At 68.9% G+C, this 55,401-nt stretch carries 54 protein-coding genes (2 of these 54 running past the window's edge); 20 read left to right on the forward strand and 34 right to left on the reverse strand.

Annotation, left to right across the window (positions count from 1 at the left end; translation table 11 throughout):
• Positions 1 to 1,111, reverse strand: the 5' portion of a protein-coding gene (gene murA / locus HD841_RS01675) for a UDP-N-acetylglucosamine 1-carboxyvinyltransferase (protein ID WP_179507151.1). 173 nt of this gene lie to the left of the window's left edge; only the first 1,111 of its 1,284 coding nucleotides appear in the window; its start codon is at positions 1,109 to 1,111; the stop codon falls past the left edge of the window.
• Positions 1,112 to 1,278: 167 nt separating this feature from the next.
• Here murA and HD841_RS01680 point away from each other — a divergent pair, with 167 nt between their 5' ends.
• On the forward strand, positions 1,279 to 2,025 hold the full coding sequence (locus HD841_RS01680; protein WP_373562910.1) for a Crp/Fnr family transcriptional regulator: 747 nt from the start codon (positions 1,279 to 1,281) through the stop codon (positions 2,023 to 2,025).
• Between the two features lie 58 nt (positions 2,026 to 2,083).
• On the opposite strand, the gene clpS is transcribed toward HD841_RS01680, so the two are convergent.
• The 3 genes from clpS to HD841_RS01695 form a co-directional block, all read right to left on the reverse strand.
• Positions 2,084 to 2,407, reverse strand: a complete 324-nt coding sequence (gene clpS, locus HD841_RS01685) for an ATP-dependent Clp protease adapter ClpS (RefSeq protein ID WP_179508055.1) — start codon at positions 2,405 to 2,407, stop codon at positions 2,084 to 2,086.
• 129 nt (positions 2,408 to 2,536) lie between these two features.
• Positions 2,537 to 3,205 carry a phasin family protein gene (locus tag HD841_RS01690; RefSeq protein WP_179507152.1) on the reverse strand — a complete coding sequence of 223 codons (669 nt, stop codon included), beginning with the start codon at positions 3,203 to 3,205 and terminating at the stop codon, positions 2,537 to 2,539.
• An 89-nt stretch (positions 3,206 to 3,294) separates the two neighbouring features.
• Positions 3,295 to 5,079, reverse strand: coding sequence for a PHA/PHB synthase family protein (locus tag HD841_RS01695; protein ID WP_179507153.1), 1,785 nt, complete (start codon positions 5,077 to 5,079; stop codon positions 3,295 to 3,297).
• Positions 5,080 to 5,196: 117 nt separating this feature from the next.
• Here HD841_RS01695 and HD841_RS01700 point away from each other — a divergent pair, with 117 nt between their 5' ends.
• Positions 5,197 to 5,871: a queuosine precursor transporter gene (locus HD841_RS01700; protein WP_179507154.1), complete on the forward strand. Its 675-nt coding sequence runs from the start codon at positions 5,197 to 5,199 to the stop codon at positions 5,869 to 5,871.
• Between the two features lie 261 nt (positions 5,872 to 6,132).
• On the opposite strand, the gene HD841_RS01705 is transcribed toward HD841_RS01700, so the two are convergent.
• Both HD841_RS01705 and HD841_RS01710 read right to left on the reverse strand, forming a co-directional pair.
• The gene (locus HD841_RS01705) at positions 6,133 to 6,399 is read right to left on the reverse strand and encodes a DUF2312 domain-containing protein (protein ID WP_052075679.1); all 267 of its coding nucleotides are present in this window, start codon (positions 6,397 to 6,399) and stop codon (positions 6,133 to 6,135) included.
• A gap of 105 nt (positions 6,400 to 6,504) precedes the next feature.
• Positions 6,505 to 6,882: a DUF1244 domain-containing protein gene (locus HD841_RS01710; protein ID WP_257015172.1), complete on the reverse strand. Its 378-nt coding sequence runs from the start codon at positions 6,880 to 6,882 to the stop codon at positions 6,505 to 6,507.
• A gap of 75 nt (positions 6,883 to 6,957) precedes the next feature.
• Between HD841_RS01710 and pyk the strand changes: the two genes are divergently transcribed.
• From pyk to HD841_RS01725, 3 genes are all read left to right on the forward strand, one after another.
• Entirely contained in the window at positions 6,958 to 8,412 is a 1,455-nt protein-coding gene (gene pyk / locus HD841_RS01715; RefSeq protein ID WP_179507156.1) for a pyruvate kinase, read from the forward strand.
• A 103-nt stretch (positions 8,413 to 8,515) separates the two neighbouring features.
• Positions 8,516 to 9,535, forward strand: a complete 1,020-nt coding sequence (locus tag HD841_RS01720; protein WP_179507157.1) for a glycosyltransferase family 2 protein — start codon at positions 8,516 to 8,518, stop codon at positions 9,533 to 9,535.
• Positions 9,536 to 9,996: 461 nt separating this feature from the next.
• Positions 9,997 to 12,228 (forward strand): phosphocholine-specific phospholipase C, encoded by a 2,232-nt coding sequence (locus tag HD841_RS01725; RefSeq protein WP_179507158.1) that lies wholly within the window; start codon positions 9,997 to 9,999, stop codon positions 12,226 to 12,228.
• 35 nt (positions 12,229 to 12,263) lie between these two features.
• Here the strand turns inward: HD841_RS01725 and HD841_RS01730 are convergent, their stop codons facing one another.
• Positions 12,264 to 12,995, reverse strand: coding sequence for a class I SAM-dependent methyltransferase (locus tag HD841_RS01730; RefSeq protein ID WP_179507159.1), 732 nt, complete (start codon positions 12,993 to 12,995; stop codon positions 12,264 to 12,266).
• Positions 12,995 to 13,426 (reverse strand): GtrA family protein, encoded by a 432-nt coding sequence (locus tag HD841_RS01735; RefSeq protein WP_179507160.1) that lies wholly within the window; start codon positions 13,424 to 13,426, stop codon positions 12,995 to 12,997. Before HD841_RS01735 ends, HD841_RS01730 begins: the two co-directional genes overlap by 1 nt.
• A gap of 59 nt (positions 13,427 to 13,485) precedes the next feature.
• Between HD841_RS01735 and HD841_RS01740 the strand changes: the two genes are divergently transcribed.
• Entirely contained in the window at positions 13,486 to 15,267 is a 1,782-nt protein-coding gene (locus HD841_RS01740) for an AcrB/AcrD/AcrF family protein (protein WP_179507161.1), read from the forward strand.
• A gap of 413 nt (positions 15,268 to 15,680) precedes the next feature.
• On the opposite strand, the gene HD841_RS01745 is transcribed toward HD841_RS01740, so the two are convergent.
• The 11 genes from HD841_RS01745 to HD841_RS01795 all read right to left on the reverse strand — a co-directional run bounded on the left by HD841_RS01745 (position 15,681) and on the right by HD841_RS01795 (position 22,654).
• A complete protein-coding gene (locus HD841_RS01745) occupies positions 15,681 to 16,301 on the reverse strand; it encodes a MarC family protein (RefSeq protein ID WP_179507162.1) in 621 nt (206 codons plus the stop codon).
• Positions 16,298 to 17,164: a bifunctional methylenetetrahydrofolate dehydrogenase/methenyltetrahydrofolate cyclohydrolase FolD gene (gene folD, locus HD841_RS01750; protein ID WP_179507163.1), complete on the reverse strand. Its 867-nt coding sequence runs from the start codon at positions 17,162 to 17,164 to the stop codon at positions 16,298 to 16,300. The genes HD841_RS01745 and folD overlap by 4 nt, the downstream gene beginning before the upstream one ends.
• Complete coding sequence (locus tag HD841_RS01755; protein WP_179507164.1) at positions 17,161 to 17,463, reverse strand: DUF167 domain-containing protein; 303 nt, start codon at positions 17,461 to 17,463, stop codon at positions 17,161 to 17,163. Before HD841_RS01755 ends, folD begins: the two co-directional genes overlap by 4 nt.
• A 10-nt stretch (positions 17,464 to 17,473) precedes the next feature.
• Positions 17,474 to 17,785 carry a YggT family protein gene (locus HD841_RS01760; RefSeq protein ID WP_179507165.1) on the reverse strand — a complete coding sequence of 104 codons (312 nt, stop codon included), beginning with the start codon at positions 17,783 to 17,785 and terminating at the stop codon, positions 17,474 to 17,476.
• A 325-nt stretch (positions 17,786 to 18,110) separates the two neighbouring features.
• Entirely contained in the window at positions 18,111 to 19,136 is a 1,026-nt protein-coding gene (ruvB, locus tag HD841_RS01765; RefSeq protein ID WP_137899495.1) for a Holliday junction branch migration DNA helicase RuvB, read from the reverse strand.
• Entirely contained in the window at positions 19,133 to 19,435 is a 303-nt protein-coding gene (locus HD841_RS01770) for a type II toxin-antitoxin system RelE/ParE family toxin (protein WP_179507166.1), read from the reverse strand. The genes ruvB and HD841_RS01770 overlap by 4 nt, the downstream gene beginning before the upstream one ends.
• A complete protein-coding gene (locus HD841_RS01775; RefSeq protein WP_179507167.1) occupies positions 19,428 to 19,679 on the reverse strand; it encodes a ribbon-helix-helix domain-containing protein in 252 nt (83 codons plus the stop codon). The genes HD841_RS01770 and HD841_RS01775 overlap by 8 nt, the downstream gene beginning before the upstream one ends.
• Before the next feature lie 47 nt (positions 19,680 to 19,726).
• On the reverse strand, positions 19,727 to 20,323 hold the full coding sequence (gene ruvA, locus HD841_RS01780; protein WP_179507168.1) for a Holliday junction branch migration protein RuvA: 597 nt from the start codon (positions 20,321 to 20,323) through the stop codon (positions 19,727 to 19,729).
• Positions 20,320 to 20,826 (reverse strand): crossover junction endodeoxyribonuclease RuvC, encoded by a 507-nt coding sequence (gene ruvC, locus HD841_RS01785; RefSeq protein ID WP_179507169.1) that lies wholly within the window; start codon positions 20,824 to 20,826, stop codon positions 20,320 to 20,322. Before ruvC ends, ruvA begins: the two co-directional genes overlap by 4 nt.
• Positions 20,827 to 21,190: 364 nt before the next feature.
• A complete protein-coding gene (locus HD841_RS01790; protein WP_179507170.1) occupies positions 21,191 to 21,934 on the reverse strand; it encodes a YebC/PmpR family DNA-binding transcriptional regulator in 744 nt (247 codons plus the stop codon).
• Positions 21,935 to 22,108: 174 nt separating this feature from the next.
• Positions 22,109 to 22,654: a DUF1003 domain-containing protein gene (locus tag HD841_RS01795; RefSeq protein WP_179507171.1), complete on the reverse strand. Its 546-nt coding sequence runs from the start codon at positions 22,652 to 22,654 to the stop codon at positions 22,109 to 22,111.
• Positions 22,655 to 22,782: 128 nt separating this feature from the next.
• Here HD841_RS01795 and HD841_RS01800 point away from each other — a divergent pair, with 128 nt between their 5' ends.
• Complete coding sequence (locus HD841_RS01800; RefSeq protein WP_179507172.1) at positions 22,783 to 24,249, forward strand: ATP-binding protein; 1,467 nt, start codon at positions 22,783 to 22,785, stop codon at positions 24,247 to 24,249.
• 151 nt (positions 24,250 to 24,400) lie between these two features.
• Here HD841_RS01800 and HD841_RS01805 read toward each other — a convergent pair whose 3' ends face one another.
• The gene (locus tag HD841_RS01805) at positions 24,401 to 25,333 is read right to left on the reverse strand and encodes a DUF808 domain-containing protein (RefSeq protein WP_179507173.1); all 933 of its coding nucleotides are present in this window, start codon (positions 25,331 to 25,333) and stop codon (positions 24,401 to 24,403) included.
• Between the two features lie 145 nt (positions 25,334 to 25,478).
• Here HD841_RS01805 and HD841_RS01810 point away from each other — a divergent pair, with 145 nt between their 5' ends.
• The 3 genes from HD841_RS01810 to HD841_RS01820 are packed head-to-tail and all read left to right on the forward strand — an operon-like array spanning position 25,479 to position 28,500.
• Positions 25,479 to 27,539 (forward strand): S9 family peptidase, encoded by a 2,061-nt coding sequence (locus HD841_RS01810; RefSeq protein ID WP_179507174.1) that lies wholly within the window; start codon positions 25,479 to 25,481, stop codon positions 27,537 to 27,539.
• Complete coding sequence (locus HD841_RS01815) at positions 27,536 to 28,105, forward strand: DedA family protein (RefSeq protein ID WP_179508056.1); 570 nt, start codon at positions 27,536 to 27,538, stop codon at positions 28,103 to 28,105. Before HD841_RS01810 ends, HD841_RS01815 begins: the two co-directional genes overlap by 4 nt.
• Entirely contained in the window at positions 28,102 to 28,500 is a 399-nt protein-coding gene (locus HD841_RS01820; protein ID WP_179507175.1) for an acyl-CoA thioesterase, read from the forward strand. The genes HD841_RS01815 and HD841_RS01820 overlap by 4 nt, the downstream gene beginning before the upstream one ends.
• A 12-nt stretch (positions 28,501 to 28,512) precedes the next feature.
• Here HD841_RS01820 and HD841_RS01825 read toward each other — a convergent pair whose 3' ends face one another.
• The 3 genes from HD841_RS01825 to HD841_RS01835 all read right to left on the reverse strand — a co-directional run bounded on the left by HD841_RS01825 (position 28,513) and on the right by HD841_RS01835 (position 31,514).
• A complete protein-coding gene (locus HD841_RS01825; RefSeq protein ID WP_179507176.1) occupies positions 28,513 to 29,220 on the reverse strand; it encodes a hypothetical protein in 708 nt (235 codons plus the stop codon).
• A gap of 172 nt (positions 29,221 to 29,392) precedes the next feature.
• Positions 29,393 to 31,237, reverse strand: coding sequence for an AsmA family protein (locus HD841_RS01830; RefSeq protein WP_179507177.1), 1,845 nt, complete (start codon positions 31,235 to 31,237; stop codon positions 29,393 to 29,395).
• Between the two features lie 115 nt (positions 31,238 to 31,352).
• Positions 31,353 to 31,514 (reverse strand): DUF1674 domain-containing protein, encoded by a 162-nt coding sequence (locus HD841_RS01835; RefSeq protein ID WP_179507178.1) that lies wholly within the window; start codon positions 31,512 to 31,514, stop codon positions 31,353 to 31,355.
• 60 nt (positions 31,515 to 31,574) lie between these two features.
• On the opposite strand from HD841_RS01835, the gene HD841_RS01840 reads away from it, so the two are divergent.
• The 4 genes from HD841_RS01840 to purH all read left to right on the forward strand — a co-directional run bounded on the left by HD841_RS01840 (position 31,575) and on the right by purH (position 37,254).
• The gene (locus HD841_RS01840; protein ID WP_257015173.1) at positions 31,575 to 32,861 is read left to right on the forward strand and encodes an RsmB/NOP family class I SAM-dependent RNA methyltransferase; all 1,287 of its coding nucleotides are present in this window, start codon (positions 31,575 to 31,577) and stop codon (positions 32,859 to 32,861) included.
• A 229-nt stretch (positions 32,862 to 33,090) separates the two neighbouring features.
• Complete coding sequence (gene rpe, locus HD841_RS01845; RefSeq protein WP_179507180.1) at positions 33,091 to 33,762, forward strand: ribulose-phosphate 3-epimerase; 672 nt, start codon at positions 33,091 to 33,093, stop codon at positions 33,760 to 33,762.
• The gene (locus HD841_RS01850) at positions 33,759 to 35,528 is read left to right on the forward strand and encodes a heparinase II/III family protein (protein ID WP_179507181.1); all 1,770 of its coding nucleotides are present in this window, start codon (positions 33,759 to 33,761) and stop codon (positions 35,526 to 35,528) included. The genes rpe and HD841_RS01850 overlap by 4 nt, the downstream gene beginning before the upstream one ends.
• Positions 35,529 to 35,691: 163 nt before the next feature.
• A complete protein-coding gene (purH, locus tag HD841_RS01855) occupies positions 35,692 to 37,254 on the forward strand; it encodes a bifunctional phosphoribosylaminoimidazolecarboxamide formyltransferase/IMP cyclohydrolase (RefSeq protein WP_179507182.1) in 1,563 nt (520 codons plus the stop codon).
• A 214-nt stretch (positions 37,255 to 37,468) separates the two neighbouring features.
• Here purH and HD841_RS01860 read toward each other — a convergent pair whose 3' ends face one another.
• The 3 genes from HD841_RS01860 to HD841_RS01870 all read right to left on the reverse strand — a co-directional run bounded on the left by HD841_RS01860 (position 37,469) and on the right by HD841_RS01870 (position 43,084).
• Positions 37,469 to 38,983 carry a lipopolysaccharide biosynthesis protein gene (locus tag HD841_RS01860; protein ID WP_179507183.1) on the reverse strand — a complete coding sequence of 505 codons (1,515 nt, stop codon included), beginning with the start codon at positions 38,981 to 38,983 and terminating at the stop codon, positions 37,469 to 37,471.
• A gap of 133 nt (positions 38,984 to 39,116) precedes the next feature.
• Positions 39,117 to 41,873, reverse strand: a complete 2,757-nt coding sequence (gene polA, locus HD841_RS01865) for a DNA polymerase I (protein ID WP_179507184.1) — start codon at positions 41,871 to 41,873, stop codon at positions 39,117 to 39,119.
• Between the two features lie 131 nt (positions 41,874 to 42,004).
• Complete coding sequence (locus tag HD841_RS01870; protein WP_179507185.1) at positions 42,005 to 43,084, reverse strand: serine hydrolase; 1,080 nt, start codon at positions 43,082 to 43,084, stop codon at positions 42,005 to 42,007.
• A gap of 209 nt (positions 43,085 to 43,293) precedes the next feature.
• Here HD841_RS01870 and HD841_RS01875 point away from each other — a divergent pair, with 209 nt between their 5' ends.
• Positions 43,294 to 45,078 carry a thiamine pyrophosphate-requiring protein gene (locus HD841_RS01875; protein ID WP_179507186.1) on the forward strand — a complete coding sequence of 595 codons (1,785 nt, stop codon included), beginning with the start codon at positions 43,294 to 43,296 and terminating at the stop codon, positions 45,076 to 45,078.
• An 18-nt stretch (positions 45,079 to 45,096) separates the two neighbouring features.
• Here HD841_RS01875 and nadB read toward each other — a convergent pair whose 3' ends face one another.
• The 3 genes from nadB to HD841_RS01890 all read right to left on the reverse strand — a co-directional run bounded on the left by nadB (position 45,097) and on the right by HD841_RS01890 (position 48,165).
• Positions 45,097 to 46,689: an L-aspartate oxidase gene (gene nadB, locus HD841_RS01880; protein WP_179507187.1), complete on the reverse strand. Its 1,593-nt coding sequence runs from the start codon at positions 46,687 to 46,689 to the stop codon at positions 45,097 to 45,099.
• A 132-nt stretch (positions 46,690 to 46,821) separates the two neighbouring features.
• Positions 46,822 to 47,208, reverse strand: coding sequence for an endonuclease domain-containing protein (locus HD841_RS01885; protein WP_179507188.1), 387 nt, complete (start codon positions 47,206 to 47,208; stop codon positions 46,822 to 46,824).
• A complete protein-coding gene (locus tag HD841_RS01890; RefSeq protein WP_179507189.1) occupies positions 47,209 to 48,165 on the reverse strand; it encodes an ABC transporter ATP-binding protein in 957 nt (318 codons plus the stop codon).
• 228 nt (positions 48,166 to 48,393) lie between these two features.
• Here HD841_RS01890 and HD841_RS01895 point away from each other — a divergent pair, with 228 nt between their 5' ends.
• Both HD841_RS01895 and tldD read left to right on the forward strand, forming a co-directional pair.
• The gene (locus HD841_RS01895; protein WP_179507190.1) at positions 48,394 to 48,627 is read left to right on the forward strand and encodes a zinc-finger domain-containing protein; all 234 of its coding nucleotides are present in this window, start codon (positions 48,394 to 48,396) and stop codon (positions 48,625 to 48,627) included.
• Between the two features lie 18 nt (positions 48,628 to 48,645).
• Complete coding sequence (gene tldD / locus HD841_RS01900) at positions 48,646 to 50,076, forward strand: metalloprotease TldD (protein WP_179507191.1); 1,431 nt, start codon at positions 48,646 to 48,648, stop codon at positions 50,074 to 50,076.
• A gap of 8 nt (positions 50,077 to 50,084) precedes the next feature.
• Here tldD and HD841_RS01905 read toward each other — a convergent pair whose 3' ends face one another.
• The gene (locus tag HD841_RS01905; RefSeq protein WP_179507192.1) at positions 50,085 to 50,381 is read right to left on the reverse strand and encodes a CcdB family protein; all 297 of its coding nucleotides are present in this window, start codon (positions 50,379 to 50,381) and stop codon (positions 50,085 to 50,087) included.
• The gene (locus HD841_RS01910) at positions 50,381 to 50,617 is read right to left on the reverse strand and encodes a type II toxin-antitoxin system CcdA family antitoxin (RefSeq protein ID WP_179507193.1); all 237 of its coding nucleotides are present in this window, start codon (positions 50,615 to 50,617) and stop codon (positions 50,381 to 50,383) included. Before HD841_RS01910 ends, HD841_RS01905 begins: the two co-directional genes overlap by 1 nt.
• 76 nt (positions 50,618 to 50,693) lie before the next feature.
• Here HD841_RS01910 and HD841_RS01915 point away from each other — a divergent pair, with 76 nt between their 5' ends.
• The 3 genes from HD841_RS01915 (at position 50,694) to HD841_RS01925 (ending at position 52,746) form a co-directional block, all read left to right on the forward strand.
• Positions 50,694 to 50,900 carry a putative signal transducing protein gene (locus HD841_RS01915; RefSeq protein ID WP_179507194.1) on the forward strand — a complete coding sequence of 69 codons (207 nt, stop codon included), beginning with the start codon at positions 50,694 to 50,696 and terminating at the stop codon, positions 50,898 to 50,900.
• A 134-nt stretch (positions 50,901 to 51,034) separates the two neighbouring features.
• On the forward strand, positions 51,035 to 51,373 hold the full coding sequence (locus tag HD841_RS01920) for a P-II family nitrogen regulator (protein ID WP_137898404.1): 339 nt from the start codon (positions 51,035 to 51,037) through the stop codon (positions 51,371 to 51,373).
• Positions 51,374 to 51,384: 11 nt separating this feature from the next.
• Positions 51,385 to 52,746 (forward strand): ammonium transporter, encoded by a 1,362-nt coding sequence (locus HD841_RS01925; RefSeq protein ID WP_179507195.1) that lies wholly within the window; start codon positions 51,385 to 51,387, stop codon positions 52,744 to 52,746.
• 509 nt (positions 52,747 to 53,255) lie between these two features.
• Here HD841_RS01925 and ribH read toward each other — a convergent pair.
• The 3 genes in view from ribH to HD841_RS01940 are tightly spaced (at most 1 nt apart) and all read right to left on the reverse strand, a layout consistent with a single transcriptional unit that may run on beyond the window.
• Positions 53,256 to 53,675 (reverse strand): 6,7-dimethyl-8-ribityllumazine synthase, encoded by a 420-nt coding sequence (gene ribH / locus HD841_RS01930; RefSeq protein WP_179507196.1) that lies wholly within the window; start codon positions 53,673 to 53,675, stop codon positions 53,256 to 53,258.
• Position 53,676: 1 nt separating this feature from the next.
• A complete protein-coding gene (gene ribB / locus HD841_RS01935) occupies positions 53,677 to 54,816 on the reverse strand; it encodes a 3,4-dihydroxy-2-butanone-4-phosphate synthase (protein WP_179507197.1) in 1,140 nt (379 codons plus the stop codon).
• Positions 54,806 to 55,401 carry the 3' portion of a riboflavin synthase gene (locus tag HD841_RS01940; protein ID WP_179507198.1) on the reverse strand. The gene runs 22 nt beyond the window's last position, so only the last 596 of its 618 coding nucleotides appear in the window; the start codon falls outside the window, past its right edge; the stop codon is at positions 54,806 to 54,808. Before HD841_RS01940 ends, ribB begins: the two co-directional genes overlap by 11 nt.

Consider the following 55,401-nt stretch of genomic DNA (forward strand, 5'->3'; position numbering starts at 1 on the left):
CGCCGACCAGCTTGTCGACGCCCTTCACCACCGCGGTGCGGCCGTGGACCTGGATGTCCGCGCCCATCCGCGCCAGCTCGGGCACGTGCATGTAGCGGTTCTCGAAGATCGTCTCGGTCAGCACGCTGGCGCCCGACGCCTTGCACAGCATCGCCATGAACTGCGCCTGCATGTCGGTGGCGAAGCCGGGATAGGGCGCGGTCGATAGGGTGATCGGGCCGAGCGGCGCATTCGCCTCGACCGACACGCCGTCGCGCGTCTCGGTCACCGTCACGCCCGCCTCGCGCAGCGCGTCGATCGTCGCCTGCATGTCGGCGGCATTGGCGCCGAGCAGGTCGAGCGAGCCGCCGGTGATCGCCGCCGCGCAGGCATAGCTGCCCGCCTCGATCCGGTCGGGCATCACCGCATAGGTGGCGCCGTGCAGGCGATCGACGCCCTCGATCTCCAGCGTCTCGGTGCCGATCCCCTGGATGCGCGCGCCCATCGCAACCAGGCAGTTGCACAGGTCGACGATCTCGGGCTCGCGCGCCGCATTCTCGATCACGCTGCTGCCCTTGGCGAGCACCGCGGCCATCACGACATTCTCGGTCGCGCCGACCGAGACCACCGGGAAGCGATAGCGGCCACCGGCAAGCCGTCCGCCCGGCGCGGTCGCCTTGACATAGCCCGCCGCCATCTCGAGCTCGGCGCCGATCGCCTCGAGCGCCTTGAGGTGGAGGTCGATCGGCCGGTTGCCGATCGCGCAGCCGCCGGGCAGCGACACCGTCGCCTCGCCGGCGCGGGCGAGCACCGGGCCGAGCACCAGGATCGACGCGCGCATCTTGCGGACGATGTCATAGGGCGCTTCGGTCGAGGTGAGCTTGCCGGCGCGGATCGTCATCACCCGGCCGAAATCCTCCGGCCGCGTTCCCTCGATGCGGGTCGAGGCACCCAATTGGTTGAGCAGATGGCCGAAGCCGTCGACGTCGGCGAGCCGCGGCAGGTTGCGCAGCGTCAGCGGTTCGTCGGTGAGCAGGGCGCAGGGCATCAGCGTCAGCGCGGCGTTCTTGGCGCCCGAGATACGAAGGCGGCCCGACAGGCGGTTGCCGCCGCGAATGAGGATACGGTCCATCCCCGTCGTCTAACGCGACGCCGCGCCCGCGCAAGACGGGAATGGGCGGTTGAGGGGGTAAGACCGATCACTCTAACAAACTTTAACCCTGCTTGTTGATTGATTTTAATGCGCCTTCGTCGGAGGCATGCGTAACTCAATTCAATTAATTGGGGGAATTCAACAGCGTGACGACCAGTTGCCTCGCCGAGAGACTCGGCGAACTGATCGACCTGTCGGAGAACGAAAAGGCGGCCCTCGACAGCCTTGAACAGCGCGAGCGGACGCTGCGCCGCGGCGTCGTGCTGCTGCGTGAACACGACAAGTCGCCCGAATTGTTCGTGGTCAAACGCGGCACGATGATGAGCTACGTCATCCTGCCCGACGGCAGCCGCCAGATCCTGCGCTTCCTGTTCCGCGGCGACATGGTCGCGATGGCGGGGCTGGTCTATCGCAACTCGCCCGAGACGGTGATCGCGCTGACCGAATGCGCGGTCGCACCGGTCGAGCGGGCCGCGGTCGGCGCGATCGCCGCCGATCATCCCCGCCTCGCCGCGCTGCTGATCGCGGTCGATCAGATCGAACGCGTCGCGCTGACCGACCGGCTTGCCGGGCTCGGCCGCACCTCGGCCAAGGCGCGCGTCGCGGCGCTGCTGATCGACATCCGCAACCGGCTGCGGGTCGTCGACGGCACCTCCGGCGACACCTTCCAGCTCGGGCTGACGCAGGAGGAGATCGGCGACGCCACCGGGCTGACCGCGGTGCACGTCAACCGCATGCTGCGGCAGTTGCAGGACGACGGGCTCATCGCGCGTGACGGCGGCCGCATGACCTTCGTCAACGAGGCGGCGCTGATCCGCACCGCGCATCACACCGCCCGCGACACGGCGCGCGCGGCCGGCCTCGATCTCAGCTGGTTGCCGCCGGCGCGCTGATGCCGGCACGAACGCCCGCCCCGGACCGCGGGCCGGGCGGGCTCAGCGCCTCATCCCGTCACGCCTTTTCCAGCGTGCATTGCAGCGGATGCTGATTCTGGCGGGCGAAGTCGATGACCTGCCCGACCTTGGTCTCGGCGACCTCGTAGGAGAAGACGCCGCAGACCCCGACGCCCTTCTGGTGGACGTGGAGCATCACCCGCGTCGCCTCTTCCATATTCATCCGGAAGAAGCGCTGCAGGCACAGCACGACGAACTCCATCGGCGTATAATCGTCGTTGAGCATCAACACGCGGTAGGGCGTCGGCTGCTTGGTCCGCGTGCGCGTCTTGGTGGCGAGGCCCGTGCCTTCGTCGGTCCCATCGTCGCGGCGTTCGGCCATCGTGATCGCTTCAACTGTCATGGTGATCGCAGAAATATGGCACGCCGGGCGTGAGGAGCAAGGGCCTGTGACAGGAAAAGGGCGACCGCATCGCTGCGGCCGCCCCCTCATCGCCCGTGGCGTGGCGGGTTATGCCGCGACCTTCAGCTTCTCGGCGGCGAGCGCGACGCGGTTCGACAGCGGCTGCACCACCTCGCCGGCGAGCTTCAGCACCGTCTCGGCGTTGTGCGAGCTGTGCTGGACCAGCGCGTCGAACGACGAGCGGACGTAATCCGAATGCAGCTTGAAGAATTCGGTCGGCGACTTGACCGATGCCAGCGTCTTGGCGATCGCGGTCGCCTCTTCGAACGACTTCTTGGCATAGGCCGCCGCGTCCTGGCCGAGCGTCTCGAAACCGCGCGCCGCGATCTTCGACGATTCGACGAGGGCCTCGATATTGCCCTTGCCGAATTCGGCGGCGTCCTGGAGCAGCTTCTGGCTCTTGTCGACGGCGCCCTTGGCGTGGTCGGTCGCGTCGTTGAACGCGGTCTGGGTCGTGGCGGTGACGTTCTCGATCGTTTCCATGGTGGCTTCCTTCGCTGCGGGTGGGACAATCGGCGCGACCGCTTCGATTTCGGCAGGCGCGACGGGGAGAGGTGCGGCCACCGGCTCGGAGGCGTGCACCGGTGCCGGCTTCCTGCCGGTCGGCTTGGGTTTGGAACGCTGGAGCGGCGTCAGCGCGGCACCTTCATCGGCGCGCGCAGCACCCGCGCGCCGCTTGGCGGGCGGGGTCGGCGACTTCGGGACGGGCTCGTCCATCGATCCTACTCCAGCTATTATGCTGCAACGCACAATAGCCGATTTACCGGGCCGCTTCAACAACTTTGGTGCAGTGCAGCATGATAGCGCTACCGCGCGCAGACATAGTCCCCGGGCGCTTCGCCGAGTGCCGCCAGCGGTCCCTCGCCGGGCCGGCGGGCGCCCTCGGCGGGAACGGTGTCACCCGCCAGGTCGCGCAGCCAGCCGAGCCAGTCGGGCCACCAGCTGCCCTTGGTCTCGGTCGCGCCGGCGACGAATTCCTCCAGCGTCTGCGCGGTCGAATCGTTGGTCCAATATTGATATTTGCCGGCGGCGGGAGGATTGACCACGCCGGCGATATGGCCCGAGCCGGCGAGCACGAACCGGAGCGGCCCACGCAGCAGATGGGTGATTCGCCAGACGCTCTCGGCCGGCGCGATATGATCCTCGCGCCCCGCCTGGACATAGGCCGGTGTCGTCACCCGGCCGAGGTCGAGCGCCTCGCCCGCCACCGACATCGCGCCGGGCTGGACGAGCAGATTGTCGCGATACAGATCGGTCAGGTAGGACAGATGCCATTTCGCCGGCAGGTTGGTGGTGTCGCCGTTCCAGTGGAGCAGGTCGAACGGCGTATAGTCCGCCCCCAGCAGGTAATTGTTGGTAACATAGTTCCAGATCAGGTCGCGCCCGCGCAGCAGGTTGAAGGTCGCGGCCATGTAGCGGCCGTCGAGGAAGCCCTGCGGCGACAGCGTGCCGATCAGCGCCAGCTGCTCGTCGGTGACGAAATGCTGCAACTCGCCGGCGCGGGCGAAATCGACCTGCGCGGTGAAGAAGGTCGCGCTGGCGATCTTGTCGGCCTCGCCGCGCGCGGCGAGCAGCGCCAGCGTCGCGGCGAGCGTCGTGCCGGCGACGCAATAGCCGATCGTATGCACCGCGGGCACGTCGAGCGCGGCGCGGATCGTGTCGACCGCATCGACCTGTGCGGTGACGTAATCGTCCCACATTACGTCCTTCATCGACGCGTCGGCCGACTTCCACGACACCATGAACACGGTGATGCCCTGGTCCACCGCCCAGCGGATGAAGCTTTTCTCCGGGGTCAGGTCGAGGATGTAGAAGCGGTTGATCCACGGCGGAAAGATCACCAGCGGCGTCGCCAGCACGCGCTCGGTGGTCGGCGTGTACTGGATCAACTCGTACAGCGGCGTGCGCTTGACCACCTTGCCCGGCGTCGTCGCCAGGTTGCGGCCGACCTCGAACGCCCCCTCCGACGTATGGGTGAGCTGGCCCTTCTGGATGTCGGCGAGCATGTTCTTGAGCCCGTCGAGCAGATTCTGCCCCTTGGTCGCGATCGTCTTCTCGACCACCTCGGGATTGGTCAGCGGGAAGTTGGACGGGCTCATCGCCTCGACCAGCCCGCGCGCGGCGAAGCGCAGCTGCTCCTTCTGCCGCTCGGGCACGCCGTCGAGCGCATCGACGCCGCGCAGCATATGGTCGGCGATCAGATTGTAGCTGCGGCGGATCCAGTCGAACCAGGGATCGTCGCGCCACGCCGCCGCCTTGAAGCGCTTGTCGCGGGCATCGCCCTCGGAGTGCGGCGGTGGCGGCACCGCGGCGGCGGGATCGACGAACCGCTGCCACAGCGCGAGATTGTCTCGCCAGTAATCCTGCGTCTGCCGCAGGAGCGCCGGATTGAGCAACGGCGCGGGCGGGGCCGCGGGCGCCGCGCCGCCCGCGGCCATCAGCCCCAGGCCCTGCTCCATCATCATCTGCTGTGCGCGCCCCATCACCCAGGTCCAATGCTGGAGCTCGGCAAGATCGGGCGTGCCGGCGGCGGCGCCGGCGGGGTAGGTTGCGCGCGCGCGCGCGCTCTGGTCGTCGTGCGGATCGGCCATGGCATCCTCTTCTCCGCCGCGATGGTACCCGTCGCGGGCGCGCGAGGGAATGGCTATCCGCATCCGTCGCCGCGCGCGCGGTTTGCAGGCCGGGCGAAAGCCGCTAGCGTCGCGGCGATGGACACTCCGGTTCGCGCTATCCCGCGCTCGCTCTTCGCTTTTTCGATCTTCTACGGCGGCATGGTCTGCATCGCCGGCGTGCTCGGCAACAAACAGGTCGCGCTCGGCCCGCTGTCGGCCTTGGGGCCGCTCGTCGGGCTGGGGCCGCTGGCGGTGGAGGCGGGCATCTTCGCCTTCCTGCTGCTCGTCGTCGTGTCGAGCGCGGTTGCCGAGCTGCACGGCCGCCACAGTGCGACGCGGCTGGTGCAGATCGGCTTCGTGCCGCTGGTCGTGTCGATCCTGCTGTCGGTGGTGGTCCTCTCGGTCCCCGCCGCGGCCGACATGGACCCCGCCCGGCGCGACGCCTTCGCGATGATCATGGGCGGCACGCCGCGCATCTGGCTGGGCGGCATCGTCGCCTACGGCGTCTCGCAGACGCTCAACGTCACCATCTTCGCCGCGCTCAAGGGGCGCGAGGGCGGCGGGCTGCTGTGGCTGCGCGCCGGTATCGCCAGCGTGCTCAGCCAGATCGTCGACACCCTGCTGTTCGTGACGATCGCCTTCGCCGGCGTCTTCCCGATCGGCGAGCTGCTGCTCGGCCAGATGATCGCCAAGGTGCTGCTCTCGGCGATCCTGGTGCCGCCGCTGATCTACCTGTTCGTCGGCCTGGGACGGCGGCTCGACCGCGGCTGACGGGCAGACGCGCCGCTTCCAAGGCCGGATGTCGATACGCGTCCAGCTTCGTCATCCCGGCGGACGCCGGGCTCCATGGTTACGATGGTCACGAAGGGGGGGGGGCGCATGACCGCCCCGTCAGCGCGCCCATGGATCCCGACCGTCGTCGGATGACGAAGGTGGTGGGAATGCCCATCACCCGGACCCGTTCGCAGGTCCACCCTGCGACGACGGGAGCGGCTGCCGTACAAGAAGGCGACCGCTGGCCGCCCCCGTCGCTCAGATCATGCCGAGCGCCTGCATGTACACTTCGAGGATCGCCTCCTCCTCCTGATACTCTTCCTTCTTCTTCTTGCGGATGGAGAGGATCTTGCGGATCGCCTTGGGATCGTAGCCGCGGCCCTTGGCCTCGGCCATCACGTCCTTGATGTCGTCGGCGATGCCCTTCTTCTCTTCCTCGAGCCGCTCGGCGCGCTCGATCAGGAGGCGCAGCTCGTCCGCCGCGACCTGGCCGCCGCCCATGCCGTCTTGCCGTTCTTCCGCCATTGTCCCACCCCGCCGCAGGCACCCTGCGGCCCTCATATGATTCGCTGAAAGGATACCGGCCACATGCCGGTAGGGGCGGGCGTCTAGGCGCTTAGTCGGCGCGGCTCAACCCCGGCCGGGCTCGGTCATCGCGGGCGGATCGCTGGCCGGGAAGCTCTCGTCGAGCGCCTCGTCCAGCGCGGCGTCGCGCGCCGCATTCCGCTTCAGGCTCTCTTCCATCCGGGCGAGCTGGTCGGGCGTCGCCTCGGTCTGGTAGCGCGCTTTCCATTCGGCCTGCGGCATGCCGTAGATGGTTTCACGCGCCTCGGCCTTGGTCAGGCCGCCCGCCTCCTCGATCCAGTCGGACAGGCAGTTGCGGCAAAAGCCCGACAGACCCATCAGATCGACGTTCTGCGCATCGGTGCGATGGCGCAGGTGACGGACGAGGCGACGGAATGCCTGCGCGGCGACCGCGTCGGGCAGCTCGGCGAGTTTGTCGGTCATGGAAACCTTTCGGAAGTTGATCGGCCCTAGATAGGGGTTAGAGGGGAGCGCGGCCATTCCCCAGGAGCCCTTTCTATGACGACTGCCATTGCGCCCCGCGCGCGAAAGGTTCGCGTGCTGGCGACCTTAGGTCCGGCGAGCAATACCCCCGAGATGATCGCGACCCTGTTCCAGGCGGGCGCGGACGCCTTCCGCGTCAACATGAGCCACGGCGACCAGCAGTCGAAGGTCGCCGTGATCCAGGCGATTCGCGCGCTGGAACACCAGTTCGGCCGGCCGACGACGATCCTCGCCGATCTTCAGGGCCCCAAGCTGCGCGTCGGCAAGTTCGAGGGCGGGCGGACCGTGCTCGAACACGGCAGCACCTTCGTGCTCGACCGCGATCCGACGCCGGGCGACGCCACCCGCGTCGAACTGCCGCACAAGGAGATATTCGCCGCGATCGAGCCGGGCGCGCGCCTGTTGCTCGACGATGGCAAGCTCGTGCTGCGCGTCACCGATCACGACGCCGACCGGATCGAGACGTTGGTCGAGGTCGGCGGCGCGCTGTCGAACAACAAGGGGCTCAACGTCCCCGACGTGGTGCTGCCGATGGCCGCGCTGACCGAGAAGGACCGCAGCGACCTCGCCTTCGCGGTCGAGCAGGGCGTCGACTGGATCGCGCTCTCCTTCGTGCAGCGGCCCGAGGATCTCGCCGAGGCGCGCAAGCTGATCGGCGGCAAGGCGGCGCTGCTCGCCAAGATCGAGAAGCCCGCGGCGATCGACCGGCTCGAAGAGATCGTCGAGATGTGCGACGGCGTGATGGTCGCGCGCGGCGACCTCGGCGTCGAGCTGCCGCCGCAGACCGTGCCGCCCTTGCAGAAGCGCATCGTCGAGACCTCGCGCCGCCTCGGCCGCCCGGTGGTGGTGGCGACGCAGATGCTCGAATCGATGATCCAGAGCCCGTCGCCGACGCGCGCCGAGGTGTCCGACGTCGCCACCGCGATCTACGACGGTGCCGACGCGATCATGCTGTCGGCGGAAAGCGCGGCAGGCGCCTGGCCGGTCGAATCGGTCGCGATGATGAACTCGATCGGCGTCTCGGTCGAAAGCGATCCGATGCACGGCGACCGCGTCCACTTCACCGTGACGCGCCCCGACCCGACCACCGCCGACGCTTTGTCGGAAGCGGCCAAGCAGATTGCCAAGACCACCTCGGCGACTGCGATCATCTGCTTCACCACCTCGGGCTCGACCGCGCGCCGCATCGCGCGCGAGCGGCCGTCGGTGCCGATCCTGGTGCTCACCCCGAGCAAGGACACGGCGCGGCGGCTCGGGCTGCTGTGGGGCACGCATGCCGTCCACACCCGCGACGTCGAATCGTTCGAGGACATGGTCGGCAAGGCCAAGCGCATGGCGCTACGCACCGGCATCGCGCAGGCCGGCGACCGGGTGATCGTGATGGCCGGCGTGCCGTTCCGCACCCCGGGCTCGACCAACGTGCTCCACGTCGTCCGCATCATCGGCGACGAGCTCAAGGACTATAGCTGAGGTCGACCTTGTAGGCGCCGTGGCCGACGCCGCGGCGCCTACGACCATTCCGCCGACGTTACGTATGGATGACGGGCGTGGGAGCGGCTAAGGACCGGGCGTCATGTACCGTCCCGCCCTGTCCGTCGTCATTCCGTGCTATAACGAGGCCCCGTGCCTGGACCTGCTGCACGCGCGGGTCGCGGCGGCGGCACGGGCCGCGGTCGGCGACGATCACGAGATCGTGCTGATCAACGACGGCAGCCGCGACGACAGCTGGGCGGTGATGCAGCGGCTCAGCGAACAGGACCCGCGGCTCGTCGCGATCAACCTGTCGCGCAACCACGGCCACCAGCTCGCGCTGACCGCCGGGCTCGACCTGTGTTCGGGCGAGCAGATCCTGATCATCGACGCCGATCTGCAGGATCCGCCCGAACTGCTCACCGACATGCGTGCGACGATGGCGGCGCAGGGCGCCGACGTCGTCTATGCGGTGCGCCGCAAGCGCGAGGGCGAGACGATCTTCAAGAAGGCGACCGCCGCCGCTTTCTATCGCGTGCTCGACCGCGTCACCGATACGCCGATCCCGCTCGATACCGGCGATTTCCGGCTGATGAGCCGCCGCGCGCTCGACGCGTTGCTGTCGCTGCCCGAACAGGCGCGCTTCATCCGCGGCATGGTCGCCTGGGTCGGCTTCCGCCAGGTGCCCTTTCCCTATGACCGCGCCGAGCGCCATGCCGGCGAGACCAACTATCCGCTCGGCAAGATGGTGCGGCTCGCCTTCGACGCGGTCACCGGCTTCTCGACCGCGCCGCTGCGCTTCGCCAGCCACGCCTCGGTGATCCTCGCCGGCGCGTCGCTGCTGCTGCTCTTCTATATCCTGTGGGGCTTTTTCGAAGGCTCGCCGGTGCAGGGCTGGACCTCGACGATGCTCGTCGTGACGGTGCTGTCGGCGGCGCAGATGTTCGTGCTCGGCATGATCGGCGAATATCTCGGTCGCCTCTACATCGAATCGAAGCGGCGACCGCTGTACCTCGTCGCCGACATCGCCGGCCCGGTGAAGGGCCATTCGACGCTCGGCTTCAACGCGGCAGAGCCCTCGACCGAGTTCGAGGCGGCGGACGGGCGCAAGGCGGCGGAATAAGCCAGCCGATCGCCGGCCGGCGACGCGGCTGCCAAACATCCGTTATCGTTGACCATCGCGGCCCGAGTTGCCGCGCAATGGTGGTCGCCGGATTGGCAGGCTCGCAGCCAGTTTGCAAATAAGACAGTCGGCTTCTCGCGTCTGTCACGGTGTTGCAGCATCCACCCCATAGTGGCGCCTCGTCTACAAGCGAGTAGGGGGCGTATCCGCGATGGCACAATCCTTCCGTAACTGTCCGCGCGTCCTTCGCAGTCGCGCAACCTATTGCATAAGCGCCGTCATTGCTTGCGCTCTATTGGCCTCCTGTCGTGGTCAGGCGGTCGGAGAGGGGGATGGCGCGTCGCAGCCGCAGCCGCAGCCGACCAAGACGGTGCTCAAACACTGCGCGCCCTGACGCCCGACGCCTGATGCCCCGACACCCTGTCGAACGCCTTTCGTCGTTTCCCATGAGGAACTGATCCGTGACCAACAGACGCGATTTCCTGCGGCTCGCCGGCACCGGCGCCGCTGCGGCGGGGGCGCTTGCCGCCCTGCCGCTTTCGATCCGGCGCGCGCTCGCCATTCCCGCCAACAACGCGACCGGCACGATCAAGGATGTCGAGCACGTCGTCATCCTGATGCAGGAGAATCGCGCGTTCGATCAGTATTTCGGCACGTTCAAGGGTGTGCGCGGCTTCGGCGACCGGTTTTCGATCCCGCTGCCCGGCGGCCGCAGCGTCTGGCAGCAGACGCGCGCCAAGGGCGCGGTGCTGACCCCCTATCACCTCGATGGCACCGCCAACAACGCGCAGCGCGCCACCGGCGTCCCGCATTCGTGGGTCGACAGCCAGGAGGCGTGGGACAGCGGCCGGATGACGAGCTGGCCGGTGTCGAAGACCGAGGAATCGATGGGCTATTACAAGGAGCAGGAGGTGCCGTTCCAGTTCGCGCTGGCCAACGCCTTCACGCTCTGCGACGCCTATCACTGCTCGGTCCATGCCGGCACCGACGTCAACCGCAGCTTCCACATCAGCGGCACCAACGGGCCGACCGCGACCAACACCGCCTTCGTCAACAACGAATGGGACGCGATCGACGGCGATCCGGCGACGCAGGACATCGGCTATACCTGGACCACCTATGCCGAGCGGCTGGAAAAGGCGGGGGTGAGCTGGATCTGCTACCAGAACATGCCCGATGAGTGGGGCGACAACATGCTCGGCGCCTTCGTGCCGTTCCGCCGCGCCAACATCGCCTCGGGCTATCCGGTGTCGAGCGGCGGCGCGCCAGGCCAATTCTATAACAAGACCGGCCAGCCGCTGCCCTATCACGCCTATGATCCCACCACCGACAATGCGAAGAACCCGCTCTACAAGGGGATCGCCAACACGCTGCCGGGGACGACGCCGGACCGCTATCTCGACACCTTCCGCAGCGACGTGCGCAACGGGCGGCTGCCGCAGGTCTCGTGGCTGCACGCGCCGTCGATCTACTGCGAACATCCCGGCCCCTCCAGCCCGGTGCAGGGCGCCTGGTTCATCCAGGAGGTGCTCGACGCGCTGACCGCCAGCCCGGACGTCTGGAGCAAGACCGTCCTGCTCATCAACTATGACGAGAATGACGGCTATTTCGACCATGTGCCGTCGCCGTCTGCGCCGTCACGCAACGCCGACGGCACGCTGGCGGGCAAATCGACGCTGTCCGACGCGGCAATGGCCTATGAATATTTCACCCAAGTCCCACCCCCCAACAGCACGATACAGCCCAAGGCGGACGGCCGCGTCTTCGGACCCGGCCCGCGCGTGCCGCTGTTCGTCGTGTCGCCGTGGAGCCGCGGCGGCTGGGTCAATTCGCAGGTGTTCGACCATACGTCGGTGCTGCGCTTCCTGGAGGCGCGGTTCGGGGTGCAGGAGCCGAACATCAGCCCCTATCGCCGCACCGTCTGCGGCGATCTGACGAGCGCGTTCAATTTCGCGACGCCCAATACCGAGGCGCTGCCGACGCTGAGCGGCCGCAGCAGCCGCGCCGACGCCGACCGGCTGCGCGCCGCGCAGGACGCGCTGCCCGACGTGCCGGTGCCGCGCGACCCCAACCTGCCGATCCAGGCGACCGGCCATCGCCCCTCGCGGGCGCTGCCCTACGAACTGCACACCAGCGCGCGGGTCGCCGCGGCCGGCACGGTGCAGCTGCTGTTCGCCAACAGCGGCACGCAGGCCGCGGTGTTCCACGTCTACGACCGCTACAACCTCGACCGGGTGCCGCGCCGCTACGTCGTCGAGGCGGGCAAGACGCTCGACGACAGCTGGAACGCCGGCCGCGACAATCAGGGCCGCTACGATCTCTGGGTGCTCGGCCCCAACGGCTACCACCGCCATTTCACGGGCGACACCAACCGGTTGTCGAGCACCACCGCGAGCCCCGAGATCCGCGTCTGCTACGATGTCGCCAACGCCGAGGTCTATGTCGATCTGCTCAACGGCGGTGCCGCCGCCTGCACCTTCACGGTCGAGCCGCGCGCCTACCGCCGCGACGGCCCATGGACCGCGCCGGTTGCGGCGCAGGGGCAGGCGACGCTGCACTGGTCGCTCGCCGACAGCGGCGCCTGGTATGATTTCGCCGTCCGCTGCGACAGCGATCTGTCCTTCACACGCCGCTTCGCCGGCCGGGTGGAGACGGGCGCGCATACGGTGAGCGACCCGGCGATGGCGATGTGACCGTCAGACCCTCCCTCGCCTGCGCGGGGGAGGGATCAGGCGGTGGGCTCGGCCAGCGTGACGATCGACACGCCCGGGGTCAGCGGCACCCGCCCGACCGCGTGGCGCTCGAGCCGGAAGATCGTCTCGAACACGGCATTGAGCGGCTTGGCGGGGGGCGAATCGTCGCTGTCGTCGCGCCCCGTGAGGCGGCCGGCGATGCGCGCCGCCGCCGCCAGCGGAAATAGCAGCGAATTGAAATAGGTGAGCTTGCGCGGCGCCAGCCCCGCCGTGACGATCGCCTTGGCCAGCGACGCCTTGGAATAGCGGCGATGGTGGTGGTTCACCACGTCGTGCGCGCTCCACAGCCATTGGTGTGCCGGCACCGCGATCAGGATCTTGCCGCCCGGCTTGAGCAGGCTCGCCATCCCCTTCAGCGCGGCGACATCGTCCTCGATATGCTCGACGACATCGAGCACCGCGACCAGATCGTACGTGCCGCGCGTCACGCCGGGCAGGTCGGGCAGCGGCGCATCGCCGACCGGACGGCCGAGCCGCTCGCTGGCGATCGCGCGCGCGGCGGGATCGATCTCGATCGCGTCGACCGCGCCGAAGCGCGCCAGCATCGGCAGATTGTGGCCGGTGCCGCAGCCGATCTCGAGGATGCGCGCGTCCTGCGGCAGTCGGCCGTAGCGGGTCAGATAATCGCTGAGGATGTCGCGGCGCGCGCGATACCACCAATGCGTGGAATCATGCGCGGCCATGCGGTCGTAGACGATGCGATCCATTAAGCGAACACCAGCCAGCGATTGAGGATGAAGGTGACGATCGTCGCCAGCGCCACCGCGGGCAGCAGCGGCGCCCAGGCGGGCAGGCCGAAATGCGCGGTGCCGATCCAGGTGACGAGCGCATTGAGCGCCATGCCGGTCGCCTGCACGCCGACGAACTGCGCCTGCTGCCAGCCGCCGCGGCGGCGCGTGCCATGGCCCTTGAAGCTCCAGCGGCTGTGCAGGAAGAAGCCCGCGGTCACCGCGACGGCGAAGGCGAAGGGCACGGCATAGACGGCATGGTCGCGCGGGAAGACCCAGGTGGTCAGCGGCAGGTAAACCGCTGAATAGATCAGCGTCGAGATGCCGCCGGCGATGCCGAAGCGGATCATCTGCCCCAGCATGCCGCTGTCGCGCATCGCCGCAAGTCGTGCCGGTGCTTCCCTCGCCATCCGCTCCGCCCTAAAGGCAATGCTCCGGGAACGAAACGGCCAAATCGAAAGTCGCTCAGTTGAACATAGCTCCCCGCGGTCGGCTGGACGACGCGCTCGCCCGGCACTGGATCGCGCTCACCCTCGTCACCTGGCTCGGGGTGATGGTCTGGTACGTCTGGAACGACTGGAACCTGATCCGCTGGCTGTCGCTCGGCGACACCGACGACAATATGCGGCTGATGCAGGTGCGCGCCTGGCTCGCCGGGCAGGATTGGTACGATCTGCGCAACTACCGGCTCAATCCGCCGGGCGGCTTCGACATCCACTGGAGCCGCATCGTCGACCTGCCGATCGCCGGTTTGATCCTGTTCTTCCGCCTGTTCACCAGCAACTTCTGGGCGGAGCGGCTCGCCTGCGGGATCGCCCCGCTGCTGCCGCTGGGAATCGCAATGCTCGGCGTCGCCGCGACGGTGCGGCGGCTGATCGATCCGCGCGCCTGGCCGCTGGCGCTGCTGTTCCTGCTCGGCACCTCGGCGACGATGCTGATGTTCCTGCCCGAACGCATCGACCATCACGGCTGGCAGTTGGCGATGCTCAGCCTCACCGTCGCCGGCCTGTGCGATGCACGCGGCGCACGCGGCGGGCTGATGGTCGGGCTGGCGAGCGCGGTCAGCCTCGCGATTGGGCTGGAGATGCTGCCCTATTGCGCGATGGCGGGCGCGATCATCACCCTGCGCTGGATGTGGGACCGCAGCGAGGCGCGCCGGTTACAGGCCTATGCGCTGAGCCTCGGCGGCGGCAGCGCGATCGGCTTCGCCGTCTTTGCCTCCTATGCCAATTACGCGATGCGCTGCGACGCGCTGACCCCGGTGTGGCTGAGCGTCACCGTAGCGGCGGGAGCATTGCTGTTCCTGCTCGCCTGGCTCAACCCGACGTCGCGCGGGTTGCGGATCGGGCTGGCGGTGGTCGCGGGCGCGATGATCGGGGCGGGCTTCGTCCATTTCTTCCCGCAATGCCTCGGCCGGCCCGAGGGCGTCTCGCCCGAGTTGCAGAAGAACTGGCTGAACAACGTCCGTGAAGCCAAGCCGATCTACAAACATCCGTTCCGCCTCGGCTTTCCGATCGCGGCGCTGCCGATCGTCGGCGTCGTCGGCGTGATCCTCGGCACGTGGCGGGCGCGGCGCTCGCCGGCGCTGATCGGCTGGAGCGCGGTGGCGCTGTTCGTCACCTTCGCTTGCCTGATGCTGCTGTGGCAGGTGCGCGCCGGGCCGGCGGCGCAATTGCTCGCCGTGCCGGGCGCGACCCTGCTCGGCTGGATCGTGCTGCCGTGGCTGCTCGAACATCGCTCGTGGCCGGTGCGGATCGCCGGCACGGCGGCGGCGTTCCTGATCGTCTCCGGCCTGTTCGCCGGGCTGATCATCAAATATCTGCCGGTCGACGTGCCCAACGCCTATACCAAGCGGGTCAACCGTTCGACGGGCAGCTGCGTGCGCTATACCGTGTTGAAGCCGCTCGACCGCTATCCGGCGCAGACGATCTTCACCTTCGTCGATCTCGGGCCGCGGCTGATCACCGTGACGCATCACGATGCGATCGCCGGGCCGTATCACCGCAACGGCGATGCGATCCTCGACGTCCAGCATGCCTTCGGCGGGAGCGCGGATCAGGCGCATGCGATCATCAAGCGCCACGGCGCAACGATGCTGATGCTCTGCCCGAACCATTCGGAATCGACCAACTATCGCGCGCGCAATCCGGGTGGCTTCTACGACCAGCTCGCGCATGGCGAGGTGCCGGCGTGGCTGACGCCGCTGCCGCTCCCCGCCAATTCTCCGCTGCGTTTGTTCAAGGTGGATTGAGCGGGCAAACGTCTCCGGACCCACCCTGTCACCCCGGACTGGTTCCGGGTCCACACTGCGGCGAGGAGCAAGGCCTGGGGCGCACACGCGCGCTTGCGGATCGGTGGACCCCGGAACCAGTTGGGGTGACGGATCGCGTGGGGTGAGGTGACGAACCTCACCCGCCGTTACGACCAGCTCGCGCATGGCGAGGTGCCGGTGTGGCTGACGCCGCTGCCGCTGCCGCTGCCCGCCAATTCGCCGCTGCGTTTGTTCGAGGTGGATTGAGCGGGGAGGGCACCGTGTCCCCCCCTCCGTCACGCCTTCGGCGCGCCACCCCCCTGGCGGGGGAGGATTATGGAAGTCCTCCCCCGCCAGGGGGAGGTGGCAGCGCGAAGCGCTGACGGAGGGGGAGGAAAGGGCGACGCCCGCCGTTACCGCAGGCTCACCTGCAACCCGTCCATCACGAACTGCACTGCCAGCGCCGCCAGCAGCACGCCCAGCAGCCGAGTGATCACCGCCTCGATCCGCGCGCCGAGCAGCCGCATCAGCGGCCCCGCCGCGAGCAGCGCCACCAGCGTCAGCAACAGGATCACCCCCATCGCCGCGAGCACCACCAACGTCGCCTCGATGCCGTTGGTGCGCGCGACGAGCAGCATCACCGAGGCGATCGAGCCCGGCCCGGCGATCATCGGCATCGCCATCGGGAAGATCGACACGTCGTCCGCCTCGGGATCGTGCGCGACCTTGGCGGCGCGATCCTCGCGGCGCTGCGTGCGCTTCTCGAACACCATCTCGAGCGCGATCAGGAACAGCATGATGCCGCCGGCGATGCGGAAGCTCGCGAGGCTGATGCCCAGCCCCTTGAGCAGCGCCTCGCCCGCCAGCGCGAAGACCAGCAGGATGACCGTCGCGACGCCGACCGCGCGGAACGCCATCGCCCGCCGCTGGACAGGGGAGGCGCCCGCCGACAGGCCGGCATAGATCGGCGCGCAGCCGAGCGGATCGATGATGACGAAGAAGGTGATCAGCGTCGAGACGAAAAGCTCGATCACAGGGCGGCCTCTAGCCGCTCGCGACGGCAGGCGGAGACATAGGTGTTGCGGATCAGGCAGGCGATCGTCATCGGCCCGACGCCGCCCGGCACCGGCGTGATCGCGCCTGCCACCGCGCTCGCCGCGGCGAAGTCGACGTCGCCGACCAGCCCGTCATCGGTCCGGTTGATGCCGACGTCGATCACGCTCGCGCCCGGCTTGATCCAGTCGCCCTGGATGAAGCGCGGGATGCCCACCGCCGCGACGACGATATCCGCCTTGCGCAGGTGCGCGGCGACATCGCGGGTGCGGCTGTGGACGATGGTGACGGTGCAGCTCTGCTGGAGCAGCAATTGCGCCATCGGCTTGCCGACGATGTTTGACCGGCCGACGACCACCGCCTCCATCCCCGACAGATTGGGGTGGATGTCCTTGAGCAGCATCAGGCAGCCGAGCGGCGTGCACGGCACGAACCCTTCCGCGCCGATCGCCAGCCGGCCGGCATTGACCGGGTGGAAGCCGTCGACATCCTTGTCGGGATCGATCGCGAGCAGCACCGCCTGCGCATCGATATGCGCGGGCAGCGGCAGCTGGACGAGGATGCCGTCGACGGCGGGATCGGCATTGAGCTGCGCGACCAGCGCGAGCAGCGTCGCCTCGTCGGTATCGGCGGACAGGCGATGTTCGAAGCTGGCCATGCCGGCGTCGCGCGTCGCCTTGCCCTTGTTGCGGACATAGACGGCGGAGGCGGGGTCCTCGCCGACCAGCACGACGGCAAGGCCGGGCGCGCGGCCGGTGGCTTCGCGGAAGGTAGCGACATGGGTGGCGACGCGGGTGCGCAGGGCAAGGGCATGCGCCTTGCCGTCGATGATCGTGGCGGTCATGCCACGGTCTCATAGAGTGTGGCGGCGATCTTCGCCAGCGCGGCGGCGTCGCCCGCGACGTGCAACCGCTTGAGCCGCGCGGTATCCCCGCCGATCAGCGTGACGTCGCGCTTCGCGACGCCGAAGCTCCTGGCGACCAGCGCGATCAGCGCGGCATTGGCCTTGCCGTCGACGGGGGCGGCGGCGAGTCGCGCGGCGAGATGCTCGTCGGTGCCCGCGGCGATCGCATCGCGCCCGCCGCGCGGCGTCACGCGGATCGCGACGACGAGGCCGTCGTCGCGGATCGTCCAGGCCGGCATAGGCGGCGGATCAGGCCGCGCCGTTGGCCAGCAGGCTCATCGCGATATTCGGCAGGATGACGCTGTCGAGGATGCGGATGATGATCAGCACCACCAGCGGCGCAAGGTCGATGCCGCTGATATTGGGCAGGATACGGCGCAGCGGCCGGTAGAGCGGCTCGGTCAGCCGATCGAGCCCGTAATGCAGCGAGCTGACGAAATTGTTCGAGGTGTTGATCACGTTGAAGACGATCAGCAGCGACAGCACGAACTGGACCATGATGATCCACCACAGCACGTTCAGCAGCACCTGGATGATCTGGATGAGGGTAAGCGCGATCACGCGAGGCTCCGGGATAAGAATGTGGCGGTCGATCTAGCCTGTCCGGAGCGCGGCGAACAGCGTTTGTAAGAGGGAGGGGCCGGCGCCCGCACCGCAGGGCGATGGCATGGGCGTTCATGGGCGCCGCACCCTCCCAGCCTCCCCCGTCACCCCGGACTCGTTCCGGGGTCCACCGGGCCGCATGCCAGCCGCCTGAGCATCCAGCATTTCTCCTCGCCGCAGAGTGGACCCCGGAACGAGTCCGGGGTGACGGAGTAAGTTTGGAGGAACCGGTCGATCGTCGAAGCACCGCTCCACGCGCGGACCTGCCCGGCCGGTATTGCCATCAAGGGACGTCGAACAGGCCGTCCTGCGATCCGGCGGGCGGGTTGAGGCCGAGATGCTTCCAGCCGCCGGCGTTGAGCACCCGCCCGCGCGCGGTCCGTGCGACGAGGCCGAGCTGGATCAGATAGGGCTCGATCACCTCCTCGATCGTATCGCGCGGCTCGCTGAGCCCGGCGGCGAGCGTCTCGACGCCCACCGGCCCGCCGCGATAGATGTCGGCGATCATGTGCAGATAGCGCCGATCCATCGCATCGAGCCCGAGCGAATCGACCTCGAGCCGGTTGAGCGCGCGATCGGCGGCGACGCGGTCGACGGTCGGCGTGCCCGCGACATTGGCGAAGTCGCGCACCCGGCGCAGCAGCCGCCCGGCGATCCGCGGCGTACCGCGCGCACGCCGCGCGATCTCGCTCGCGCCATCGGGGGCGATGCCGAGGTCGAGCAGCCCGGCGGCACGGGTGACGACGCGGGTCAGTTCCTCGACCGTATAGAATTGCAGTCGCACCGGAATGCCGAACCGGTCGCGCAGCGGCGTGGTCAGCAGGCCCTGCCGCGTCGTCGCGCCGACGAGCGTGAACTTGGGCAGGTCGATCCGCACGCTGCGCGCCGACGGTCCTTCGCCGATCATCAGGTCGAGCGCGCGATCCTCCATCGCCGGATACAGCACCTCCTCGACCGCGGGTTGCAGCCGGTGGATCTCGTCGATGAACAAGACGTCGCCGTCTTCCAGATTGGTGAGCAGCGCGGCGAGATCACCCGACTTGGCGATCACCGGGCCGGAGGTGGCGCGGAAGCCGACGCCCATCTCGCGCGCGATGATCTGCGCCAGCGTCGTCTTGCCGAGCCCCGGCGGCCCGAAGAACAGCACATGGTCGAGCGCATCGCCGCGCCCGCGCGCCGCCTCGATGAACACACGCAGATTCTCGCGCGCCGCCTGCTGCCCGACGAACTCGTCGAGACTGCGCGGACGCAGCGCCGCATCGACATCCTCGGGACGGCGGCTGGCGGAAAGGAGACGGTCGTCGGTCAATGGGTTCCCGGCAAGACTTGGCGCATATCACGCGATTGATGGATGATCCGTACGATGATCACCGTATCGCCTTCGACGCGATAGAGGATGCGATGCGGACGATGCGACAGGGATCGTATGTCCAGATTGAGTTCCGACCATTCGGCGCCTGCGAACGGCTGATCCCGTAGCAGGCGAAACAAACGACGAAAGCCGTTGATATGGGCCGCAGAAGCCGATTTGCCGAAATCCCGGCGCCCTGTCTCGCCGATGTCCCGCAGATCGCGACGCGCGGCTGCGCTGACGCGCAGCCTAGTCATCGGCGGCGAGGATTTCAGCGATGATCTCGTCGAGGATATCTTCCGGCTCGCGATCAATGATCCCTGACGCGATCCCTTCCGCGATCAACACCTGTACCCGCCGCACATCGGCCTGATACGCATCCTGATCGCGTTCGATCAGGTCGCGCAGATAGGCGGCCGGGTCCGCGAACCCCTCTGCCGACACGCGGCCGTCGACATAATGCTGGAGGTCGGCCGGCAGGGAGACGTGGAACTGCGCCATGTTCCCGATATAGTCCCGTTTCGCCGGAGCGTCCAGCAATGCGGGCGCTACTTCGCCGCCTTGCGCAGCGCCAGCCGCACCAGCGCGTCGAGCGTCGCGCCCGGCCCGAGGTCCTCTTCCGCCGCGCCGACCGCGCTCGCCGCCTCGGCGGGGCGGAAGCCGAGGTTGAGCAGCGCCGACACCGCATCCGCCGCCGCGCCGACCGGGATCACCTGCGCCGCCGCCGCCGGGCCGAGCGCCACCGTACCCACCTTGTCCTTGAGCTCGCGCACGATCCGTTCGGCGAGCTTCGGCCCGACGCCGTTGGCGCGCGCCACCATCGCCTTGTCCTGCGCCGAGACCGCGCGCGCGATCTCCTGCGTGTCGAGCGCCGACAGGATCGCCAGCGCAACGCGTGACCCCACCCCCTGCACGCCGGTGAGCAGCCGGAACCAGTCGCGCTCCTCGGCGCGCGCGAAGCCGACGAGGCGGATCGAATCCTCGCTGACCAGCATCTCGGTATGCAGCATCGCCGCCTCGCCGACCGGGCCGATCGCCGCCAGCGTGCGCGCCGAGGCGCCAACGAAATAGCCGACGCCGCCGACGTCGATCACCGCATAATCGACCCCGGTCGACTCGAGCCGGCCTTTCAGATGCGCGATCATGCCGTCACCCGCGCGCGACGCGCCATGCCCTGCGCCGAGGCGAGATGGTGCGCATGCGTGATCGCCACCGCCAGCGCATCCGCCGCATCGGGGCCGGCGAGCTTGGCGCCGGGCAGCAGCACCGCCATCATCGCCTGGATCTGCTTCTTCTCGGCGCCGCCGGTGCCGACCACCGCCTTCTTGACGGTCGAGGGATGATATTCGCCGATATGCAGCCCGTTGCCCGCCGCGGCGAGCAGCACGACGCCGCGCGCCTGCCCCAATTTGAGCGTGGACTGCGCATTGGTGTTGCCGAGCACCTCCTCGACCGCGGCGCCATCGGGCCGTTCGGTGAGGATCACGTCGATCAGCGCGGCATGCAGGTTCGACAGCCGCCGCGGCAGCGGCATCGACGGATCGGTGCGAATCTGGCCGTTGGCGATGTGGCTCAGCCGGTTGCCATCGGCATGGATGACGCCCCAGCCGGTCGTGCCGAGGCCGGGATCGAGGCCGAGGATGATCATGATGCCGCCACGGAGAAAGGATTTTGCGCGCGGAGGCGCAGAGGACGCAGAGAGAGCGTCAGGAGCGCGGCAGCAGTACCGCCTAGGCACGCGCGAGACGCCCGTCCAGACCGTACCATCCTCTGCGCCCTCTGCGCCTCTGCGCGCAAAACCTCTTCGCGTCTTCGCGTCTTCGCGTGAATCGCTTTTCCGGCAAGCCGGGAGAAGGGGGGATTCGCGCGAAGGCGCGAAGACGCGAAGAGGTCCCACGCGGGACAATCGTCCTGCGATCCAGCAGCCATGGGATGAGGCCCGCCGGCGCGGGAAGGCGCAGCCGCGGGCGCGACCTTTCGCGCCTGCGCGCCACCGCGTGAACCCGGCAGGGTCAGCCCAGCTTCTCCATCACCTCGTCGGAGACCTCGTAATTGCCCCAGACGGTCTGCACGTCGTCATCGTCGTCGAGCGTGTCGATCAGCTTGAACAGCGTCGCCGCATCGCCCTCGTCGACCGACACCATCGTCTGCGGCCGCCACGCGAGCTTGGCGCCCTCGGGCTCGCCGAGCACCGGCTCCAGCGCCTTGGCGACCTCGTGCAGGTCGCCGACCGCGGTCCAGATCTCGTGGCCGTCCTCGGACGAGGAGACGTCCTCGGCGCCCGCCTCCAGCGCCGCCTCGAACACCTTCTCGGCGTCGCCGGCGCTCGCCGGATAGCTGATCAGGCCCATCCGGTCGAAGGCGTGGCTCACCGAACCGGACGCGCCGAGGTTGCCGCCGTTCTTGGCGACCGCGGTGCGCACGTTGGTTGCGGTGCGGTTGCGATTGTCGGTCAGCGCCTCGATGATCAGCGACACGCCGCCTGGGCCGAAGCCTTCGTAGCGGATTTCCTCGTAGCTCTCGGTATCGCTGCGGCTCGCCTTGTCGATCGAGCGCTGGATATTGTCCTTGGGCATCGACTGCGCCTTGGCGGCGTTGACCGCGGCGCGCAGCCGCGGGTTCATGTCGGGATCGGGAAGACCCATTTTCGCCGCCACGGTGATTTCGCGGCTGAGCTTGGAGAACATGCCCGAGCGCTTCTTATCCTGCGCGCCCTTGCGGTGCATGATGTTCTTGAACTTGGAATGGCCTGCCATGGACTGCCTCTAACGGATAATCCCGAGCCTTTAGGGTTTCTTTGCAAACGCGCCAAGGCGCGTTTCGCGGTGCCGGCCCGCTCCCCCTCCCGGCCGCCCATCAGGATACCATGTGGGTGGCCGGGAGGGGGAGCGGGCCGGCACCGCCTCGAAACCTCGCTTTTCGGCGAGGTTTCAAACGGAAGCCGTGGGCGCGGATTTCGCCAGAGCGTCGATCTTCGCTTCCAGTGTCGCGAGCCGGTCGAGCACGAGCCCGTCGAGCTTCTCGTGCAACCGCAGGATGTCGAGCTCGGCCCGCAGGTTGGTCTCGTAATCGAGGCTGGCGGCGAGCCGGTCCTTCGCCGCCTGGCGGTTCTGGCTCATCATGATCACCGGCGCCTGCACCGCGGCGAGCGTCGACAGCATCAGATTGAGGAAGATGTAGGGATAGGGATCGAACGCCATGCCGAAATGCGCGAGCACGTCGGTGTTGAGCAGCATCCAGCCGAGCAGCACGACGGTGAAGGCGATGATGAACCCCCACGATCCGCCCACCGCCGCGACGCGGTCGGCGAGCCGGTCGCCGAGGCTGGAGCGCGCGTCCGCCTCGTCGGCGGCGTCGCGGCTGAGCACCGTGCCCGCGTCGATACTGTCGAGGACGCGCCGCTCCTCGGGATCGAGCGCATGCGCGGGTTTGCGCAGCAGGCGCTGGGCGAGATCGGCGAGCGGGATCTGTGCCATCGGGTGGCTCCTTCGGGCAGGCGGAGGGACGCAGCCGTAACGACCGTGCCGGTCAGCGACAACCAATGTCGGCATCGGCCGCAAAGCGCTTGCCCCCGCCCCCCCGGATACGCCAAACGCGCGGGACAATGACCGTCAGCGTAGACATGGGCAGCGACGACCGCGGCGCGCCCGTGACCATGGACCTCGAAGAACTGCTCGCCACCCGCTTGCTCGTCCAGGGCAATTCGGGGTCGGGCAAGTCGCATCTGCTGCGCCGCCTGCTCGAAGGGTCGGCGGGGCAGGTGCAGCAGGTGGTGATCGATCCGGAGGGTGATTTCGTCACGCTCGCCGGACCCTATGGCCATGTCGTGATCGAGGGGGCGGATTATTCGGTGCCCGAGATCGCGCGCATCGCCACCCGGCTGCGCGAGCATCGCGCCAGCGTCGTGCTCAGCCTCGAGGGGCTGGAGGCGGAGGGGCAGATGCGCTGTGCCGCCGCTTTCCTGTCGGCGCTGTTCGATGCGCCGCGCGAACATTGGTATCCGGCGCTGGTCGTCGTCGACGAGGCGCAATTGTTCGCGCCGACGACCGGCGGCGAAGTGGCCGAGGAGGTGCGCCGCGCCTCGCTGTCGGCGATGACCAATCTGATGTGCCGCGGCCGCAAGCGCGGGCTCGCCGGGGTGATCGCGACGCAGCGGCTCGCTAAGCTCGCCAAGAACGTCGCGGCCGAGGCGTCCAACTTCCTGATGGGGCGCACCTTCCTCGACATCGACATGGCGCGCGCCGCCGATCTGCTCGGCATGGAGCGGCGGCAGGCCGAATCGATCCGCGATCTCGCCCGCGGCACCTTCCTCGCGCTCGGGCCGGCGGTGTCGCGGCGGCCGATCACGGTGAAGATCGGCCAGGTCGCCACCTCGGCGCGCAGCGGCAGCCCCAAGCTCACCCCGCTGCCGAGCGCACCGGCGGAAAATTTGCAGCAGCTCATCTTCGCGCCGCCGCCCGAGGAGGCGCCGCAACTGCCGATGGCGTTCGAGTCGCGGCCGCGGCGAGTGCCCGCCGACGAACTGCTCGACACGATCGAGCGACCGGCGTCGCAGCAGACGGTGCTGGCGCCGCTGCCCGACAAGTCGGACGACGAGGTCGAGCGCATCTATGCCGACGTGCTGGAGGCGATCGTCGCCGATCGCGATTCGGCGCTGCGCCCGCCGTCTGTGCTGTTCCAGGATTTCCAGGTGCGCTGCCGGATGGCGGGCCTCGCCAAGCCGCCGCTCGACCTGCCCGGCTTCACCCGCCGGCTGTCGGCGGCGCGCGCCGGCATCTTCGACGTCACCGACCCGCAATGGGCCGAGGCGATGGAGCTTGCAAACAGCCTGCCCGACGACATGATCGGCGCCTTCCTGCTCGTCGCCCGCGCCGCGAAGAACGGCGAGCCGTGCCCGTCGGATACGGCGCTGGCGGAGACCTACGGCACGAGCTCGCTGGGGCGGGTGCGGCGGCTGATCGGCTATATCGAGAGCCGCGAATTGTTCGTCGCGCGGGTCGACCTGTCGGGCAAACGCTCGATCACCATTCCGCGACTCGGCTGGACGACCGCCGCAAGCGAGGCGGGCTAAATCCTCCCCCGCCAGGGGGGGGTGGCGCCGCGAAGCGGTGACGGAGGGGGAGGATACGGCGAACGGGGTCGTATGCGGCAGCGCCCCCTCCACCTCCGGCCTGCGGCCGGCGGTCCCCCTCCCCCGCTAAAGCGAGGGAGGACTTCAGTCCTCAATGCCCCTTGCGCGGCAGCAGGTGCAGCACGCCGACGATCGCGCCGCCGACGATCAGCCCGACGATCCCCGATCCCACCGCGGTCACGATCCAGTTGACCACGCCGGGCAGCACGCCGACCGCATGGGCCGCGCCCTCGGCGGCGTGGTGGAGCGCATGGGGCAGGGTGGTGAGGCCGAATGCTTCCATGCCGTGGACGATGATCCCGCCGCCGACCCAGACCATCGCCGCGGTGCCGATCAGCGACAGCGCGTTCAGGACCACCGGCATCGCCGACACCAGCCCGCGACCCAGCGCCTGCGATCCCGCGCCCGGCTTCTGCGCGAGATGCAGGCCGATATCGTCCATCTTCACGATCAGCGCGACGATGCCATAGACGCCGACGGTGATCGCGATCCCCACCAGGGCGAGCGCGATCGCCTGATTGACCAAGGTCTGCCCGTTCAGCTCGCCCAATGCGATCGCCATGATCTCGCCCGACAGGATCAGGTCGGTGCGTACCGCGCCCGACACCTGGCGGTCTTCGAGCGCCTTGGGATCGGTCTCGACCACCGCGTCCTCGCCATGGCCGTGGCCGGTCAGCGCGCCGACGATCTTCTCCGCCGCCTCGAAGCAGAGATAGGCGCCGCCCAGCATCAGGATCGGCGTGATCGCCCAGGGCGCCAGCGCGCTCAGCACCAGCGCCGCGGGCAGCAGGAACAGCAGCTTGTTCTTCAGCGACCCCAGCGCGATCTTGCCGATGATCGGCAGCTCGCGCGCCGGGCTCAACCCGACGACATAGGTCGGCGTCACCGCGGTATCGTCGATGACGACGCCCGCCGCCTTCGCGCCCGCCTTGCCCGCCGCGCCGGCGACGTCGTCGAGGCTGGCGGCGGCGAGCTTCGCCATCGCCGCGATATCGTCGAGCAGCGCTACCAGTCCGCCGGCCATGTCCCGTGTCCCCTGTTGTCCGCCATCAGCCATGACGGCGGCGCGGGAACGGTTCAATACACGAGGTGTTTCCGCTTTGTTGCTCGTCGCCCGAACGCGCGGGGAAGGGCATGACGGCTCCCGATCGCGCGGCTAAGGCTAGGCCATGACCGATATCACGCCGCCCGTCGCCGACCGGCGCCCGCACAGCTTCACCACGCACGGCATCACCATCGAGGATCCCTATGCCTGGCTGAAGGACCCGAACTATCCCGAGGTCACCGACCCCGACGTGCTCGCCTATCTCGCGGCGGAGAACGCCTATTTCGAAAGCGTGATGGCGCCGCACCAGCCGCTGGTCGACCGGTTGTACGAAGAGATGAAGGCGCGCATCAAGGAGGACGAATCCTCGGTGCCGCAGAAGGATGGCGACTGGCTCTACTGGACCGCCTATGAAACCGGCGGCCAGTATCGCAAATGGTGGCGCAAGCCCGTGGCGGGCGGCTCCGACGAGTTGCTGCTCGACGAACCCGCGCTCGCCGAGGGCAAGGAATATTTCCGGCTCGGCGCCTTCGCGGTCAGCAACGACGGCCGCCATCTCGCCTACGCCATCGACGACAGCGGTGCCGAACGGTTTGAGGTGCGCGTCAAGAATCTCGAGACCGGCGAGCATCTGCCCGAGGTGATCCCCGGCATGCTCTCCGACATCGTCTGGACCAGCGACGACACCGGCTTCCTCTACGGCCTCGCCAACGAGCAATGGCGCACCGACAACGCCCGTTTCCACCGGCTCGGCACGCCGGTGAGCGACGACGTCGAGCTGTTCCACGAGGCGGACGAGGGCTATCGCGTCGCCGTCGCCGAGACCAGCGACCGCCAGTGGCTGGTGATCGGCACCGGCGACCATGTCACCAGCGAGGTGCGGCTGCTCCCCGCCAACGATCCGCTGGCGACGCCGATCCTCGTCGCCCTCCGCAAGGAGGGGCGCGAATATGACGTCGACGCGCATGACGGCACGTTGTTCATCCACACCAACGACACCGATCCGATGTGGCGGCTGTGCACCGCGAGCATCGACGCGCCGGGCGACTGGCACGAACTGATCCCCGCCGACCCGCATTTCTATATGACCGGCGTCGAATGCTACCGCGACTTCTTCGTCGTCGAGGGCCGGCTCGACGGGCTCGATCAGATCGCGATCCATCGCTACGACGCGCCGACCGAACCGCAGCGCATCGCCTTCCCCGAACCGAGCTATGCCGCCGGCCTCGGCGACAATCCCGAATATGCGGTCGACACGCTGCGGCTCGGCTATGAATCGATGGTCACGCCGAGCACCGTCTACGATTACGATGTCGCGACCGGCGCGCTCGAGGTGCGCAAGGTGCAGGAGATTCCCGCCGGTTACGACGCCGCCGGCTATCGCACCGAGCGGCTCAAGATCGCCGCGCGCGACGGCACCGAAATCCCGGTGTCGATCGTCTATCCCGCCGGTTTCCAGCGCGACGGGTCGCAGCCGTTGTTCCTCTATGCCTATGGCGCCTACGGCTATGCGATCCCGCCCGGCTTCTCGACCGGGCGGCTGTCGCTGCTCGACCGCGGTTTCGCTTATGCCATCGCGCATATCCGCGGCGGCGACGATCTCGGCCAGCAATGGTATCACGACGGCAAGCTCGACAAGCGCACCAACACGTTCAACGACTTCGTCGACGTCGCCAAGGGGCTGATCGACGCCGGCTGGACCAGGGCCGGCCGCATCGCCACCGCCGGCCGCTCGGCGGGCGGCGAGCTGATGGGCGCGATCGTCAATTCCGATCCCGAACTATGGGGCGCGGTGATCGCCGACGTGCCGTTCGTCGACGTGCTCAACACGATGCTCGACGCCGACCTGCCGCTCACCCCGGGCGAATGGCCCGAATGGGGCAATCCGATCGAGGACAAGGCGGCGTTCGAGCTGATCCGCAGCTACAGCCCGTACGACAATGTCGTCGCGCAGGACTATCCGCCGATGTTCATCTCGGGCGGGCTCAACGATCCGCGCGTGACCTATTGGGAGCCGGCGAAATGGGCGGCGAAGCTGCGCGCCACCAAGACCGACGATAACGTGCTGCTGCTCAAGACCAACATGGGCGCGGGCCATGGCGGCAAGTCGGGCCGGTTCGAATCGCTGCGCGAGGCGGCGGAGGAACACGCCTTCGTGCTCTGGCAGCTCGGGATCGACCGCTGAGCATCGAGGCGCTCATCGCCGATTACGGGCTCGCCGCGGTGTTCCTCGGCGCGGGGATCGAGGGCGAGACGATGGTGCTCGCCGGCGGGCTGTTCGCGCATGAGGGCATGCTGTCGCTGCCCGGCGCGATGATCGCCGCGGCGAGCGGCTCGTTCCTCGCCGACCAGGCGTTCTTCGCCGCCGGCCGGCGCTTCCGCGACCATCGCTGGGTGCAGCGCGCGCAGGCCAAGCCGGCGTTCGTCAAGGCGCTCGACACGCTCGAACGTTATCCGATCGGCTTCATCTTCATCTTCCGCTTCCTCTACGGGCTGCGCACGGTCAGCCCGATCGCGATCGGCACGACGCAGGTGCCGACGCGCACCTTCCTGTGGATCAACGCGATTGCCGCCTGCGTCTGGGCGGTGCTGTTCACCAGCCTCGGCTATGTCTTCGGCACCGGCATCGCCGAGCTGCTCGGCCGCTATCGCCCGCACGGCCGCCAGTGGCTGTGGGTGGCGCTGGCGGCGCTGGTGCTCGGCACGCTGTTCGCCGGCTTCCGCTGGTGGCGTCGGCGGCAGCAGGGATGAGCGGCCGCTTCACCCTCTCGATCACCGCCGATGCGGGCGACATCGACGAGCTCGGCCACGTCAACAATGCGGTCTGGGTGCGCTGGATTCAGGACATTGCGGTCGCGCATTGGGAGGCTGTGGCCCCGGCGGCGGACCGCGCCGCGATGGTCTGGGTCGTGACCCGACATGAGATCGACTATCGCGGCAACGTCGCCGCAGGCGAGACGGTGACGGGCGAAACCTGGGTGCCCGAACCGCCCAAGGGCGCGCGCTTCAACCGCCACGTCCGCTTCACCGGGGCCGACGGCAAGGTGAAGGTCGAGGCGGTGACGACCTGGGCGCTGCTCGATCGTGCGACGGGGCGGCTGATGCGGGTGCGGCCGGAGATCGCCGCGCCCTTCCTCGACCGCTGATCCGCCGCGCGGTTACAGCCGGCCGAACACCGCCTCGAACCCGGCCTTGTCGCCCGCGGCGAGGAAGCGCGCCTGTTCGATCCAGCGATCGCGGGTGATCCGCCCGGCGAACGGCCCGAGTTGGGCATCGAGCCGCGCCGCATCGTCGTCGCTCAGCGCCGCGACCTGGCCCACGGTGGTGATCCCCAGTTCCGCCAGCCGCGCGGTCAGCTTCGGCCCGAGCCCCTTGAGCGTGCTCACCGGCGCCTCCGCGGGCGAATCGCCGGCGGGCGCGGGCGCGGGGGTAGGCGAAGGCGCGGGTGCCGAAGCGGCCTCGATCGCGGGCGCGGCATCGAGCGGCGCGGCCGCCGCGATCGGCTCGTCCGCCAGCGGGTCGGCGGCGTCCTCGACCAGCGGCTCGGCGGGGGCGTGCACCGGCGCGTCCTCCACCCGGCGCGCGACCGCCGGTGCCTGAACCGGAGCGGGGGCGGGGCGCGGCGGGGCCGGCGGGGGAGGCGGCGTCGCTTCGGGTGCGGCGGCGATCACCTCTTCATTGTGGCTGGCGATATGGCGTTCGGCGGCCTTGCGCCGCGCCTTCAGCCGCGCGCCCCAGACGATCGCCGCGATCACCAGCAGTGCGAAGACCGCCAGCACCGCAAGATGCGCGATGGTGAAGGCATCGGTGGTATCGGGCAGAAGGCTGGCGCCGGAGGCGCCGCCGGCAGTGGCGGTATCATTCATGCCCCGATCCTACCCGCGCCGCTACGGCACGGCGAGCGGAAACGTCGGCCGCCGGGAAGAAGGTTGGCATGTCGGCATCGCCGCGACGGCGGCAGGCCCCCCATGATCGGGTCGTGATCGGATGACGACGTGGATCATGGGAGGCATCGTCTTCCCCGGCGGCGGTGCGCGCCTAGCGCAACGCGCGCGCCACCAGCCCGGCGCAATCCGCATCGGTCGCACTCGGCCCCTGCCGGCCGGTGATCGCCCGGCCGATCGCCTTGAAGATGTTGCCGACCGATTTCACCTCCGCCGGCACGGTCAGCACCGGATCGCTCAGGCTGCCGGTGACGAAGGCCGATCCCGGCAGCCGCAACAGGCTGTGCCCCTTGGGCGCGCCGGTCAGCCGCAGGTCGATCCGCTCGTCGGGAAAGCGCACCGTGCCCGTCCCGCGCAACTGGCTCGCGCTGGTGTCCACGACCAATGGCGTCGCGGTGCCACGGCCGCCGCGGACCGGCAGCGCCAGCACGAGGCAGCGCAGCCGCGCGCTGTCCGTGCCGCCGGCGAGCAGCGCCCGTCCCGCATCGAACCCCAGCGCCGCCGCATAGCGCGCCGGCAGCGTGCCGTCGCGGATCGTGAAGCCGATCCGCCCGTCGGACCGGCCGATCGCCGCGCGGATCGTATCGCCGCGCCCGCTCAGCCGGGCACGCGCCGCGACCTGGCCGGTAAAGGCGCCCTGCGCCCCGTCGAACGCCTCCACCCGCGTGCCGACCAGTCGCAGGTCGACGGTGAGCAGCGGCGATGCCGCCCCGTCGCGCTGGTCGACCGTCACCGTGCCGCGCGCCGTGCCGCCGGCAAGCCGCACGGTCAGCGGCGCGACGCGCAGCCGCTGGTGGTCGAGCATCAGCACGCCGTCGATGCCGGTCACCGACGTCCGACCGCCATGGCTGAACACGCGCGCGACATGCACCGCGATCCGCCCGTCGGTCTTGTCGATCTTGGCGAGGTTGATCCGCGTGGCGGGCACCAGCCGCGGCCCGATCGCCCCCTCCAGTGCGGCGCCCTTGGCCAGCCCCTCGTCGGAGGACAGATCGTCGAAATCGAAGCGTTGCGCGGTCGCCGCCCCGTCCAGCTTGGTGCGGCCGTCCTGCTTGTCGACGGTGACGTGGCCGGCGATGTCGGACCGGCCGATCGTGCCCTTCAGATCGGTGACGATCCATTTGGGCGCATCGTGGCGGACGTGCGCGGTCAGCGCCACCGGCTGCGTCCCGAACAGTCCCGCCTCGATCACCGCATCGATCAGCCGGAGGTCGGCGGCGCGCGCCGCGATGTCGAGCGTCATCGCGTCGGTGTCGAGCGGGCGGTCGGTCGTACCCCTGGCGCGCATGTGCAGCGCGTCGCCCTCGATCGCCGCGGTGAACGCCCATGGCGCCGCCACCGGCTGCGCGACCGAGGCGCCGGTGAGCGCGACGCGGACCGGGGTCCCGCGGATCGTCCCGCTACCATTGATCCGCAACCCCTGCGCATCGGAGGCGAAGGCGACCCGCGCCGCGCGCTGCCGCTTGTCGTCGCGATAGGCGACGATGCTGTCGCGCACCGTCAGCCCCTGCAGCGTGTTGGAGGATTGGCCGCCCCGCGATCCGCCCGGCCGCGACCAGTTGGTGCGGCCGTCCGGCGCGCGCACCAGCGCCAGTTGCATGCCGTCGATGACGATGTCGCGCGGCTTGAACGTGCCGGTGAGCAGCGGCCACACCGGAAAGCGCAGCCGCGCCTCGCGCAGCCGCAGGAAATCGCCGCCGCCAGCCCATGTTGCCTGCGGAATGCGCACCCCGCGCACGACGACGGTCGGCGTGAAGCCGAACCCGTCGGTCCGTGCCATGCTGTCGATCGTCACCGGCCGGCCGAACCGATCGCTCAGCCGATCGGCGACCAGGCCCTTGAGCATCCCGAACGGAAAGGCGGCGACGATCAGCAGGAGCAGGGCGAGGATGGCCACCGCCGCCAGCCCCCACCGCCCGAGCGATCGGGTGCCGACCATACGCCCCCGGCCTGTCGCAGCGCCTGTGCCAGGCCGGCTCAGCACGAACGACGGAATTCAGGAGCGCTTAACATGCATCATGGACGCGCATCAGGCCGACATGGTTCCGGACCGGTCAGAAGTCGATCGCGATGCCCTTCAGCTCCCAGTCGCCATAGCGGGTCGGATTGAGCCCCAGCGGGTCGGCTTGCGCCGGTTTCTTGTCCTCCGGCTGCGGCACCGGCGGGTTCTGGCTGAGGTAGGCGGGCGGCTTAACATGTGCAGGACGTTGGCCCATCGCGTCTCTCCGGTCTAAGGGATGGATTCCATATCGGTTCCAGCGTCAGGTAAGACAAGTTTGCCCCGTTCCACCAACAACGATTCCGACGCGCTCGGCACGCCCTCCCGCCGTGCGGCGCTGCGTCTGCTCGATGCGGTGCTCCGCCGCGGCGAACCGCTCGAACAGGCGCTCGTCGCCGCGACGCGCCACGTCTATGGACCCGATCGCGGCCTCGCCCACGCCATCGCCGCCGAGGTGCTGCGTCGCCTGCCCGATCTCGACGCGCTGATCGACTCGGTCACCGAACGGCCGCTGCCCGACGATGCCAAGGCGCGGATGGCGCTGCGCATCGCGCTGGTCCAGGCGCTCGTGCTCGGCACGCCGCACCATGCCGCGATCGCCACCGTCCTGCCGCTGGTCGATGGCGGCCCGCGCAAGCTGGTCCACGGCGTGTTCGGAGCGATCGTGCGCTCGGGCGTGCTGCTGCCCGAGATTCCGGCGCTGCCGCCGCTGGTCGAGACCCGCTGGGAGGGGGCGTGGGGCGCCGAGATGGTCGAGGGCGCGGCGCAGGCGATCGCCGCCCCGCCGCCGCTCGACGTCACCCTCGCCGACCCGGCCGAGACTGACCATTGGGTCGCCGAACTCGGTGGCGTCAGCCTGCTGCCGGGGCATGTCCGCATCGCCGATGCCGGTTCGGTCACCGACCTGCCCGGCTTTGCCGAGGGGCGCTGGTGGGTGCAGGACATCGCCGCCTCGCTGCCCGCGCGCCTGCTCGCCGATGCGGCGAACGGGCGCGCGATCGACCTGTGCGCCGCGCCCGGCGGCAAGACGCTGCAACTCGCCGCCGCGGGCTTTGCCGTCGCCGCGGTCGACGTCTCCAATGCCCGGATCAAGCGGCTGCGCGAGAACCTGTTCCGCACCCGGCTGAAGGCGGAGGTGATCGCCGCCGACGTGCTCAAATGGGCGCCGGCCGAGCCGGCCGACGCTTTGCTGATCGACGCGCCGTGCAGCGCCACCGGCATCTTCCGCCGCCACCCCGACGTGCTCCACCGCGTCCACCCGCCGATCATCGAGGAGATGGCGGCGCTCCAGGCGCGCCTGTTCGCCCGCGCCGCCGATTGGGTGAAGCCCGGCGGCACGCTGGTGTTCGCGACGTGCAGCCTCGAACGGCAGGAAGGCGAGGACCAGCTCGCCCGCTTCCTGTCGGCGCGCCCGGATTATGCGATCGACGCGCCCGCCGCGGCGCTGCTGCCGGCGGGCATTCCCGTGCATGCCGACGGCTATGTCCGCACCGTGCCGGGCATGATGACCGCCGACGGCGGCTGCGACGGCTTCTTCATCGCGCGGCTGAAGCGGATAAGCTAACCCATTCCTCCCCCGCCAGGGGGAGGTGGCAGCGCAAAGCGCTGACGGAGGGGGAGGACAGGGCGGAAGCTCGATTGCAGCGCTCCCGCCCTGTCCTCCCCCTCCACCATTCGGCTAAGGCCGAACGGTCCCCCTCCCCCTGGCGGGGGAGGGGTGGCTTGGCGCACCCCTCAGCAAACTCGTCCCAAGCGCATTGTAATAGAAGGACAGGCGGTTAGAGAGGCGGGTCATGCAGCCCGTCCGTATCGCCCCCTCCATCCTGTCCGCCGACTTCGCCAAGCTGGGCGAGGAGGTCCGCGCGATCGATGCCGCGGGCGCCGACTGGATCCATATCGACGTGATGGACGGCCATTTCGTCCCCAACATCACGATCGGCCCCGCCGTGGTGAAGGCGCTGCGCCCGCACACCGCCAAGCCGTTCGACGTCCATCTGATGATCTCGCCGGTCGACCTGTACCTCGACGCCTTTGCCGAGGCCGGGGCGGACGGCATCACCGTCCATCCCGAGGCGGGCCCTCACATCCACCGCACGATCCAGCACATCAAGGGGCTGGGCAAGCGCGCGGGCGTCGTGCTCAATCCCGGCACGCCGGCCAAGATGCTCGATTACCTCATCGACATGGTCGACCTCGTGCTGGTGATGAGCGTCAATCCCGGCTTCGGCGGCCAGACCTTCATCGACAGCCAGCTCAAGAAGATCGCCGCGATCCGCAAGATGATCGATCAGAGCGGCCGCGCCATCGACCTCGAAGTCGACGGCGGCGTCGATCCCGAACATGCCGCGCGCTGCATCGCCGCCGGTGCCGACGCGCTGGTCGCCGGCACCGCCGCCTTCCGCGGCGGACCCGCGCATTATGCCGCCAACATCGCCGCGCTGCGCGGCACGTCGGCGGCGGGATGAACGACCTGTCGCCACCGGCCGAATCGCCGCACCCCGAATCGCTGCCCGCCGGATCGCCGCCTGACGGAGTCGAGGAGGGCAAGCGCCTGATGCGGGTCGGTGGCGACCGCGGGCTCAGCCTGGCCGAGCGGCTGTCCGAACAGCTCCACCGGCTGACCTGGCGCACCCCGATCCACAGCATGCGCCTGAAAGGGCGGTATCCGCTCAAGCTGATCGCGGTGCCCGACGATCCCGTCATCGGCGACGTGCGCCGCGGCCAGGCGATGCTGTCCGGTGATCTCACCTTCCGCGGCGAGACGCATCCGATCGACACGCTCGCGTTCAAGCGCGGCGAATGGGGCAAGCCCTTTGCCGAATATGTCCACAGCTTCGCCTGGCTGCGCGACCTGTCGACGGTGGCGACGCGGGCGCAGGGCGCGCCGATCGCCGAGGCGCTGATGGCGCGCTGGCTCGGCGATTATGCCGAGCGCATCGATCCTCTGGCGTGGCGCCCCGATCTGTGGGGCCGGCGCCTGTTGTTCTGGACCGCGCATGCGCCGCTGATCCTGTCGTCGACCGATCTCGTCTATCGCTCCAGCGTGCTCAACACGTTGGCGCGTGGCGCCCGGCACCTCGACCGCGGCGCCGACAAGGCACCACCCGGTGCGCCGCGCATCGCCGCCTGGTGCGGGGTCGTCGCGGCGGGGCTGCTGATCCCCGGCGGCGATCCCCGGCGCAGCTTCGGCGAGGCGGGGCTGCTCCGCGCGCTCGCCAGCGGGCTCAGCGAGGATGGCGGCGCGGTGTCGCGCAGCCCGGTGATGCTGCTCGACACGATCATGCTGCTCGCCATGCTGCGCGAGACCTATGTCGCGCGGCGCGAGGAGATGCCCGCCGCGGCGCAGGCGGCGCTGACCCGCGCGGTGCCGGCGCTGCTCGGCGTCACCCATGGCGACGGCATGCTGTCGAGCTGGCAGGGCGGCGGCCCGGCGATGCCCGACGCGCTCGCCGCGGTGATCGCCGCGAGCGGGGTGCGCACCCGCCCGCTCCGCCAGGCCCGCGACTGGGGCTATCAGCGGCTCGCCGCCGGTGGCGCGGTGCTGATCGTCGATGCGGCACCGCCGCCGGTCGCCAAGCTGGTCGAGGGCGGCTGCGCCTCGACGCTCGCCTTCGAATTTTCCGATGGCGAGACGCGGCTGATCGTCAATTGCGGCGGCGCGCGCGCCGCGGTGCCGCAGCTGCCGAGCGCTTATGCCGAGGGACTGCGCACCACGGCGGCGCATTCGACGCTGGTGGTCGGCGATTCCAATTCGACCGCGATCCTCGCCGACGGCACGCTCGGCCGCGGCGTCGCCGAGGTCGAGCTGTCGCGGCAGGAATCGGACGTCGCCAGCCGCATCGAGGCGAGCCACGACGGCTATGTCCGCCGCTGGGGCTTCGTCCATCGCCGCCAGCTGATGCTGACCGGCGACGGCAAGGAATTGCGCGGCGAGGATGCGCTGCTGCCGCACGGGCGGCGGCGCAAGGTCGGCGTCGTGCCGTTCGCGGTGCGCTTCCACCTCGGCGCCGGGGTCGAGGCGTCGCCGACCGCCGATGGCCTGGCGGCGCTGCTCCGCCTGCCCGGCGGCGCGCTCTGGCAGTTCCGCTGCCGCGGCGGTACGCTGACCATCGAGGATTCGCTGTGGATCGACGGCGAGGGCCGCCCGATCGCCACGCAGCAGCTCGTCGTCAGCGGCGAGGCGCCGGCGGGCGGCGCCAACGTCAGCTGGGCGCTGAAACGCGCGATCTGACCTGTTCGGACGCGCCTTCGCCCGCTAGGGGGACGCGCATACGACTGGCACCCCTTACCCGTTCGTGCTGAGCCTGTCGAAGCGCAGGCGAGTCCCGTCTGCGTCTCGACAGGTCCGGGGCGAACGGAGCGGGTTGCGTCCGGCTAGGCCACAGAGGAAGACCATGTCCACCATCCCCATCAAGCGCGCCCTGCTGTCGGTCTCCGACAAGACCGGCATTGTCGAGCTTTCCCAGGCACTTGCGGCGAAGGGTGTCGAGCTGGTCTCGACCGGCGGCACCGCCAGGGCGCTGCGCGACGCCGGCCTCGCGGTGCGCGACGTTAGTGACGTTACCGGCTTTCCCGAGATGATGGACGGCCGCGTCAAGACGCTCCACCCGATGGTCCACGGCGGCCTGCTCGCCGTCCGCGACGATCCCGACCATGCCGCGGCGATGGCGGCGCATGCGATCGGCGCGATCGATCTGGTGGTGGTGAACCTCTACCCGTTCGAGGCGACCGTCGCCCGCGGCGCCGACCGCGACACGGTGATCGAGAATATCGACATCGGCGGCCCCTCGATGGTCCGCTCCGCCGCCAAGAACCACGCTTATGTCGCGATCGTCACCGACCCCGCCGATTATGCGATCGTCGCGACCGGCGAGACGACGCTCGACCAGCGCCGCCTGTTCGCCGCCAAGGCCTTCGCCGCCACCGCCAGCTATGACGGCGCGATCGCGCGCTGGTTCGGCACCGTCGATCAGGCCGAGGCGTTCCCGGCGGTGCTGCCGGTGACGATGACCCGCGCCGCATCGCTGCGCTACGGCGAGAACCCGCATCAGTCCGCCGCCTTCTACGCGAGCAACGACGGCGTCCGCGGCATCGGCCAGGCGCGGCAGGTGCAGGGCAAGGAGCTCAGCTACAACAATCTCAACGACGCCGATGCCGCGCTCGAGCTGGTCGCCGAGTTCCGCGACGCGGCACCGACCTGCGTCATCGTCAAGCACGCCAATCCGTGCGGCGTCGCCACCGCGTCCAGCCTCGAAGCGGCCTATGCCGAGGCCTTCGCCTGCGACACCGTCTCGGCGTTCGGCGGCATCATCGCGGTCAACCGCCCGCTCGACGCCGCGACCGCGAAGGCGATCACCGGCATCTTCACCGAGGTCGTCGTCGCCCCCGGCGCCGACGAAGAGGCGCTGGCGCTGTTCGCCGCCAAGAAGAACCTGCGGCTGCTGCTGACCGGCGAACTGCCCGATCCCGCGCGGGCCGGCCTGTTCGCCAAGTCGATCGCCGGCGGCTGGCTGGTGCAGGGCCGCGACAATGGCACGCCGGGCGAGCTGAAGGTCGTCACCAAGCGCGCGCCGACCGAACAGGAGCTCGCCGACTGCCGCTTCGCCTGGACCGTCGCCAAGCACGTCAAGTCGAACGCGATCGTCTATGCCAAGGACGGCGCCACCGCCGGAGTCGGCGCCGGCCAGATGAACCGTCTGGAGTCCGCGCGCATCGCCGCGTGGAAGGCGAAGGACGCCGCCGACAGGGCGGGCTGGGCGACGCCGCGCACGATCGGCTCGGCGGTCGCGTCGGATGCGTTCTTCCCCTTCGCCGACGGCCTGCTCGCCGCGGTCGAGGCGGGGGCGACCGCGGTGATCCAGCCGGGCGGCTCGATCCGCGACGAGGAGGTGATCGCCGCCGCAGACGCCGCGGGCCTCGCGATGGTCTTCACCGGCATGCGCCACTTCCGCCACTGAGCCTGCAATCCTCCCCCTAAGCGGGCAGGGGGATCATATATGGCCGAAGTCGTGAGGCGCGATCGATGTCCTCATCAGGTTCGTCACCCCGGAACAAGTCCGGGGTGACGACGTGGCATGGAGGGCGAGCGGCTTACGCGAATCGCCATATGCAAATGTCCTGCTCCGGCGGGGGAGGCGCTGGCCTCCGTGACTTTCGGACCGTCCAATCCGCCTAGCGCACCGGCGATCCCACGTTGGGCAGCGTCGCCTCCTCGGCTTTCGGCATCTTGCCGAACAACGCGCGGTCGGCCGGGCCGAATGCCCATTTCCACAGCACGAACAGATAGGTCGCCGCGATCGCCGGTTCGCCGCCGATCAGTTCGAGCCATTCGAGCTGCGGCGGCAGCGCGGTGAACAAGCCGCCGACCACCGTCGCCGCGACCACCGCCCACAGCAGCGGCCAGCGCCACGGCGACACCGGCGCTGACAGGATACGGCCGAGCAGCGTCGCCTTGACCACCGAGGTCAGCGCGACGCTGACCATCAGCGCCACCGCCGGCCCCGCCGCCTGCCACGTCGTCGGCCAGCCGAGCCGTCGCATGCCGAGGATCAGCGCGAAGCTGAGCGCGATCTGCACCGCCAGCATGACGATCGAGATGATCAGATTGCGGTGCCGCGCCGTATAGACCAGCGCCGATTCGCATACCGCCCCGGTCGAGGCGAGCACCTCGGCGGTCAGCAGGAAGCCGAGCGCGGCGCTGCCCGCGACGAATTGCGGCCCGACCACGCCCATCACCGCGCCGGCGGGGATCGACCCCATCAGCGCAAGACCCGCCTGTGCCGCCATGATCCAGAACGCCACCTGCCGCACCTGATGCGCGATCGCGGCGCGGTCGTTGACCGCGAGGCTCTTGGTGATGACCGGCCCCAGGATCGGGTCGAAGCTGGTCTTGAGCTTCTGCGGAAGGCTCGCGACCTGCTGCGCCATATAATAGATGCCGACGATCTTCGGCTCGAACATCACGCCGAGGATGAACCGGTCGACGTTGCGGCTGCCCCATTCGAGCGCGTCGGCACCGGCGAGCGGCGCATTGGCGCGGGCGAGCGCGAAGAGCTGGCCGGGATGCGGCGACCAGCCGCGCGGCAGGCCATAGCTGCGCAGGAACGGCACGAAGCTGGCGATCAGCGCCGCGGTCATCGACGCGACATAGGAGAGGACCAGCCCGTCCTTGATCGTGAAGAAGGAGAAGACCCAGGCGGCGATCGAGATCGTCCACGGCTCGACGACGGCGCGCGCGGTCACCGCCGCCTTGACGTTGTGGCGATAGGCGAGCGCCGACAGGCTGACGTCGGACCAGGCCACCGCGACGATGATGCACGGCAGGAACCGGTCGAGCCCGGTCACCTGCGTATTGGCGTACATTACCTCCGGAAAGGCGATCAGCACCGCGCTCGCCGCGATCGACAGGATGAAGGCGAGCGCCAGCGCATCCCAGACGACGCAGACGTGCGGCTGGTCGGACGACGACAGTGCCTGCGCGAGGCCGCGCTTGAGCCCGAGCGTCGCGACCAGAGCGGCAAGCTCGACCACCACCACGGCGAGCGCGAAGCGGCCGACGAGGTCCGGGCCGTAAAGGCGGCCGGCGATGAACAGGAACGGGATGCGCGCGGCGAGGCGCAGCACGAAACCGGCGATATTGGTGCGCCCGCCCTTGGCGAGCGCGTCGATGTCCTTCGATTCGGTCACGGGTTGGCGATCGTGAGCGTCTCGCACCCACCCTCACCCTTCCGGCGCTGCGCGCCTCCCTCCCTCTCCCATCGGGAGAGGGAGAAGGCGCCGAAGGCGGCGCAGGGTGAGGGTGAGTGCGAGGCGGCCGCGATCAATGCGCTGCCCCCCAGCTCGCACCCGTCCCGATCTCGATCCCGAGCGGCACCGACAGCGTGACCGCCGGCTGCGCCGCCTCGGCCATCACCCGCTCGATCACCGGCTTGGCCGCATCGACGTCACCCTCGGGCAGTTCGAACACGAGTTCGTCGTGCACCTGGAGCAGCATCTGCACGTTCGGCAGCCCCGCCGCGAGCAGCGCCGGCTCCATCCGCACCATCGCGCGCTTGATGATATCGGCGCTCGTCCCCTGGATCGGCGCGTTGATCGCGGCGCGCTCGGCGCCTTGCCGTTCGTGCTGCACCTTGCTGCGGATGCGCGGGAAGTGCGTCTTGCGCCCGAACAGCGTCGTGGTGAAGCCGCGCTCGCGCACGCTCTGCGTCGTCTCGGCAATATAGGTGTTGATGCCGGGGAAGCGCTCGAAATAGCGGTCGATCATCGCCTGCGCCTCCTCGGCGCTGACGTCGAGCCGGCCCGCAAGGCCCCAGCGGCTGATGCCGTAGAGGATCGCGAAGTTGATCGTCTTGGCGCGGCCGCGGGTGTCGCGGTTGACCTCGCCGAACAGCTCCATCGCGGTCAGGCTGTGGATGTCGTCGCCATTGGCGAAGGCGTCGCGCAGCGCCGGCACGTCGGCCATATGCGCCGCCAGCCGCAGCTCGATCTGCGAATAATCGGCGGCGAGGATGACGTTGCCGGGCTCGGCGACGAAGGCGTCGCGGATCTGCCGCCCCACCTCGGTACGGATCGGGATGTTCTGGAGGTTGGGCTCGGTCGACGACAGGCGCCCGGTCTGCGCACCGGTCAGCGAGTAACTGGTGTGGACGCGGCCGGTGCGCGGGTTGATCTGCGCCTGCAACGCATCGGTATAGGTGTTCTTGAGCTTGGTGAGCTGCCGCCAGTCGAGCACCCGCGCGGCGATCTCGGCCCCGGGCGAATCCTTGTCGGCGGCGATCCGCTCCAGCTCGGTGACGTCGGTCGAATAGACGCCCGACTTGCCCTTGCGGCCGCCCTTGATGCCCATCCGCTCGAACAGCACGTCACCCAATTGCTTGGGACTGCCGATCGTGAACGGCGCGCCGGCGTGACCGTGGATCACCGTCTCCAGCCCCGCGATCTGGCCGCTGAACTCGGCGGACAGGCCCGACAGCCGTTCGCGATCGACCTTGATCCCGCGCATCTCCATCCGCGCGATCACCGGCACCAGCGGCCGGTCGACCATCTCGTAGACGCGCGTCGCCTCCTCGGCGGGCAGCCGCGCCTTGAAGCGCTTCCACAGCCGATAGGTCACGTCGGCATCCTCGGCGGCGTAGCGCGTCGCGGCCTTCAGATCGACCTCGTGGAAGCCGCGCTGCGTCTTGCCGGTGCCGACCACGTCCTTGAACGCGATGCAGCTATGCGACAGGTGCGTCGCCGCCAGCTCGTCCATGCCATGACCGTGCAGCCCGGCGTCGAGATCGAAGCTCATCACGATCGTGTCGTCATGCGGCGCGATCGTAATGCCGTGCAGCCCGAGCACGATCATGTCGAACTTGAGATTGTGCCCGATCTTGAGCACCGACGCGTCCTCGCAGAGGACCTTGAGCCGGGCGAGCGCCGCGTCGCGCTCGATCTGCGGCGGCGTCTCGCCGAACAGGTCGCTGCCGCCATGGCCGAGCGGGATATAGCACGCCTTGTTGGCGCCGAGCGCGAGGCTGACGCCGACCAGATCGGCGCCGGTCGCGTCGGTGCCGGTCGTCTCGGTATCGATCGCGACCCAGCCCTGATGCTGCGCCTGCGCGATCCAGCGGTCGAGCGTCTCGACATCGACCACCGTCTCATAGGCGTCATGCTCGCACGGCGGATCGGCCTCATACGGGACCGAGGCGGGGGCGGGCACCGGCTCGTCGGCGACCTGACCGAGCTTGGCGAGCAGGGTGCGGAAGCCGTGATGTTCGAGGAAGGCGCGCAGCGGCGCGTCGGGGATGCCTTGGAGTTCGAGGTCTTCGAGCGGTTCGGGCAGCGCCACGTCGCAGCGCAGCGATACGAGTTCGCGGCTGAGCCGTGCCATGCCGGCATGCTCGATCAGATTGTCGCGCAGCTTGCCCTTCTTCATCCCCTCCGCGGCGGCGAGGACCGATTCGAGGTCGCCATGTTCGAGGATCAGCTTGGCGGCAGTCTTGGGGCCGACGCCGGGGACGCCGGGCACATTGTCGACGCTGTCGCCCATCAGCGCGAGCACGTCGCCCAATTGCGACGGCGCGATGCCGAAGAACTTCTCGGCAACATGCTCCGGCCCGAGCCGGCGGTTGTTCATCGTATCGTACAGGTCGAGGCCCGGCTCGATGAGCTGCATCAGATCCTTGTCGGAACTGACGATCGTCACCTGCCAGCCCTGCGCCAGCGCCGCCTTGGCATAGCAGGCGATGATGTCGTCCGCCTCCAGCCCCTCGGTCTCGATGCACGGCAGCGAGAAGGCGCGGGTCGCGTCGCGGATCATCGGGAACTGGGGCACCAGATCCTCGGGCGGCGGCGGCCGGTGCGCCTTGTATTGATCGTAGAGATCGTTGCGGAAGGTCTTCGACGATTTGTCGAGGATCACCGCCATATGCGTCGGCCCCTCCGCCGCATGCAGCTCGTCGGCGAGCTTCCACAGCATTGCGGTATAGCCATAGACGGCGCCGACGGGCTCGCCATGCTTGTTGGTGAGCGGCGGCAGGCGGTGATAGGCGCGGAAGATATAGCCCGAGCCGTCGACGAGATAGAGATGGGGCATCGTGGCTGCGTTTACCCGATCGGTCCGGCGGCACCAACCTCTGCTTGGGGCAGACGACGGGTTTGGCGGAGTGTGGCTTTGGGGTAACAGGCCCATCGTCATCCCGACGTTCGCCGGGATGACGATGGCGGTCAGGCGCCCGTCGCCCCGCCCCCCGCATAGCTCGCCACCGCCGCTGCGACCGACTGGATCAGTTGTTGCCGCTCGCGGATCGGCCGGCGCGAATCCCCGATCATCACCGCGATCGCATAGCGTCGCCCGTCGGGCGCGGTGAGCAGGCCGACGTCGTTGAAGCCGGCGTTGCGGCCGCCGAGGTCCTGGCCCGTCCCGGTCTTGTGCGCGATCTGCCAGCCGGCGGGCAGCGCGGCGCGCAGCCGGGCGCGGCCGGTGACCGACGCGCCCATCGTGTCGAGCAGGATGCGCGTCGAGGTCTCGGTGAACAGCTCGCCGCGCGCCAGCCGCGATAGCGCGTCGGCGATGGCGAGCGGCGCGGCGCCGTCGGGGGGATCGTTGACATAGGCGTCGAGCGCCGCGGCGCGCGCCTCGGGCGACAGGCGCGAACGGGCCGCCTCGAAGCCGCCGCCCACCGCCATCGCCTGGTTCCAGGTCAGTCCGGCGGTCTTCGCCTGGAGCAACCGCTCGCCGGGGCCGAAGCGGATGTCGCCCAGTTGCTTGCGCTCGATCATCGCGCGCACGGCGGCGGGCCCGCCGACATAGGTGAGCAGCCGGTCGTTGGCGGTATTGTCGCTGTGGGTCAGCGCGCGGGTGAGCAATTCGCCCACGGTGGTGTGATAGCCGTCGCCCTTGACCAGCATCGCGATCGGCTGGTGGAACAGCGTCAGGTCCTCGGGCCGGACGACGACGGGATCGTCGAGCCGCGCCTTGCCCTGGTCGCGCAGGTCCATCAGCGTCATCGCGACCCACAATTTGCTGACCGACTGCTGCGGCAGGCGGGTGCGCGCGCCCGGCGAGGTCACCGTCCAGCCCTCGTCGACGGCGCGGATCGCGATGCCGAACTTGCCGTCGAAGCTGCGCGCCAGCGCGTCGATCGTGCTGGTCAGCTGCGCCGGCGCGACGCGGCGCGGCGGCGGCGCGGCGGAGGGGATCGGGATCGATACCGCGAGCGCCGGCGTCTCGGCGGGGGCGGGGCCGCTGCCGATCGGCCGCGAGGTCGAGCCGCAACCGGCAAGCGCGGCGCAACTGGCGATCATCAGAATCGATCGGGCCGGACGGCCAAACGCTATCATACTGGAAAAGAGGCCTCAGCTGGCAAGGCGCCGATCCTTATCCGAGGATCGGTGCGGCGAAACCGCCGATGCGGCGGGCTGCGACGAACCGCGGCACCGGCGCGGCGAACGGCGGGGCACCATTGCTCCGGCCCGTCCGTTGTTGCCGCAATCGAGCAAGCAGGACGGCAGCCATGGCACAGATGACCAGCGACTTCTTCGTGGACCGGCTGAAGGCATGGGGCGTGACGCGCATCTACGGCTATTCCGGCGACGGCATCAACGGCGTGCTCGGCGCGCTGCAACGCGCGGAGAAGGCGGGCGAGGGCATCGAATTCATCCAGGTCCGCCATGAGGAGATGGCGGCGTTCATGGCGAGCGCGCATGCCAAGTTCACCGGCGAACTCGGCGTCTGCCTGTCGACCGGCGGCCCCGGAGCGACGCATCTGCTCACCGGCCTGTACGACGCCAAGCTCGATCATGCGCCGGTGCTGGCGATCGCCGGCCAGGCCGAGACAACGGTGCGCGGCGCGAGCTACCAGCAGGAGCTCAACCTCGACCGCATCTTCGCCGATGTCGCGGACTACGTGCAGGAGGCGACCGCGCCGGCGCAGGTCCGCCACGTCACCGACCGGTCGATCCGCATCGCGGTGGCGGGCAATGGCGTCGGCGTGATCGTGCTGCCGAAGGACGTGCAGGACGAGCCCTATGAGGAGCCCAAGGTCCAGCATGGCTTCACCCGCTCGGGCGTCGGCTACAGCCGGCCGCTGGTGGTGCCGCAGCCGCGCGACCTCGGCCGCGCCGCCGAGGTGCTCAATGCCGGCGAGAAGGTCGCGATCCTCATCGGCGCGGGCGCGCGCGACGGGGCCGAGGCGGTGGTGCGGATCGCCGACCTGCTCGGTGCCGGCGTCGCCAAGGCGCTGCTCGGCAAGGACGTGCTCTCCGACGAGCTGCCCTTCGTCACCGGCGCGATCGGGCTGCTCGGCACCAAGCCGTCGTGGGACATGATGCAGGGCGCCGACACGCTGCTGATGATCGGCACCGGCTTTCCCTGGGCGGAGTTCCTCCCGCCCGACGGCAAGGTCCGGGCGGTGCAGATCGACGTCGATGCCGGCATGCTCGGGCTGCGCTATCCCACAGAGGTCAATCTGCACGGCGGCGCGCGCGAGACGCTGGAGGCGCTGATCCCGCTGATCCACGCCAAGCCCGATCGTTCGTGGCGCGCGGGGATCGAGGCGGGCGTCGCCGACTGGTGGCGGACGCTGGAGGCGCGCGCGATGGCGGAGGCCAAGCCAGTCAATCCGCAGCGCGTCGTGTGGGAGATGTCGCCGCTGCTCCCCGCCGATGCGATCGTCACCTCAGACAGCGGCTCGTGCTGCAATTGGTATGCGCGCGACTTCAAGCTGAAGCAGGGGCAGCGCGCGTCGCTGTCGGGCGGGCTCGCGTCGATGGGGGCGGCGGTGCCCTATGCGATCGCGGCGAAGTTCGCGCATCCCGAACGGCCGGTGGTGGCGCTGGTCGGTGACGGCGCGATGCAGATGAACAATCTCGCCGAGATGATCACCGTCCAGAAATACTGGCAGCGCTGGCGCGATCCGCGCTTCATCGTCTGCGTGTTCAACAACGAGGATCTCAACGAGGTGACCTGGGAGCAGCGCGTGATGGAGGGCAATCCCCGCTTCCCCACGACGCAGGACCTGCCCGACGTGCCCTATGCGCGCTTCGCCGAGCTGATCGGGCTGAAGGGCATCTTCGTCGACCGGCCGGAGGACCTGGCCTCCGCCTGGGCGGCGGCGCTCGCCGCCGACCGGCCGGTGATCCTCGAGGTGAAGACCGATCCCGAGGTCGCGCCGTTGCCGCCACACCTGACATTGGCGCAGGCCAAGGCGTTCATGGCGTCGATGGCCAAGGGCGACCGCGGCGCCGGCCGGGTGATCACCGAGACCGCACGGCAATTGTTCAAGGAGGTGACGGGCTGACGGCGACGCCCGCGCCGCTCAGGGCACCAGCACCGTATCAACCGCGTCGGGCAGCGTCTCGGGATAGTCGAGTGTATAGTGCAGCCCGCGGCTCTCGTGCCGGTGCAACGCCGAACGGACGATCAGCGCGGCGGTCTGCAACAGGTTGCGCAGCTCGATCAGATCGGGGGTGACGCGGAAGTGGCCGTAATAATCGGCCACCTCCTCGGTCAGCATCTGGATGCGATGCTGCGCGCGTTCGAGCCGCTTGGTGGTGCGGACGATGCCGACGTAATTCCACATGAAGCGGCGGATCTCGGTCCAGTTCTGCTTGATCACCACCTCTTCGTCCGAATCGGTGACGCGGCTTTCATCCCAGGGCCGGATCACCGGCACCGCGGGCAGGGCATCCCAATGCGTGGTGATATGGTCGGCGCACGCCTCGCCGAACACGAAACATTCGAGCAGGCTGTTCGAGGCGAGCCGGTTGGCGCCGTGCAGCCCGCTCTCGGTGCATTCGCCCGCGGCATAGAGGCCGGGCAGATCGGTGCGGCCGTCGCGATCGATGACGATGCCGCCGCAGGTATAATGCTGCGCGGGCACCACCGGGATCGGCTGCACCGTCATGTCGATGCCGAGGCCGAGCAGTTTCTCGTGGATATTGGGAAAATGGCCGCGGACGAAATCGGCCGGCTGGTGGCTGATGTCGAGATGCACGTAATCGAGGCCGTAGCGCTTGATCTCGGCATCGATCGCGCGCGCCACCACGTCGCGCGGCGCCAGCTCCATCCGCTCGGCATCGTAATAGGACATGAAGCGCTTGCCGGTGGTCGGGTTGATCAGCCGCCCGCCCTCGCCACGCACCGCCTCGGTGATCAGGAAGTTCTTGACCTCGAGATGGTAGAGGCAGGTCGGGTGGAACTGCATCATCTCCATGTTGGAGACGCGTGCGCCCGCCCGCCACGCCATCGCGATGCCGTCGCCGGTCGCGCCGCGCGGGGCGGTGGAGAACAGATAGGTGCGCCCCGCGCCACCGGTGGCGAGCACCGTCGCCTTTGCGGTGTAGAGCGTGACGCGGCCGGTGCCGCGATCGACCGCATAGACGCCCCAGACGTTGCCCGCGCCCGAATAGCGCTGCTCGTGGCGGCTGGTGGCGAGATCGATCGCGACCTGATCGGGGACCAATGTGATATTGGGATGCGCCTCGGCGGCGCGCTGCAGCGCCTCCTGCACCGCCCAGCCGGTCGCGTCGGCGACATGGACGATCCGGCGATGGCTGTGGCCGCCTTCGCGGGTGAGGTGGAGCGCATTCCCCTCGGTGGCGAAGGGCACGCCGAGCTTGGTCAGCCGTTCGATCGCGGCGGGGGCACCCTCGACGACGAACTCGACGATATCGCGGTCGTTGAGGCCGGCGCCGGCGACCATCGTGTCCTCGACGTGATGCTCGAACGTGTCGCCGGGTTCGAGCACCGCGGCGATTCCGCCCTGTGCCCAAGCGGTCGACCCTTCGTTGAGCGCGCCCTTGGCGAGCACGGTGACCTTGAACCGCTCAGCAAGGTTGAGCGCCGCGGTCAGCCCGGCCGCGCCCGAGCCGACGACGAGCACGTCGCTGTTGCGCGTCGAATCGGTCATCGGGCGGCCGGCGCCGCGTGGGGGGTGCTGGTCATCAGGGGCGGGGTTGCGATGGCAAGGAAGGCGCGCATCGTGACGCTGTGGCATAAACCGGGGCGGATAGGACAGGCGGATTTGTTAGGGGAGAGTCGCTTAACTCCCCTCCCGCTTGCGGGAGGGGCTGGGGGTGGGCGCATCCGCAAGTGACGCGCCTATCATCGCCACCACGCCTTCCACGTTCTCCATCACATCCGCGTTGCTGAACCGCAGGACGGTATAGCCCTGTTCAAGCATGAACTGATCGCGCCGTGCGTCGTGCACCGCGGTTGCGGCATGCGACTCGCCATCCAGCTCCACGACCAATTTGCTCCGCCGACACAGGAAGTCGCAGACATAGGGACCGAGCGGCATCTGCCGGCTGAACTTGTGTCCGTTCAGCCTGCTGTTGCCGAGATAGCTCCACAGGCGACGCTCGGCGGGCGTCGCCTCGTTGCGCAATTTGCGTGCCCGCGCGGTGTCGCGCGGTCGCCAGTCCGGCATTTAGCCAGGCCCACCCCCTGCCCCTCCCGCAAGCGGGAGGGGAGTCGCACGCGTCAGGCTGAGGAACACGTCCTCCAGATCCGGCTCCTTGGTCGAGACGTCGACGATGCCGAAGCCATCATGCTGGACCGCGGCGAGCACCTCGCCGGCGTTGACCCGGTCCTTCGCATAGGTGATCTCCAGCGTCCGAGCGCCCTTCAGCACGATCTTGCCGAAACAGGCATTGACCGGCAGCGTCGCGACGTCGCGGTCGACGGTCACCGCCACCACCTTCTCCTGCGCCTTGCCGACCAGCTCGCGCGTCGGTTCGTTGGCGATCAGCTTGCCGTGGTTGATGATCGCGATCCGGTCGCACAATTCCTCGGCCTCTTCGAGGTAATGCGTGGTCAGCACCACCGTGACTCCGGCGTCGTTGAGCTGGCGGACATAGGCCCAGAGCTGCTGGCGCAATTCGATGTCGACGCCCGCGGTCGGCTCGTCGAGCACCAGCACCGGCGGCGAATGGACCATCGCCTTGGCGACCATCAGCCGCCGCTTCATGCCCCCCGACAAGGTGCGGGCATAGGCCTTCGCCTTGTCCTCCAGATGCACCGCGCGCAGCAGCTCCATGCTGCGCCGCTGCCCCTTGGGAACGCCGTAGAGGCCGGCCTGGATCTCCAGCGTCTCGATCGGGGTGAAGAAGGGGTCGAACAGGATCTCCTGGTTGACGATGCCGATCGACGCCTTGGCGTTGCGCGGCTGCGCGTCGATGTCGAAGCCCCAGATCGCGGCCTGCCCGTCCGTCTTGTTGACCAGCCCGGCAAGGATGTTGATCAGCGTCGACTTGCCCGCGCCATTGGGGCCGAGCAGGCCGAAGATCTGCCCACGCGGCACGTCGAAACTGACCCCGTCGAGCGCGCGCTTGCCGCCCTGATAGGTCTTGCAGAGGTTCTGGATGCGGATCGCTGCCTCGGTCATGCAGGCGGAATACGCCGCTTGCCGAAACGCGCAACTAAATCCTCCCCGTTGCGGGCAGCGTTCTATGGCTACGGTGACGGGGTTCGATCGGTTTCTTCTTCTTATCCGTCACCCCGGAACAGGTCCCGGGTGACGGGGCGGGGGCGAAGACAGGAGCCTTACGACAGGCGCGCTTCCGTCCATTGCAGAGGATTGAAGGCCGGGCCTCTCCTTGCTATCCGGCTCCCCATGATCCCGCCGCCCGAAACCGTCCGCGTGTCGCAACGCCGTGTCGCCTGTGACGGCGCAACCGATATCCCTGGCGGTGCTGCGCTCGGCCATCCCCGCGTGTTCCTGCAGATCGATGACGAGGGCTATGTCGATTGCGGCTATTGCGATCGGCGCTTCGTGCTGATCGGCGGACCGGCCGACGGCGCCGATCAGTCGAAATTGCGCGATCATCCGGATGGCGCCAGCATTTAACGCCCCTATATCGGTGGAATGACTGTAGCCGCCGATCCCCGCTCGTTCCTGTACCGCGACCAACTGTCGCCCGACGCCGCGCTCCGCCTCACCGCGGATGCGCTCGGCCGCGCCGATGACGGCGAACTGTTCCTGCAATACCGCAAGGCGGAGGCGTTCGGCTTCGACGACGGCCGGCTGAAGACCGCGAGCTACGACACCAATGCCGGCTTCGGCCTGCGCGCGGTGTCGGGCGAGATGACCGCCTTTGCCCATGCCAACGAACTGTCGGAAGCGGCGATCCGCCGCGCCGGCGAGACGATGGCGCTGATCGACCCGACGACGAGCGCCAAGGCGCCGCCGCCGCAGGGCAACAACCGCCACCTCTACACCGATGCCGATCCGCTCGACCTGGTGCCGTTCGCCGACAAGGTGAACCTCTGCCAGACGATCGACGCCGCGGCCCGGGCGCGCGACCCGCGCGTCGCGCAGGTCTCCGTCGGTTTGTCCGGCACGTGGAGCGTGGTCGAGATCGTCCGGCCCGACGGCTTCGTGGCCACCGACGTGCGACCGCTGGTGCGGCTCAACATCCAGATCGTCGTCGAGCAGAACGGCCGCCGCGAGACCGGTACGTTCGGCATCGGCGGGCGCTATCTCTACGACCGGCTGTTCGACGAAACCGTATGGAACCGCGGCATCGACGAGGCGCTGGCGCATGCGCTCGTCAACCTTGATTCTGTGGCGGCGCCGGCGGGCGAGATGACCGTGCTGCTCGGGCCGGGCTGGCCGGGGATCGTGCTGCACGAGGCGATCGGCCATGGCCTAGAGGGCGATTTCAACCGCAAGGGCACCAGCGCCTTCTCGGGGCGGATCGGCGAGCGCGTCGCGGCGCCGGGTGTCACCGTGGTCGACGACGGCTCGATCGCCGACCGGCGCGGCTCGCTGTCGATCGACGACGAGGGCACGCCGACGTCGGAGACGGTGCTGATCGAAGACGGCATCCTCAAGGGCTATATGCAGGACCGGCTCAACGCGCGGCTGATGGGCGTCGCGCCGACCGGCAACGGCCGCCGCGAGAGCTTCGCGCATGCGCCGATGCCGCGGATGACCAATACCTTCATGAAGGGCGGCAACGACGATCCCGCCGAGCTGCTGAGCCGCGTGAAGCGCGGCATCTTCGCCAAGAGCTTCGGCGGCGGACAGGTCGATATCGTCTCGGGCAAGTTCGTCTTCAGCTGCACCGAGGCGTATCTGATCGAGGACGGCCGGATCGGCGCGCCGATCAAGGGCGCGACGCTGATCGGCGACGGCCCGACGGTGCTGACCAAGGTCGCCGGTATCGGCAACGACTTCGCGCTCGACGAGGGGATCGGCGTCTGCGGCAAGGGCGGGCAGAGCGTGCCGGCTGGCGTGGGGCAGCCGACGCTGCTGGTCGACGGGCTGACGGTGGGTGGGACGGCGACGGCGTAATCGCTGGATCACACCCCCGTCAGCATCATGTCGAACGCACGGATGATGTCGAAGCGATAGGCGGTCAGATCGGCCACCTTGGTGCGTAATTCGCTGCGGCCCAAGGTGGCGGCGAATTGCGTAACCATCGCATACAACGCGCCTTCGAGGTCGAAGACCGGATTGAGATGCGCGCGCCGAGGCGGTGCCCGGTCCAGCAGGATCAGCGGTGCGACGAGCCGGGTGGCAAGCAATTCCAGCGAGTCCGCCTGACAATCGAGGAGCAACTGGCCGTCCGGCGTGCGATACACGTCGAACTGGGCCATCAGAACAGCCGATACTTTTCCAGCGGCAATCCGTTCTGTTCCACCCAGCGATTGACGGCTTCTGCCCACTCGCGATTGTCCTCGCGCCAGCGATGATCGAGCTCGCGCTTCAGCGCGGCGCGCAGCGCCACGACATCGTCGTCATGCGCGACGCCGAAGCGCGCGGCCTCGGCGCGAACCTCGGAGTCGCTCATATCACGCGTGCTCTTCAGCGGCAGGTCGAGCGTACTTGCCATGGCGGGATGATATGAACGATGGGTCGGCGGGTCAACGGACGCCAAGGGGTAGCCGCACGACCTTAGAGGAATGTCCATGAGCCTCGCCGAACTCGGTCGCTATGATCGCAACCTCGCCAATATCATCGTCGGCCGGCTCGACTCGGAGGGGATCGACGCGATTGCTTTCGACGGTGGCGCGAGCATCGCCGATGGCAGCTATCTGCTGATCCCGGTGCGGGTGATGGTCGACGACGATGACCTCGCAGCGGCCCAGGCAATCGTCGCTGTTGCCCAATTTTGAGGCAGATAGGCGCGGCTGCACAATAATCTAACGGTTTTCTCCCCCCATCTGCGCCACGAACTGCCCATAAGGCGGCCGTTTCACGATTGGCATGATGATTGCGATGCCTCTCTCGGACAATCGAGGGGGCAGGGATGAAGCTGGTCATTGCGATCATCAAGCCGTTCAAGCTCGACGAGGTGAGGGAAGCGCTCACCACGTTGGGGGTGGCGGGGATGACGGTTACCGAGGTGAAGGGGTTCGGCCGCCAGAAGGGGCAGACCGAAATCTACCGCGGGGCCGAATACAGCACCAACATGGTGCCCAAGATCAAGATCGAGGTGGTCTGTCCCGGCGACCTCGCCGACCGGGTGGTCGAGGCGGTGCAGGCCTCGGCGAACACCGGCGCGATCGGCGACGGCAAGATCTTCGTGCTCGATGTCGGGCAGGCGGTGCGCATCCGCACCGGTGAAACCGACGATTCGGCGCTGTGAGGGGGGATTCGATGACGCATATCCGCAAGATCGCCGGTGCGGCGGGGCTGGGCGCCCTTGCTTTCGCCGCGCTGCCCGCCTGGGCGCAGGACGCCGCCCTGCAGGCGCCGGCCGCCGCGGCGCCAGCCGCAACGGTCAACAAGGGTGACACCGCCTGGATGATGACCTCGACGGTCCTCGTCATGATGATGATCCTGCCCGGCCTCGCCCTGTTCTACGGCGGCCTCACCCGCGCCAAGAACATGCTGTCGACGATGACGCAGATCGGCGCGGTCGCCTGCCTCGCGATGCTGCTGTGGGTGATGTACGGCTACAGCCTCGCCTTCGGCCCCGACGTCACCGGCGGCCTGTCGAACGTGATCGGCAGCCTCGACAAGGCGTTCCTCAAGGGCGTCACCGCCTCGTCGCAGGCGGCGACCTTCACCGCCGGGGTCGAGATCCCCGAATATGTCTTCATCTGCTTCCAGATGACCTTCGCCGCGATCACCATCGCGCTGGTGCTGGGGTCGGTGGTCGAGCGGATGAAGTTCAGCGCGGTCATGGTCTTCGCATTGGTCTGGCTGACGATCGTCTATTTCCCGATCGCACACATGGTCTGGGCGTCGTCGGGCGTGTTCTTCAAGGCGGGCGCGCTCGATTTCGCCGGCGGCACGGTCGTGCACATCAACGCCGGCGTCTCGGCGCTGGTCGCCTCGCTCATGCTCGGCAAGCGGATGGGCTATCCCAATACGCCGATGCCGCCGCATTCGCTGACGCTGACCGGGGTCGGCACCGGCCTGCTCTGGGTCGGCTGGTTCGGCTTCAACGCCGGTTCGGCGCTGGAGGCGAATGGCTCGGCGGGGCTGGCGATGCTCAACACCTTCGTCGCCACCGCATCGGGCGGGCTGTTCTGGATGCTGGTCGAGCGTGCGCGCGGCCACAAGGGCTCGGCTTTGGGCTTCTGCTCGGGCATCGTCGCCGGGCTGGTCGCGGTGACGCCGGCGGCGGGCAATTCGGGGCCGTTCGGCGCGATCGTGCTCGGCGCGGTCGCCTCGATCGTCTGCTTCTTCGCGGTGTCGGTCCTCAAGCCCAGGCTCGGCTATGACGACGCGCTCGACGCCTTCGGGGTGCACGGCATCGGCGGCATGATCGGCGCAATCGGCACCGCCATCGTCTACGCGCCGTCGCTCGGCGGCCCGGGCGCGGCGGATTATGCGATGGGCGCCAAGCTGCTCGTCCAGGTCGAGGCGGTGGTGACCACGATCCTCTGGGCGACGTTCGGCACCGTCATCGCGATCTTCGTCGCCAAGGCGATCACCGGCCTGCGCGTCGCTCCCGAAGTCGAACAGGAAGGCCTCGACCTCGGCGAGCACGGCGAGCGCGCCTATAATTGACCCTATCGGGGGCGGGGGCAGCAGATCCCCGCCCCCCACGATGTTCCTCCTGCGGACGACCCTGACCCGGTACGGCGACGTACCGGGTCTTTTTTGTTTTGCGCGCGAAGACGCGAAGACGCGAAGGGGGTGTGGAGGGCGCAGGCGTGAGCCTGCTTTTCACATGACGGCGGAGAGGGGCGTGGTGCCGCCACGGGCGCGACATCTTCGCGTCTTCGCGTCTTCGCGTGATTCATTTTCGCGCAGAGGCGCATAGGCGCAGAGTGGCTGTGCGCTGCGAGAGCCGGGTGATTCGGTCGCAAGTGTGAGGGTGCCTGCGGCGCAGCGTCGGGTTAGGCTCGAAACGCCCTTTCCATTCATCCGTCACCCCGGGCGTGTTCCGGGGTCCACTCTGCGGCGGGGAGAGGGGCCTGAGGCGACAGCGCACGCCTGCGAATCGGTGGACCCCGGAACACGTCCGGGGTGACGACGGATGTGAGGCGCCTCCGCGCGCTAAAACCCGCTCGCGATCAGCCCAGCCGCTCGCGCAATGCCAGCATCGCCAGCGCCGCCTGCGCCGCGCCGGCTCCCTTGTCGAGCTGCGCCGGATCGGCGCGGACGATCGCCTGCGCCTCGTTCTCGGTGGTGAGGATGCCGTTGCCGATCGCCAGGCCGTCGAGCGTCAGCGCCATGATGCCGCGCGCGCTTTCGTTGGAGACGATCTCGAAATGGTAGGTCTCGCCGCGGATCACCACGCCCAGCGCGACGAAGGCGTCATAGCGGTCGGTGTCCGCCGCCAGCGCGATCGCGCCCGGCACCTCCAGCGCGCCCGGCACCGTCACCGTCTCGTGGCTATGGCCCGCCGCCTCGATCGCGGCGCGGGCGCCGGTGAGCAGCATGTCGTTGAGATGGTCGTAGAAGCGCGCTTCGACGATGAGGATATGCGCCATGTCAGTCGTCCGTCTCGATTGCCCGTTCGCCGACGATCGACAGGCCGTAGCCGTCGAGCCCGACCAACGTATGGTGGGTGTTGGTGAGCAGCACCATCTCCTCGACGCCAAGCTCGGTCAGGATCATCGCGCCGACGCCATAGTCGCGCAATTCCTCCATGTCCGCCTCGGGCAACGTCCCGGCCTTGGCCTGGAGCGCGACGGTGAACTGGTCGGCGCGGGGGCGGTTGATGACGACGATCACGCCGGCACCTTCCTCCGCGATGATCTCCATCGACCGGCGCAGCAGCCCGGCACGGTCGCCGCCCTCGCCGAAGATGTCGGCGAACGGCGACAGCGCGTGCATGCGCACCAGGGTCGGCTTGGCCGGATCGACCTTGCCCTTGACCAGGGCGATCTGCTCGGTGCCCGTCGCCTTGTTCCAGAAGGTGAGCGCGGTCCATTCGCCGCCCCATTCGCTGGTGAACCGCGCCTCGGCGCGCTTCTCGACGAGATGGTCGTAGCGGCGGCGATAGGCGATGAGGTCGCGGATCGTGCCGATCTTGAGATTGTGGAATTGCGCGAAGGTGACGAGGTCGTCCAGACGCGCCATTGTCCCGTCCTCGTTCATGATCTCGCAGATCACGCCCGAGGGGTTGAGCCCGGCGAGCCGCGACACGTCGACCGCCGCCTCGGTATGGCCGGTGCGCACCAGCACGCCGCCGTCGCGCGCGACCAGCGGGAAGACGTGGCCGGGAGTGACGATCTCGTCGCGGCTCTTCGACGAATCGATCGCCACCGCGATGGTCCGCGCGCGATCGGCGGCGGAGATGCCGGTGGTGACGCCGTCGCGCGCCTCGATCGAGGTGGTGAAGGCGGTCTCGTAGCGCGTGCCGTTGTTGCGGCTCATCAGCGTCAGGCCGAGCTCGTCGACCCGGCTTTTGGTCAGCGCAAGGCAGATCAGGCCGCGGCCGTGCTTGGCCATGAAGTTGATCTTCTCGGGCGTCGCCATCTGCGCGGGCACGACGAGGTCGCCCTCATTCTCGCGATCCTCGTCGTCGACGAGGATGAACATCCGGCCGTTGCGCGCCTCGTCGATGATCTCCTCCGGTGAGGAGAGGAAGGCATGGCGCAAGCGTCCAAGCTCGGCGTTAGCGGCCACGATAATGCTCCATGCGTTGCAGATAGCGGGCGAGCACGTCGATCTCGATGTTGACCGCCTGCCCCTCGGCAAGGCCGCCGAGCGTGGTCACCGCCTGCGTGTGGGGGATGAGGTTGACCCAGAAGCGGGTCGTCTCGCCATCGTCCTCGACGCCGTTGACGGTCAAGGAGACGCCGTCGATCGTGATCGAGCCCTTGGGGGCGATGAACGGGGCGAGCGCTGCCGGCACGGCAAAGCCGATGCGGTGCGATTCGCCGTCCGGCGTGACGTCGAGCACCTCGGCGATGCCGTCGACATGGCCGGTGACGATATGGCCGCCGAGTTCGTCGCCGAGCTTCATCGCGCGTTCGAGGTTGAGGCGGCGGCCCACCGTCCACTGATCCCTGGCGGTGCGCGCGATCGTCTCGCCCGACGCCTGTACGTCGAACCAGCCGCGGCCGCCCTCGCGTCCCTTGTCGATGACGGTCAGGCAGACGCCCGAACAGGCGATCGATGCGCCAAGGTCGATCGTGTCGGGATCATAGGCGGTGGCGATGCGGACGCGCGTGTCGCCTCGGACCTCGACCGTCTCGATGGTGCCGATAT

Source organism: Sphingomonas melonis (genome assembly GCF_013409985.1).
Classification (GTDB): domain Bacteria; phylum Pseudomonadota; class Alphaproteobacteria; order Sphingomonadales; family Sphingomonadaceae; genus Sphingomonas; species Sphingomonas melonis_A.

What these genes read in the sequence shown, in the direction of transcription:
- clpS (WP_179508055.1), bottom strand. Translation starts at nt 2,407, where the DNA reads ATGGCCGAACGCCGCGACGATGGGACCGACGAAGGCACGGGCCTCGCC.
- HD841_RS01690 (WP_179507152.1), bottom strand. Translation starts at nt 3,205, where the DNA reads ATGGACGAGCCCGTCCCGAAGTCGCCGACCCCGCCCGCCAAGCGGCGC.
- HD841_RS01695 (WP_179507153.1), bottom strand. Translation starts at nt 5,079, where the DNA reads ATGGCCGATCCGCACGACGACCAGAGCGCGCGCGCGCGCGCAACCTAC.
- HD841_RS01700 (WP_179507154.1), top strand. Translation starts at nt 5,197, where the DNA reads ATGGACACTCCGGTTCGCGCTATCCCGCGCTCGCTCTTCGCTTTTTCG.
- HD841_RS01705 (WP_052075679.1), bottom strand. Translation starts at nt 6,399, where the DNA reads ATGGCGGAAGAACGGCAAGACGGCATGGGCGGCGGCCAGGTCGCGGCG.
- HD841_RS01710 (WP_257015172.1), bottom strand. Translation starts at nt 6,882, where the DNA reads ATGACCGACAAACTCGCCGAGCTGCCCGACGCGGTCGCCGCGCAGGCA.
- pyk (WP_179507156.1), top strand. Translation starts at nt 6,958, where the DNA reads ATGACGACTGCCATTGCGCCCCGCGCGCGAAAGGTTCGCGTGCTGGCG.
- HD841_RS01720 (WP_179507157.1), top strand. Translation starts at nt 8,516, where the DNA reads ATGTACCGTCCCGCCCTGTCCGTCGTCATTCCGTGCTATAACGAGGCC.
- HD841_RS01730 (WP_179507159.1), bottom strand. Translation starts at nt 12,995, where the DNA reads ATGGATCGCATCGTCTACGACCGCATGGCCGCGCATGATTCCACGCAT.
- HD841_RS01735 (WP_179507160.1), bottom strand. Translation starts at nt 13,426, where the DNA reads ATGGCGAGGGAAGCACCGGCACGACTTGCGGCGATGCGCGACAGCGGC.
- folD (WP_179507163.1), bottom strand. Translation starts at nt 17,164, where the DNA reads ATGACCGCCACGATCATCGACGGCAAGGCGCATGCCCTTGCCCTGCGC.
- HD841_RS01755 (WP_179507164.1), bottom strand. Translation starts at nt 17,463, where the DNA reads ATGCCGGCCTGGACGATCCGCGACGACGGCCTCGTCGTCGCGATCCGC.
- HD841_RS01770 (WP_179507166.1), bottom strand. Translation starts at nt 19,435, where the DNA reads ATGACTAGGCTGCGCGTCAGCGCAGCCGCGCGTCGCGATCTGCGGGAC.
- HD841_RS01775 (WP_179507167.1), bottom strand. Translation starts at nt 19,679, where the DNA reads ATGGCGCAGTTCCACGTCTCCCTGCCGGCCGACCTCCAGCATTATGTC.
- ruvA (WP_179507168.1), bottom strand. Translation starts at nt 20,323, where the DNA reads ATGATCGCGCATCTGAAAGGCCGGCTCGAGTCGACCGGGGTCGATTAT.
- ruvC (WP_179507169.1), bottom strand. Translation starts at nt 20,826, where the DNA reads ATGATCATCCTCGGCCTCGATCCCGGCCTCGGCACGACCGGCTGGGGC.
- HD841_RS01790 (WP_179507170.1), bottom strand. Translation starts at nt 21,934, where the DNA reads ATGGCAGGCCATTCCAAGTTCAAGAACATCATGCACCGCAAGGGCGCG.
- HD841_RS01795 (WP_179507171.1), bottom strand. Translation starts at nt 22,654, where the DNA reads ATGGCACAGATCCCGCTCGCCGATCTCGCCCAGCGCCTGCTGCGCAAA.
- HD841_RS01800 (WP_179507172.1), top strand. Translation starts at nt 22,783, where the DNA reads ATGACCGTCAGCGTAGACATGGGCAGCGACGACCGCGGCGCGCCCGTG.
- HD841_RS01805 (WP_179507173.1), bottom strand. Translation starts at nt 25,333, where the DNA reads ATGGCCGGCGGACTGGTAGCGCTGCTCGACGATATCGCGGCGATGGCG.
- HD841_RS01810 (WP_179507174.1), top strand. Translation starts at nt 25,479, where the DNA reads ATGACCGATATCACGCCGCCCGTCGCCGACCGGCGCCCGCACAGCTTC.
- HD841_RS01820 (WP_179507175.1), top strand. Translation starts at nt 28,102, where the DNA reads ATGAGCGGCCGCTTCACCCTCTCGATCACCGCCGATGCGGGCGACATC.
- HD841_RS01825 (WP_179507176.1), bottom strand. Translation starts at nt 29,220, where the DNA reads ATGAATGATACCGCCACTGCCGGCGGCGCCTCCGGCGCCAGCCTTCTG.
- HD841_RS01830 (WP_179507177.1), bottom strand. Translation starts at nt 31,237, where the DNA reads ATGGTCGGCACCCGATCGCTCGGGCGGTGGGGGCTGGCGGCGGTGGCC.
- HD841_RS01835 (WP_179507178.1), bottom strand. Translation starts at nt 31,514, where the DNA reads ATGGGCCAACGTCCTGCACATGTTAAGCCGCCCGCCTACCTCAGCCAG.
- rpe (WP_179507180.1), top strand. Translation starts at nt 33,091, where the DNA reads ATGCAGCCCGTCCGTATCGCCCCCTCCATCCTGTCCGCCGACTTCGCC.
- HD841_RS01850 (WP_179507181.1), top strand. Translation starts at nt 33,759, where the DNA reads ATGAACGACCTGTCGCCACCGGCCGAATCGCCGCACCCCGAATCGCTG.
- purH (WP_179507182.1), top strand. Translation starts at nt 35,692, where the DNA reads ATGTCCACCATCCCCATCAAGCGCGCCCTGCTGTCGGTCTCCGACAAG.
- polA (WP_179507184.1), bottom strand. Translation starts at nt 41,873, where the DNA reads ATGCCCCATCTCTATCTCGTCGACGGCTCGGGCTATATCTTCCGCGCC.
- HD841_RS01870 (WP_179507185.1), bottom strand. Translation starts at nt 43,084, where the DNA reads ATGATCGCCAGTTGCGCCGCGCTTGCCGGTTGCGGCTCGACCTCGCGG.
- HD841_RS01875 (WP_179507186.1), top strand. Translation starts at nt 43,294, where the DNA reads ATGGCACAGATGACCAGCGACTTCTTCGTGGACCGGCTGAAGGCATGG.
- nadB (WP_179507187.1), bottom strand. Translation starts at nt 46,689, where the DNA reads ATGACCGATTCGACGCGCAACAGCGACGTGCTCGTCGTCGGCTCGGGC.
- HD841_RS01885 (WP_179507188.1), bottom strand. Translation starts at nt 47,208, where the DNA reads ATGCCGGACTGGCGACCGCGCGACACCGCGCGGGCACGCAAATTGCGC.
- HD841_RS01890 (WP_179507189.1), bottom strand. Translation starts at nt 48,165, where the DNA reads ATGACCGAGGCAGCGATCCGCATCCAGAACCTCTGCAAGACCTATCAG.
- HD841_RS01895 (WP_179507190.1), top strand. Translation starts at nt 48,394, where the DNA reads ATGATCCCGCCGCCCGAAACCGTCCGCGTGTCGCAACGCCGTGTCGCC.
- tldD (WP_179507191.1), top strand. Translation starts at nt 48,646, where the DNA reads ATGACTGTAGCCGCCGATCCCCGCTCGTTCCTGTACCGCGACCAACTG.
- HD841_RS01905 (WP_179507192.1), bottom strand. Translation starts at nt 50,381, where the DNA reads ATGGCCCAGTTCGACGTGTATCGCACGCCGGACGGCCAGTTGCTCCTC.
- HD841_RS01910 (WP_179507193.1), bottom strand. Translation starts at nt 50,617, where the DNA reads ATGGCAAGTACGCTCGACCTGCCGCTGAAGAGCACGCGTGATATGAGC.
- HD841_RS01915 (WP_179507194.1), top strand. Translation starts at nt 50,694, where the DNA reads ATGAGCCTCGCCGAACTCGGTCGCTATGATCGCAACCTCGCCAATATC.
- HD841_RS01920 (WP_137898404.1), top strand. Translation starts at nt 51,035, where the DNA reads ATGAAGCTGGTCATTGCGATCATCAAGCCGTTCAAGCTCGACGAGGTG.
- HD841_RS01925 (WP_179507195.1), top strand. Translation starts at nt 51,385, where the DNA reads ATGACGCATATCCGCAAGATCGCCGGTGCGGCGGGGCTGGGCGCCCTT.
- ribH (WP_179507196.1), bottom strand. Translation starts at nt 53,675, where the DNA reads ATGGCGCATATCCTCATCGTCGAAGCGCGCTTCTACGACCATCTCAAC.